The organism is Roseibium album (assembly GCF_001404515.1).
Taxonomy (GTDB): domain Bacteria; phylum Pseudomonadota; class Alphaproteobacteria; order Rhizobiales; family Stappiaceae; genus Roseibium; species Roseibium album.
In genome coordinates this window covers 1-56,690 of sequence record NZ_CXWE01000018.1, presented here as the reverse complement: position 1 = coordinate 56,690, position 56,690 = coordinate 1, and the positions used below count along the sequence as shown (strand labels likewise).

50 protein-coding genes are annotated in these 56,690 nt (G+C 57.5%); 32 read left to right on the top strand and 18 right to left on the bottom strand.

Features of this window, described 5'->3' with window-relative positions:
- Positions 1-88: 88 nt before the first annotated feature.
- Positions 89-1,276 (bottom strand): 2-aminoethylphosphonate--pyruvate transaminase, encoded by a 1,188-nt coding sequence (locus tag LA5095_RS31340; protein WP_055391909.1) that lies wholly within the window; start codon positions 1,274-1,276, stop codon positions 89-91.
- 121 nt (positions 1,277-1,397) lie between these two features.
- Here LA5095_RS31340 and LA5095_RS31335 point away from each other — a divergent pair, with 121 nt between their 5' ends.
- Positions 1,398-2,303, top strand: a complete 906-nt coding sequence (locus LA5095_RS31335) for a LysR substrate-binding domain-containing protein (protein ID WP_055391908.1) — start codon at positions 1,398-1,400, stop codon at positions 2,301-2,303.
- 26 nt (positions 2,304-2,329) lie between these two features.
- Here the strand turns inward: LA5095_RS31335 and LA5095_RS31330 are convergent, their stop codons facing one another.
- The 5 genes from LA5095_RS31330 to LA5095_RS31310 form a co-directional block, all read right to left on the bottom strand.
- Complete coding sequence (locus LA5095_RS31330; protein ID WP_408009303.1) at positions 2,330-4,342, bottom strand: putative 2-aminoethylphosphonate ABC transporter permease subunit; 2,013 nt, start codon at positions 4,340-4,342, stop codon at positions 2,330-2,332.
- A 5-nt stretch (positions 4,343-4,347) separates the two neighbouring features.
- A complete protein-coding gene (locus LA5095_RS31325) occupies positions 4,348-5,493 on the bottom strand; it encodes a putative 2-aminoethylphosphonate ABC transporter ATP-binding protein (protein WP_055391906.1) in 1,146 nt (381 codons plus the stop codon).
- A gap of 81 nt (positions 5,494-5,574) precedes the next feature.
- Positions 5,575-6,594 carry a putative 2-aminoethylphosphonate ABC transporter substrate-binding protein gene (locus LA5095_RS31320; protein ID WP_055391905.1) on the bottom strand — a complete coding sequence of 340 codons (1,020 nt, stop codon included), beginning with the start codon at positions 6,592-6,594 and terminating at the stop codon, positions 5,575-5,577.
- A 255-nt stretch (positions 6,595-6,849) separates the two neighbouring features.
- Positions 6,850-9,306, bottom strand: a complete 2,457-nt coding sequence (locus LA5095_RS31315; protein ID WP_055391904.1) for a GcvT family protein — start codon at positions 9,304-9,306, stop codon at positions 6,850-6,852.
- Between the two features lie 76 nt (positions 9,307-9,382).
- The gene (locus LA5095_RS31310) at positions 9,383-10,147 is read right to left on the bottom strand and encodes a DeoR/GlpR family DNA-binding transcription regulator (protein WP_144436236.1); all 765 of its coding nucleotides are present in this window, start codon (positions 10,145-10,147) and stop codon (positions 9,383-9,385) included.
- 233 nt (positions 10,148-10,380) lie between these two features.
- On the opposite strand from LA5095_RS31310, the gene LA5095_RS31305 reads away from it, so the two are divergent.
- Complete coding sequence (locus LA5095_RS31305) at positions 10,381-11,640, top strand: molybdopterin molybdotransferase MoeA (protein WP_055391902.1); 1,260 nt, start codon at positions 10,381-10,383, stop codon at positions 11,638-11,640.
- Between the two features lie 38 nt (positions 11,641-11,678).
- Here LA5095_RS31305 and mog read toward each other — a convergent pair whose 3' ends face one another.
- The 5 genes from mog to LA5095_RS31280 form a co-directional block, all read right to left on the bottom strand.
- Positions 11,679-12,200 carry a molybdopterin adenylyltransferase gene (mog, locus tag LA5095_RS31300; protein WP_055391916.1) on the bottom strand — a complete coding sequence of 174 codons (522 nt, stop codon included), beginning with the start codon at positions 12,198-12,200 and terminating at the stop codon, positions 11,679-11,681.
- Between the two features lie 5 nt (positions 12,201-12,205).
- The gene (gene moaA, locus LA5095_RS31295) at positions 12,206-13,222 is read right to left on the bottom strand and encodes a GTP 3',8-cyclase MoaA (protein ID WP_055391901.1); all 1,017 of its coding nucleotides are present in this window, start codon (positions 13,220-13,222) and stop codon (positions 12,206-12,208) included.
- A gap of 84 nt (positions 13,223-13,306) precedes the next feature.
- A complete protein-coding gene (locus LA5095_RS31290) occupies positions 13,307-13,807 on the bottom strand; it encodes a plastocyanin/azurin family copper-binding protein (RefSeq protein ID WP_055391900.1) in 501 nt (166 codons plus the stop codon).
- A complete protein-coding gene (locus tag LA5095_RS31285) occupies positions 13,804-14,403 on the bottom strand; it encodes a DUF2478 domain-containing protein (protein WP_055391899.1) in 600 nt (199 codons plus the stop codon). Before LA5095_RS31285 ends, LA5095_RS31290 begins: the two co-directional genes overlap by 4 nt.
- Positions 14,372-15,154 (bottom strand): Crp/Fnr family transcriptional regulator, encoded by a 783-nt coding sequence (locus LA5095_RS31280; RefSeq protein ID WP_055391898.1) that lies wholly within the window; start codon positions 15,152-15,154, stop codon positions 14,372-14,374. Before LA5095_RS31280 ends, LA5095_RS31285 begins: the two co-directional genes overlap by 32 nt.
- Before the next feature lie 288 nt (positions 15,155-15,442).
- Between LA5095_RS31280 and LA5095_RS31275 the strand changes: the two genes are divergently transcribed.
- From LA5095_RS31275 to LA5095_RS31255, 5 genes are all read left to right on the top strand, one after another.
- Positions 15,443-16,516 carry a cytochrome-c peroxidase gene (locus LA5095_RS31275; RefSeq protein ID WP_055391897.1) on the top strand — a complete coding sequence of 358 codons (1,074 nt, stop codon included), beginning with the start codon at positions 15,443-15,445 and terminating at the stop codon, positions 16,514-16,516.
- Between the two features lie 12 nt (positions 16,517-16,528).
- Complete coding sequence (locus LA5095_RS31270) at positions 16,529-17,671, top strand: cytochrome-c peroxidase (protein WP_208992930.1); 1,143 nt, start codon at positions 16,529-16,531, stop codon at positions 17,669-17,671.
- A gap of 11 nt (positions 17,672-17,682) precedes the next feature.
- Positions 17,683-18,279 carry an arsenate reductase (azurin) small subunit gene (locus LA5095_RS31265; RefSeq protein WP_082442605.1) on the top strand — a complete coding sequence of 199 codons (597 nt, stop codon included), beginning with the start codon at positions 17,683-17,685 and terminating at the stop codon, positions 18,277-18,279.
- 11 nt (positions 18,280-18,290) lie between these two features.
- Positions 18,291-20,966 carry an arsenate reductase (azurin) large subunit gene (locus tag LA5095_RS31260; protein ID WP_055391896.1) on the top strand — a complete coding sequence of 892 codons (2,676 nt, stop codon included), beginning with the start codon at positions 18,291-18,293 and terminating at the stop codon, positions 20,964-20,966.
- A gap of 92 nt (positions 20,967-21,058) precedes the next feature.
- Entirely contained in the window at positions 21,059-23,437 is a 2,379-nt protein-coding gene (locus tag LA5095_RS31255) for a HEAT repeat domain-containing protein (RefSeq protein WP_055391895.1), read from the top strand.
- Positions 23,438-23,499: 62 nt separating this feature from the next.
- On the opposite strand, the gene LA5095_RS31250 is transcribed toward LA5095_RS31255, so the two are convergent.
- A complete protein-coding gene (locus LA5095_RS31250) occupies positions 23,500-24,999 on the bottom strand; it encodes an aldo/keto reductase (protein ID WP_055391894.1) in 1,500 nt (499 codons plus the stop codon).
- Positions 25,000-25,009: 10 nt separating this feature from the next.
- The gene (locus LA5095_RS31245) at positions 25,010-25,660 is read right to left on the bottom strand and encodes a GntR family transcriptional regulator (protein ID WP_055391913.1); all 651 of its coding nucleotides are present in this window, start codon (positions 25,658-25,660) and stop codon (positions 25,010-25,012) included.
- Positions 25,661-25,774: 114 nt separating this feature from the next.
- Here LA5095_RS31245 and LA5095_RS31240 point away from each other — a divergent pair, with 114 nt between their 5' ends.
- The 19 genes from LA5095_RS31240 to LA5095_RS31140 all read left to right on the top strand — a co-directional run bounded on the left by LA5095_RS31240 (position 25,775) and on the right by LA5095_RS31140 (position 46,458).
- Positions 25,775-26,185, top strand: a complete 411-nt coding sequence (locus LA5095_RS31240; protein WP_055391912.1) for a TIGR04076 family protein — start codon at positions 25,775-25,777, stop codon at positions 26,183-26,185.
- Complete coding sequence (locus tag LA5095_RS31235) at positions 26,182-27,264, top strand: aldo/keto reductase (RefSeq protein WP_055391893.1); 1,083 nt, start codon at positions 26,182-26,184, stop codon at positions 27,262-27,264. Before LA5095_RS31240 ends, LA5095_RS31235 begins: the two co-directional genes overlap by 4 nt.
- Positions 27,257-28,030, top strand: a complete 774-nt coding sequence (locus tag LA5095_RS31230; RefSeq protein ID WP_055391892.1) for an ABC transporter ATP-binding protein — start codon at positions 27,257-27,259, stop codon at positions 28,028-28,030. The genes LA5095_RS31235 and LA5095_RS31230 overlap by 8 nt, the downstream gene beginning before the upstream one ends.
- Positions 28,023-28,751 (top strand): ABC transporter ATP-binding protein, encoded by a 729-nt coding sequence (locus LA5095_RS31225; RefSeq protein ID WP_055391891.1) that lies wholly within the window; start codon positions 28,023-28,025, stop codon positions 28,749-28,751. The genes LA5095_RS31230 and LA5095_RS31225 overlap by 8 nt, the downstream gene beginning before the upstream one ends.
- Complete coding sequence (locus tag LA5095_RS31220; RefSeq protein ID WP_055391890.1) at positions 28,748-29,662, top strand: branched-chain amino acid ABC transporter permease; 915 nt, start codon at positions 28,748-28,750, stop codon at positions 29,660-29,662. Before LA5095_RS31225 ends, LA5095_RS31220 begins: the two co-directional genes overlap by 4 nt.
- Positions 29,659-30,636 (top strand): branched-chain amino acid ABC transporter permease, encoded by a 978-nt coding sequence (locus LA5095_RS31215; RefSeq protein WP_055391889.1) that lies wholly within the window; start codon positions 29,659-29,661, stop codon positions 30,634-30,636. Before LA5095_RS31220 ends, LA5095_RS31215 begins: the two co-directional genes overlap by 4 nt.
- Positions 30,633-31,889: an ABC transporter substrate-binding protein gene (locus LA5095_RS31210; protein WP_055391888.1), complete on the top strand. Its 1,257-nt coding sequence runs from the start codon at positions 30,633-30,635 to the stop codon at positions 31,887-31,889. Before LA5095_RS31215 ends, LA5095_RS31210 begins: the two co-directional genes overlap by 4 nt.
- Before the next feature lie 632 nt (positions 31,890-32,521).
- Entirely contained in the window at positions 32,522-33,358 is an 837-nt protein-coding gene (locus LA5095_RS31195) for an alpha/beta hydrolase (protein WP_158510458.1), read from the top strand.
- Positions 33,355-34,509, top strand: coding sequence for a fumarylacetoacetate hydrolase family protein (locus LA5095_RS31190; protein ID WP_055391884.1), 1,155 nt, complete (start codon positions 33,355-33,357; stop codon positions 34,507-34,509). Before LA5095_RS31195 ends, LA5095_RS31190 begins: the two co-directional genes overlap by 4 nt.
- Positions 34,510-34,521: 12 nt before the next feature.
- The gene (locus tag LA5095_RS31185) at positions 34,522-36,015 is read left to right on the top strand and encodes an aldehyde dehydrogenase (NADP(+)) (protein WP_055391883.1); all 1,494 of its coding nucleotides are present in this window, start codon (positions 34,522-34,524) and stop codon (positions 36,013-36,015) included.
- 136 nt (positions 36,016-36,151) lie between these two features.
- The gene (locus tag LA5095_RS31180; RefSeq protein ID WP_055391882.1) at positions 36,152-37,417 is read left to right on the top strand and encodes an aminotransferase class V-fold PLP-dependent enzyme; all 1,266 of its coding nucleotides are present in this window, start codon (positions 36,152-36,154) and stop codon (positions 37,415-37,417) included.
- Between the two features lie 279 nt (positions 37,418-37,696).
- Positions 37,697-38,443, top strand: coding sequence for a FadR/GntR family transcriptional regulator (locus LA5095_RS31175; RefSeq protein ID WP_055391881.1), 747 nt, complete (start codon positions 37,697-37,699; stop codon positions 38,441-38,443).
- A gap of 179 nt (positions 38,444-38,622) precedes the next feature.
- A complete protein-coding gene (locus LA5095_RS31170) occupies positions 38,623-39,684 on the top strand; it encodes an ABC transporter substrate-binding protein (RefSeq protein ID WP_055391911.1) in 1,062 nt (353 codons plus the stop codon).
- Between the two features lie 11 nt (positions 39,685-39,695).
- Positions 39,696-40,514, top strand: coding sequence for an ATP-binding cassette domain-containing protein (locus tag LA5095_RS31165; protein WP_055391880.1), 819 nt, complete (start codon positions 39,696-39,698; stop codon positions 40,512-40,514).
- Entirely contained in the window at positions 40,504-41,727 is a 1,224-nt protein-coding gene (locus LA5095_RS31160) for a sugar ABC transporter permease (protein WP_055391879.1), read from the top strand. Before LA5095_RS31165 ends, LA5095_RS31160 begins: the two co-directional genes overlap by 11 nt.
- Before the next feature lie 9 nt (positions 41,728-41,736).
- A complete protein-coding gene (locus LA5095_RS31155; protein WP_055391878.1) occupies positions 41,737-42,186 on the top strand; it encodes a hypothetical protein in 450 nt (149 codons plus the stop codon).
- Positions 42,187-42,203: 17 nt separating this feature from the next.
- Positions 42,204-43,823, top strand: coding sequence for a GMC family oxidoreductase (locus LA5095_RS31150; protein ID WP_055391877.1), 1,620 nt, complete (start codon positions 42,204-42,206; stop codon positions 43,821-43,823).
- Between the two features lie 8 nt (positions 43,824-43,831).
- Positions 43,832-45,292 carry an aldehyde dehydrogenase family protein gene (locus tag LA5095_RS31145; protein ID WP_055391876.1) on the top strand — a complete coding sequence of 487 codons (1,461 nt, stop codon included), beginning with the start codon at positions 43,832-43,834 and terminating at the stop codon, positions 45,290-45,292.
- On the top strand, positions 45,289-46,458 hold the full coding sequence (locus LA5095_RS31140) for a mandelate racemase/muconate lactonizing enzyme family protein (protein ID WP_055391875.1): 1,170 nt from the start codon (positions 45,289-45,291) through the stop codon (positions 46,456-46,458). Before LA5095_RS31145 ends, LA5095_RS31140 begins: the two co-directional genes overlap by 4 nt.
- Positions 46,459-46,480: 22 nt before the next feature.
- Here LA5095_RS31140 and LA5095_RS31135 read toward each other — a convergent pair whose 3' ends face one another.
- The 4 genes from LA5095_RS31135 to LA5095_RS31120 are packed head-to-tail and all read right to left on the bottom strand — an operon-like array spanning position 46,481 to position 49,941.
- The gene (locus tag LA5095_RS31135) at positions 46,481-47,704 is read right to left on the bottom strand and encodes an NAD(P)/FAD-dependent oxidoreductase (protein WP_055391874.1); all 1,224 of its coding nucleotides are present in this window, start codon (positions 47,702-47,704) and stop codon (positions 46,481-46,483) included.
- Positions 47,704-48,534, bottom strand: coding sequence for a 3-methyl-2-oxobutanoate hydroxymethyltransferase (locus LA5095_RS31130; protein ID WP_055391873.1), 831 nt, complete (start codon positions 48,532-48,534; stop codon positions 47,704-47,706). Before LA5095_RS31130 ends, LA5095_RS31135 begins: the two co-directional genes overlap by 1 nt.
- Positions 48,531-48,854 (bottom strand): MocE family 2Fe-2S type ferredoxin, encoded by a 324-nt coding sequence (locus LA5095_RS31125; protein WP_055391872.1) that lies wholly within the window; start codon positions 48,852-48,854, stop codon positions 48,531-48,533. The genes LA5095_RS31130 and LA5095_RS31125 overlap by 4 nt, the downstream gene beginning before the upstream one ends.
- Positions 48,855-48,867: 13 nt before the next feature.
- Positions 48,868-49,941, bottom strand: coding sequence for a fatty acid desaturase (locus tag LA5095_RS31120; RefSeq protein WP_055391871.1), 1,074 nt, complete (start codon positions 49,939-49,941; stop codon positions 48,868-48,870).
- Positions 49,942-50,095: 154 nt separating this feature from the next.
- Between LA5095_RS31120 and LA5095_RS31115 the strand changes: the two genes are divergently transcribed.
- Positions 50,096-51,124: a LacI family DNA-binding transcriptional regulator gene (locus tag LA5095_RS31115; RefSeq protein ID WP_158510457.1), complete on the top strand. Its 1,029-nt coding sequence runs from the start codon at positions 50,096-50,098 to the stop codon at positions 51,122-51,124.
- A 226-nt stretch (positions 51,125-51,350) separates the two neighbouring features.
- The gene (locus LA5095_RS33550) at positions 51,351-51,614 is read left to right on the top strand and encodes an SEC-C metal-binding domain-containing protein (RefSeq protein ID WP_196880115.1); all 264 of its coding nucleotides are present in this window, start codon (positions 51,351-51,353) and stop codon (positions 51,612-51,614) included.
- Here LA5095_RS33550 and LA5095_RS31110 read toward each other — a convergent pair.
- On the bottom strand, positions 51,548-52,582 hold the full coding sequence (locus LA5095_RS31110; protein WP_055391869.1) for a LacI family DNA-binding transcriptional regulator: 1,035 nt from the start codon (positions 52,580-52,582) through the stop codon (positions 51,548-51,550). The two genes, LA5095_RS33550 and LA5095_RS31110, sit on opposite strands and share 67 nt — an antisense overlap.
- A 168-nt stretch (positions 52,583-52,750) precedes the next feature.
- Between LA5095_RS31110 and LA5095_RS31105 the strand changes: the two genes are divergently transcribed.
- The 4 genes from LA5095_RS31105 to LA5095_RS31090 all read left to right on the top strand — a co-directional run bounded on the left by LA5095_RS31105 (position 52,751) and on the right by LA5095_RS31090 (position 56,621).
- Complete coding sequence (locus LA5095_RS31105; protein WP_082442602.1) at positions 52,751-53,743, top strand: TRAP transporter substrate-binding protein; 993 nt, start codon at positions 52,751-52,753, stop codon at positions 53,741-53,743.
- Between the two features lie 65 nt (positions 53,744-53,808).
- Positions 53,809-54,315: a TRAP transporter small permease gene (locus tag LA5095_RS31100; protein ID WP_055391867.1), complete on the top strand. Its 507-nt coding sequence runs from the start codon at positions 53,809-53,811 to the stop codon at positions 54,313-54,315.
- Positions 54,316-54,319: 4 nt separating this feature from the next.
- Positions 54,320-55,594, top strand: coding sequence for a TRAP transporter large permease (locus tag LA5095_RS31095; RefSeq protein WP_082442601.1), 1,275 nt, complete (start codon positions 54,320-54,322; stop codon positions 55,592-55,594).
- A 136-nt stretch (positions 55,595-55,730) separates the two neighbouring features.
- Entirely contained in the window at positions 55,731-56,621 is an 891-nt protein-coding gene (locus LA5095_RS31090) for an NAD(P)-dependent oxidoreductase (RefSeq protein WP_055391866.1), read from the top strand.
- Positions 56,622-56,690: the final 69 nt, after the last annotated feature.

The following is a 56,690-nucleotide window of genomic DNA, read 5'->3' as shown; positions in this document are numbered from 1 at the left end:
GATCGAAACAGCCGCTACCTTCGGAGCAGGGTAAACACGCCCGTTTGCTTCAACGCTCGTTTCAATTGTCATGTTTGTTCCTTGTTGTTCAGGAGGCCAGTTTGGCGCGTTCTTGCAAAGCTGCTTCGGGTGGTGTGGCGGCGGCAACATCCATCTCGCGCAGCGAATCTCTCGCAGCAACAACGACTTGCCGCATTACGTGCTCATCCATTTGACCGATGCAACCGACCCTGAAACTGTCAACCATGGTCAACTTGCCCGGATAAATGATGAAACCCTTGTCTTTCATGAGTTCGTAAAAGCGGCTGAAAACGAAATTCGGATCCGCCGGACAGAAGAATGTCACGATGATTGGTGACAGCCAGCGATTGTCGAGCAACGTCTCGAAGCCGAGTTCCCGCATGCCGCTGACCATGACATCCCGGTTCCGGATATAGCGGCGTCCGCGGCCGGTAACTCCCCCTTCGGCTTCATGGGCTCGTAACGCCTCCAGGAAGGCAGCGACGACATGAGTGGGAGGAGTGAAGCGCCACTGGCCGGTCTTGTTCATATGCGCCCATTGAGCATGGACATCCAGGCTGAGCGAATGGCTGTTGCCTTTCGCAGCTTCGAGTTCCGAATTCCTGGCCAGAATAAATCCGAAACCCGGAACACCTTCTATGCATTTGTTCGCGGAACTGACCATTGCCTCGTAGCGGATCTTCGAGGCTTCCAGAGGGATCGCGCCGAATGCGGACATGCTGTCGACCAGCAATTTCCGTCCGGCTGCATAGACCGCTTCCGAAATTTCCTCCACCGGGTTCAATATTCCTGAAGAGGTCTCGCAATGGATTGCCACAACATGACTGATCGCCGGATCAGTTGCGAGAATTTGGGCCACTTCATCTCCGCGCGGAGGCAGATAGTCACCCTTGTCGAGCAACTGGTAGTCCCGTCCCAGGTAATCGAGTGTCTGTGCGGCCCTGAGGCCATAGGCCCCGTTTGCCAGCACGAGCGCCTTGCCGTCCTTCGGGATGAACGAGGCCAGCATTGCTTCGACCGAAAATGTGCCGGATCCCTGCATCGGCACACAATCGAACGCATCCGACCCGTCGCCCAGAAGAGCAATCAGGCGATCACGCATTTCCCGGGTCATCGCGCGAAAATCGCCGTCCCAACTTCCCCAGTCCACGAGCATGGCCTCCTTGACGGCATAGGACGTCGTCAGCGGTCCTGGCGTCAAAAGATATGGTTCACCCAGACGTGGCGGCTCAATCCGTGGGTTATGGGCGTTCATCGGAAACTCTCCAAGATTGGTGGTTCCCGAGTACCATTGCAGCAATTATATCTATATGTGAAATTGCAAAATTCAATCAAAACATAGGCTGTGCCTATATACTGAATTCCGGGGGTTTGACGTGCGCCACAGTCAGTTGAAAGCCTTTCACCATGTCGCTCTTCTGGGCGGGTTTTCACGTGCTGCGGAAGCGCTTTGCCATACGCAACCGGCCATTTCGGAGCAGGTTCGCAAATTGGAGCAAGACCACGACGTTCTGCTGTTTCACCGCGAACGCAAGCGTGTGCATCTCACCGAAGCGGGCGAAACGCTTTTCCGAATGACGAGGCAATATTTCGAGATTGAACAGCAGATCGAGGAATATATGTCTGAAACCGGCGCAGCGATCGAGGGCGAGCTCCGCATCATTGCCGATTCCGCACATCATGTGACGACTATCCTGACGGAGTTTCGCAAGAAATACCCCAATGTCACCGTCACCTTGAGGGTTGGAAACACCAAGGAAATTGTCGAGGAGCTTCGCGGTTACAACGCGGAAATCGGCATTGCCGGCAGTGTCGATCCCGGTAAGGACATGGACACACTCAGCCTCGGGAGCACGGAAATCACCGCTTTTGCAGAACGCGGATTCCTTCCGGCGGCCAAACGCTGCCTCACGCTCGAAGAGCTGTCGAAACTTCCGCTGATCTTTCGCGAGGAAGGCTCGAAAACGCGCGCAAAGCTGGTGGAAGCCGCTGCTGAACATCATATCAGGCTCAAGCCGGCGATCGTGGCCGAAGGCCGCGAGGCTGTGCGCGAAGTGGTGGCATCGGGCGCCGGGATCGGCTTTGTGTCCAGGGCCGAATTCGGCCATGATGATCGGCTTGTTCAGATCAGCCTGACGGATGTCGATCTGAAAATGAGTGAAACACTCGTGCATCTCGCGCAAAGACGGGAGGTCAAGGTGATCCGCCACTTCATGAGCGTTGCCCGAAAGGAGATGAGCTTCGAAAGCGACAGGTCTTCCGAAGCAACCTCAAGAGGTTAGGCATCCCAAAACACCCGGATATACGACTATCGTGTTCGCCAGGCCTGCGTCCGTTTCAGGATGCCCTTTGAAGCGATCAGGTGCAGGATCCGGGCCGCTGCATTGGTATAGAAGATCATCATGCCCATCGCCGCCGCGGGAGCGATGTCACCTGCATCGTCCATGTTCAGGACCGCAATCGAGGCGAGAGTCGTCTTTGGCGAATAGAGGAATACCACTGCGGAGACGGTGGTCATGGCATTGACGAAGAGATAGATGGATATGTCCAGGATCGCCGGTAGGCAGACCGGCACTGTTACCCGCGCGAACAGTTTCATGGTTGGCTGCTTGAGCGATGAGGAAACGGCTTCGAACTCGCGGTCCATCTGTTTCAACGCCGTCACGGCGGTCAGGTGGGACACTGTGTAGAAGTGGGTGACCGTGCAGATCACCAGGATGGCCATCGTGCCGTAGACGAAATTCAACGGATTGGACGGGCTGTTGAAGAAGAAGATATAGGCAAGTCCCAGAACCATGCCAGGAATGGCCATCGGCAGCATGGCAAACATCTGGAACAGCGATCGGCCGACCGGGAAGCCATTCGTTTTCTCGACAAGATAGGCTCCGAAGAAGACTACCGATGTCCCGATGACCGCTGTCAGCAGAGCCAGTTCGATGGAATTGAAGTAGGAGCCCCAGCCGCCGCCATCCATTTTGTCGAACTGGTAGTTGTTCAGGCTCAGACTGAGATCATAGGGCCAGAACTTGACCAGGGCCGCAAATTGGCAGACCGCCAGCAAGCCGACGATGAAAAGCGCGACCAGCGAGGAATAGACCAGAAAGATCCGGTCCGTCCTGGTGTTGGGCGACGGGGCGTAAGGGACTGAACGCGCCGAAAGCAGCGCAACCTGTTTCGATTGCACGAGCCGGTCGATGGCAAAGGCCAGGATTGCCGGGACCACCAGAACGACGGACACCACGGCGCCCATTTCAAAATTCTGCTGTCCGATGACCTGTTTGTAGATATCCACCGCCAGGACGTTGAACTGGCCGCCAATCACCTTGGGCAAGCCGAAATCCGTTATCACGAGGTTGAACACGACGAATGTCGCCGAGATCAGGCCGTAACGCGCTCCAGGTACGGTTACGGTCCAGAAAGTACGCCAGGGCGTGGACCGCAGCGATGTCGCAGCTTCGTAGAGACGAGAATCGGAAATCGCCAGCGCGGTCGAGATGATGAGAAAGGCATGCGGGAAAGTGAAAAACACAGATCCGATAACGATGCCGATCGGCCCATAGATCGAAGCGCCGAACAACAGCCCCTTCAGCATTCCCTGATTGCCGAACAGGTAGACGAGCGCGATGCCGGGCAGAAGAGACGGCACCAGGATGGGCATCATCGCAATCAGACGGAAAACGCCTTTGAAACGCATGCAGCTGCGGTTCAGCGCGTAGGCAAACCAAAACGCCAGCGACACCGTGATGACGGTAGAAATCGCGGCGATCAACAGCGAATTCTTGATCGAGTTGAACAAGGCCGGCGTCGAGAAGTAGCTGACGAAGTTGGAAATTCCGGTGGATTTCACCGGCCGCAGTTGTACGCGCCTGAAGGTGTTGCTGTCCAATTCCAGCCAGTCCAGCGTGTTGTACAGTTTGGAGCCGACCAGGAACCTGCCTCCTTCGACACTGTTCCGGATCTTGTAGTGTACCGGGCTCCGGAAACTGAAATCCGGGAAAAACTTGGTAACGCCCAACCTGCTGTCGGAACTGCCGGCCAGGTCCGAAGCTTCATAAACATTTGTGCGTGCATTCAGTTCCGCCCCCGTCAAAATCGCTCCGTCGAAGACGCCCGCGTCGTCGCTGATCTGAAATTCGTATTGGGACAGGTCAAACTGATACGTTGAAAACGACTTTGAGAGCATTGCCCAAAGCGGAAACGCCAGTGTGATCAGCAAATAAAGCGCAATGACAATCATGCCCCCACGCATGATGATGTCGTCGCGGCTGAGTTTCGGCTTGATTTCCGGACCCGCCGGCATCGTGTCGGGCGTGGTGTCCAGAACGCTCATGCCGGCGCCTCCGGACTTTCAAAGGCCATCAGACGGTCCACGGGCAGCTCGATTACCATGTTCTTGCCTTCGCCGAGGTCGAGGCGGCGGACGGCATTGATCGAAAAGTCGGCAAATAGCTCCGTGCCACCGAAAAGGTCATTTTGCAGCCGGCACCGCCAGAACGATCCGAGAAACTCCATTTCATGAAGCAGGACTTCGATGCAATTGCGATTCTCGTCACCCGGCTGGTAGCCGACTTCGTGAGGAATGACGTCTTCCGGCCGGATTGCCGCGACAACCGCGTCTCCTCCCCGGAAACTGTGCTCGTGGCAGGCGAAGGTCTTTTCACCGATGCTCAGGCTGCCGTCGTCGGCGACCCTGGATTTGATCTGGTTCATTTCGCCGATGAAATCGGCAACGAACAGGCTGGACGGCTCGCGGTATATTTCCGTCGGTGCACCTACCTGTTCGATCACGCCGTGATTCATCACCACGATACGATCCGCCATGCTCAGGGCTTCTTCCTGATCGTGGGTCACCATGACGGTGGTCACACCGAGTTTTCTCTGCAGTTCCTTGATTTCATGCCGCAAGTGAACACGGACCTTCGCATCGAGAGCGGAAAGCGGTTCGTCCAGAAGAAGAAGGCCGGGATTGGTCGCAATTGCGCGCGCCAGGGCGATGCGCTGTTGTTGTCCGCCGGACAGCTGTGCCGGATATTTCTTTCCCTGGTCCGGAAGGCTGACCAGATTGAGCAATTCCGTGACGCGGGCCGTGATTTCAGATTTGCTGCGTCCCGCGTTTTCAAGGCCGAATGCAATATTCTTCTCGATCGTCAGGTTGGGAAACAGGGCATAGGACTGAAAGACGATGCCGAAATCACGTTCGGAAGGGGGAAGATTTGAAATGTCCTTGCCCGCCTGTTTGACCGTGCCCTTGGTTTGCAGGTCGAGCCCGGCAATCGCGCGTAACAGCGTGGTCTTGCCGCAACCCGATGGACCAAGGAAACAGACGAATTCGCCTTCATTGATGGTGAGCGAAATATCCTTGAGCGCCATGAAGCTGCCAAAGGCCTTCCAGAGATTTTCGATGCTCAGATAAAGTTTTCCTGAGTCGGCAGGCTGGGTCACGGCGGAAGTCCTTACGTCATAATGTTTCATGGCGTTCCGGGGGCAGGCAAATTGGATAGGAAAATGTCGAACAAGACAAGCGGAGGCGCCGGGCCCCCGCTCTCAGTCTGGTTATTTTGCTTCCGACTTGCCGTCGTAGCGTGACTGCCATTCCTTCAAAATGGCGGCCCGATTGTTCGCTGCGAATTCGAAGTCGTTATCGATCATCGCGTCCAGCAGCCCTTCAGGGAAATGCTCCACAGGCTTGGCGACGCCCGGATAGGCAACCACCGCATAGCCGGTATTGTACATTTCATTGGCTTCTTTGGTGACCGAAAAGTCCAGAAGCTTTTGTGCAGCTTCAGCGTTGGCGGTTCCTGCAACGATTGCAGAAGCTTCCATGTCCCAGCCTACGCCCTCGCTCGGAACGATGATTTCAAGCGGTGCGCCGGCAGCCTTGGACTTGGCACCGCGGAAGGCGAAGGAAACACCGATCGGAATCTCACCTGCTGCGGCAAGTTTGCACGGCTTGGAGCCGGAATGTGTGTAACGCGCGATGTTTTCGTGCAGCGCGTCCATGTATTCCCAGCCGCCTTCTTCGCCGAACATCTGCAGCCAGCTGGAAACGTCAAGGAAACCTGTTCCGGAGGAATTCGGGTTCGGCATGATGACGTGACCCGCATACATCGGATCGGTCAGGTCTTTCCAAGATGTGGGAGGCTTGAGACCGGCCTTTTCAGCCTCGACTGTATTGTAGCAGACAGAAGCAACCCATGCGTCCATGCCGACCCACGCGGGTGGATTGTCGCCGTCGACGAATTTCTTGTCGAGCTTGTCGACGCCAACCGGTGCATAGGGCTCCAGCATGCCTTCGGACTTCAAAAGAAGCAGCGAGGTTGCCGCCAGTCCCCAGATCGCATCGGCTTGCGGATTATCACGTTCAGCCAGAAGCTTCGCGGTGATAATTCCAGTGGAGTCCCGAACCCAGTTGATCTTGATGTCCGGATTGCTTTCGTTGAATTTTTCCGCGTAGCGCTTGAGGTCTTCAGCCTCGACGGCTGTATAGACCGTCAGTTCGGTTTCGGCTGCCACCGGAGCAGCCAGCAGTACACTCGCTGCCAAGGAAGCCAAAAAGGTCCTCGTATATTTCATCACGTTCTCCTCGATTCAGGTTTCAGGAATTGGAAAATCTATGCCTCCTTCATCCCGAAGCGGTCAGTTTGGCAGGTTCTCTGCACAAGAAAAATCGATTATGTCTACCATGTCATAGGCTGAGCTTATGCATGATTGCTTTCTAGGCAAATGTTCCACCAACACATGGTTCCCCTCTGACGCCAACCCTGTTTGGTTTGACGGCAAAGGAAATCATGTCACAAAGCTTCTGACAATGCTGGTCTTTTTTGAAAGCTAACTTGATCGCGGACGCGCGCCATGCGGGTCATACGGTGTTCGCAGATAAGGACTCGCCTTGTGTCTTTCCCCGGCCAGATCGATTTCCCAGCTGTTTTCGGCCAGATACTCTGCCGTGACCTTCCGGGAGGCGTTGACCTGAACCAATGCGACTGCCGCGCCAAGTGTGTGACCATAGGCAGCAGAGCGGACCTCCCCGATCACGGAACCATTGCAAAGCACTGATTCTCCACCCCAAAGTTGCGGCAGCCCGCTTTGAAGAACCATCTGAACGATCCGCGTATTCAGGTGCTTTGGATCTGACTTCGAAGCAAGGAGGGCTTCCTTGCCGACAAATCCGCAGGGTTTTTCGAAATCGACAGCAAATCCCAACCCGGCCTGCAGGGGTGTAATGTCGGGTGTGAGCTCGCGGCTCCATGCCCGAAACCCCTTTTCAATTCGCAATCCTTCAAGTGCGTAATAGCCGGCATCGCGAATGCCATGTTGTTCGCCTGCCTGCATCAGGTCTTCGTAGACACCGACCGTGAATTCGACCGGTACGATCAACTCCCAGCCCAGCTCACCGACATAGGTCATTCTGTTCGCAAGGACCGTCGCATAGCCCAGATCGATCTTTTGAACGGTGCCGAATGGAAAGGCGTCGTTGGAAAGATCGGATTGCGTGACGCTGGCAAGGACCTTTCGTGATGCCGGCCCCATCAGGGACAGAACCGACCAGGAGCTGGTCACATCTGTCAGGAATACATGTGCATCCGGTTCGAAGTTCTTGCGGAGCCAATCGGTATCCCTCACGGCCTGGGCAGAACCGGTGATGATCAGAAATTCGTCCAGCTTCAGGCGCAATACCGTGAGATCGCTTTCAAATCCGCCGCGATTGTTCAAGAGCCCGGTGTAGACCGTTCGTCCGGGCGCAACATCGATGTTTCCCGCGCAGATCCGATTGAGCTGACTGCAGGCATCTTTCCCCTGAACAAGCAGCTTGGCGAACGAACTCTGGTCAAACACCACCACCGCCTCACGAGCCGCTTTGTGTTCCGCGCCGACGGCCTCGTGCCAGTTCTGCCGGCCAAACCCGTACTCGGTCTTCTCGCCCTCTTCGAAGGCAAAGTAGTTTGCACGTTCCCAACCCATCTTCGAACCGAACACGGCATTTTTTGCGGCAAGCCGGTCATAAAGGGGGGATCGGCGGAAAGGCCGGGCGCTGTCCAGTTCCCGGTTGGGCCAGGGCATCGCATAGTGAAGGCCCAGCACTTCCTTCACCCTGTCATGAAGCCAGGTGGGGTTGTTGTTGAAGTCGGCAAAGCGCCGGATGTCGACGGCGAACAGATCCATGGTCGGGGCGCCTTCCACGATCCACTCTGCCAGCGCCCTGCCGGCACCGCCCGCACTTGCAATTCCCATGGAATTGAAGCCGGCTCCCACAAAGAAGTTCTTCACTTCCGGTGTCTCGCCCAGCAGATAGTTGTTGTCCGGCGTAAAGCTCTCGGGACCGTTGTAAAACTCCCGGACACCGGTCTGTGCCATTTGCGGCACGCGGGTCAGGGCATTTTCCATCAGGATTTCGAATTGATCCCAATCGTCGGGCAAGAGCTGAAAGAAGAAGTTGTCCGGAATTCCGTTCATCCCCCAGGGCTTGGCTTCAGGCTCAAATCCCCCCATGACGAGACCGCCGGTTTCTTCCTTGAAATAGATGTATCCGTCAGGATCCCGCAACACCGGAAGGTCCGGGTTCACACCCTCGATCTGCTCCGTCACGATATACATGTGTTCGGCTGAGTGGAGCGGCACGTTGGCGCCGCACATCCGGCCCACGCGGCGGGCCCATTGGCCGGCGCAGTTGACAACCACTTCCGCCTGGATTCGGCCGTGGTCTGTTTCCACCCCTGAAATCTGGTTGTTTTCGGTCAGGATATCCGTCACCTGAATGCCTTCCACGATCCTGGCACCGTGCCGCCGTGCGCCCTTTGCAAGGGATTGTGTCAGGTCGGTGGGATTGGCCTTGCCGTCGCCGGGCATCCAGAGCCCGCCTTTCAGGTCGTCAACCTGCATCACCGGCCATTTGTCCCTTGCCTCGCCCGGAGTGATGACGTCCACGTCGACACCCTGGGCGCGGGCGGCAGCTGCCGTTCGCAGCAACATGGTCATTCGGTCATCGCTGCGTGCAACAGTCACCGAACCGCATTGCATCCACCCGGTCGCCAAACCGGTTTCCTTCTCCAGTTCGGAATAAAGCTGCGTCGAATAGCGGATCAGGTTGGTCATGGCGGGCGTGCTTCGCAGCTGACCCACCAGGCCAGCCGCATGCCATGTCGTGCCGCAGCTCAATTGGCCCTGCTCGAGCAAGACAATGTCCGTGTGGCCCAGCCTCGCGAGATGGTAGGCAACCGAACAGCCAACGATGCCACCGCCGATGATTACATATTGCGCCCTGTCCGGAAGACCGGTTCCAACCATATCAAAAACTCCGTCCACGAGATTGCATCTCGGAGAAGCATTTCATAATTGGCAAAATTTTGCAAATTTCTTCAATTTATTGCAAATTACTATTCGTCTCGACCTGCAATGCATCCAGCTTCCCGAGGATATCGGGTGGTGGCGATGTGTCCGAAATCAGAACCGTTCCGGGAGGTGGGGGTGGCATGACGACCTGGCCGACGACACCAAATTTGGAACTGTCCGCCAGGATCAAGGCAGTTTCGGCCTGTCGCATCATTCGTGCCCTCAGATCCGCGGCTTCCCGTGAGAAGTCCGTAAAACCGGCGCGTGCGCTCAACCCGCCTGCACTGACAATTGCAAACTCGGCTCGATACCTCGCAAGGTTTTCAAACACCTCCAGTCCGAAGGTCGCCAATTCGGCAGGATCCATTCGGCCACCGAGCAACACCACGTCGAAACAGGCGGGCGCTATCAGCTCCGCAATTTTGAGATCATTGGTGACCACTCGCAACTCTCTGCGTTGTCCGGCCAGGTCTCTGGCGACTTCGAGAGTGGTTGAACCATTGTCTATGATGATTGAAGAGCCTTCGGGGATCATCGATGATACCCGGCTTGCAATCTTTGCCTTGCCTTCGGAATTGCGGTGCACACGATCTGCCATCGGTGCCTCTTTCGAAACGACCGGAGCGGCCCCGCCGCGCACCTGGGACAGTTTGCCCTGACCGGCAAGAAACTCGATATCCTTGCGCACTGTTTCCCGGGACACACCCAGGCGCTCGGTAAGAGACCTGATGGAGACGGCGGGATGCTGTTTCACTTCTTCGAGAATAACGGCGTATCGTTGGTCAGGTAACATCATGGGCGCTTTCAGATTTTCATCTGGCAACTTGCCAATTTTTGCCAAGCCGGACAAGGCGGCAAATCGAGCATTTTCCTTTGTCCGCCGAAAAACAAGAGCCTCTGCTCGCGCGTTGCTGCTTCGCTCAGGCGGGTTGAATTCCGTTGATTGAAATCAAGCCGTTTGAGCCAGCTCCGGGGTAGTCTCACGTACAATCCATGGATGTTTGAACAATTGCCTCGGGACACAGCAAAATGAAGACGCTTATCCAGACCGATTGTTGCGAAGGCAACTCTGAACGAACCCTGGCGTCGATAGACGAAACCGTTTCCAGAGCTCTGGACCTTTGTTCTCCTCTGCAGGAGACCGAAAACGTATTGTTGCCCGAGGCAGTCGGCCGGGTCACGGCCGGCGACACGATCTCTCTCTTTTCGCTCCCCATTCACGAGCATTCGGCTGTCGATGGATACGCACTCGGTGGTGCTGGCAAGAACCCGTTCGCGATTGTCGGCCGCAGGATCGCAGGTGACAATCCGAAAGGACGCATACGCGACAATGAGGCGATGCGCATCATGACGGGAGCGCCGACACCCGCGGGAACCTGCGCTGTTGTAATGCAGGAACATGCGCGCGTCACCGACGATATCGTGACACCGGATTTCAACGTGCCGCCCGGCGACAACATTCGCCGTGTCGGTGAGGACGTAAAGGCTTCCGACACACTGGTACGGAGTGGTACTCGGCTTGATGCCCGCCACACGGCATTGCTGACGGCAAGTGGTTACCGGAGTGCCTCTGTTGTCAGGACAATCAGGGTCGCGGTCTTTTCGACGGGAAACGAACTCAGGGATACGGGTGTCGGAATGGGACCGGGCCATATCTTCGATACCAATCGCCCGATGCTGAAAACCCTATTGTCGTCGGGAAATGTCGATGTGTCGGATTTCGGGATAGTTCCCGATACACGCGACGAAATCGTGAGGGTCCTGAAAGAAGCAGCGGCATCTCATGACCTGATCATTACCTCCGGGGGAGTTTCTGTCGGCGAGGAAGATCATCTGAAACCGGCCGTGATTGAAGCCGGCGGAGCCATCGAAAGCTGGAGGATGGCAATCAAACCGGGCAAACCCATAGCGCTCGGCAATATCGGCAAGGCCGTCTATCTCGGCCTGCCGGGCAATCCGTTGGCGTGTTTTGTTGATTTTCTCCTGGTTGGCCGGCCGATACTCGATGGCTTGACAGGTGCAGCCCGTCGAGCCGCAATTGTTCAACAGGCGAAGGCAGCATTTCACTGGGAGCGGCGTGCCGGCAGGCATGAGTTTTTCCCCTGTAACATCGTTGGTACCAGCGACGAGGGTCTGCCTCTTCTGGAAAAAACGGGCCGGGCCGGATCGGCAAGGCTGATGCCGCTCATCGAAGCCGACGGCCTGGGTGCGGTCAACGCAGGTTGCGCCACTGTGGAACCGGGAAGTCGCCTCGAATTCTACCCCTTCCGGGCGGACATGGGGCTGTAGCCAATCCGACCTGTTTGATGTGAATCAGGTTATTCGATCTAACGGCCTGGTCTGTGTGCTTTCAGGACATTCGGATCAGTGTCGACAAAAGCCGCGCCGATCAAGTCAAGACAGTAGGGAACAGCTGCAAAGACCGCTGTCAGGCAGACGTCGATGCTGGCAGGTGATCCCGGTAGATTGAGAATGAAGGTCTTGCCGCGCACTCCCGCTGTTTGGCGGGAGAGGATCGCTGTCGCGACGTAATCCAGACTTGCCTTGCGCATCAGTTCGCCGAATCCCGGAAGTTCCTTGGTCAGAACAGATTGGGTTGCCTCTGGTGTCAGGTCACGCGGTGCGGGACCGGTGCCGCCGGTCGTCAGGATCATGTCGTAGGCTTTTGCGTCGCTGAGTTCGATCAGGGTATCCCGTGTTGTTTCGAAACCATCCGGGATGATGATTCTGTCGATCCGCATGTGCGTTGAGACCGTTCGCATAAGCCAGGCTTCGACCGCCGGGCCACCCCGGTCTTCATATTCACCTCGCGAGGCCCGATCCGAAATGGTGAGAATGGCTATCCGCATCCGCCTCATCCCCCGAGTGTCGACATGGCGCGCGATATTCCATTGACCGAACCGCCGTCGATATGAAAATCGTGACCGCGCGGTTTCAGGAAAACCTTCTCTCGCACGAGTTCGGCAACTTTCTCATTACCGTCCGACTGTCGCAGTTGATCGCGCAACGACAGCCCTCCCTCCTGCCCCATGCAGGTATAAAGTTCGCCCGTACAGCTCAGCCGTATGCGGTTGCAATCGGAACAGAAATCGCAGGACATCGGCGTTATGAAGCCGAGTTTACCGCCTGTTTCCCGCAATCGGACATATTTTGCCGGGCCGCCGGTGCTTTCCGTCAGCGGTTCCACGGTCCAATGATCCTCTAGGCGTTTGCGGAGATTGGCGAGCGAGAGAAAACTGCGGCCGCGCTGCGACGCGACGCCTCCAAGCGGCATTTCCTCGATCAGCGTCAGGTCCATGTCACGATCATGCGCAAACCGGATCAGGTCAAAAAGCTCATGTTCAAATGCGCCCTTTTGGGCGACTGCATTCAGCTTGATGTGAAGACCTGCGTCACGTGCCGCATCCAGTCCGGCAAATACGCGATTGATATTCCCCCATCGCGTGATCGTGCGGTACCTGTCCGCGCTGAGCGTATCCAGCGAAACATTGACGCGGCGGACGCCGCACTCCGCAAGACGCTTGGCGTAGCGGGACAGCAGCGACCCGTTTGTCGTTAATGTGACCTCATCCAGGTCACCATTTTCAAGATGCCGGCTCAGGTTCTCAAACAGGCTGATGACGTTCTTGCGGACCAGCGGTTCACCGCCGGTCAACCTGATCTTTCGGACACCATGCTCCATGCAGATTGTGGTCAGTCTGTAGAGTTCTTCCAGTGACAGAAGGTCCTTTCGCGGCAGAAATGTCATGTTTTCCGTCATGCAGTAGGTACAACGCAGGTCGCATCGGTCGGTCACCGACAGACGGAGATAGGTTGCCGTGCGGCCGAACCGGTCCTTGAGCGATTTTCCGGGAGAATTTGAATCAGGCATGGTGATTTTCGATCCGGTGTCATGTCAATCGGGAATTGAAAACGCTTGGTGGGCGCGCCTTCAGGCAGGCAACCGTCGTCCGTATCAGTGCGGAATATCCTCGTTCAATTTCTTCACCAGAAGTTCCAGCTTCTCACCCGCTCGTCCGGAAAGTGATTTTTTCCAGCTGGTTGGCGGATTTTGCCAGGCTTCCCGATCGCCAACTGCAATCAGCATCACCATTCCATATCGTCCGTGAACCTTGCAGGTCAGCACGTAGAGCCCGGGAACGTCCATGGTTCGCGTTTCCGACGCTGTATTGGCAATGGAGATTTTTTCGACACCTTCCGGGATCAGCCCGTTTGCGCTCATGACGGTGTGCTGGCCGCGGGAATTGTTGAAGATGACGCGGCCCCCAACGGGCAGGCGGACAAAGTCCGGCTCGAACCTGAACATGTCCAGGACGAACTCTGTGGTCGGATCACTGATCTGGTCGATGCCCTGGCTTGGGCTGCCGGATTGCGCTGAGGCGAGATTGGGCAACAACAGAAGCGTCAGGAATGCCAAAGAGACCACGCGTATCATCGAGATCCTTTGCCAGGTCATCGTGTCGCCTGTTCTGTGCTCGAGTTTTGCCGGTGGTTTGGCAACTGTGACAACAGCCAGTTCATGAGTCGCTCCACATCGGCTGGAAGATCTGCGGCCATGTCGGCGCTGAAGTCTTCCCATTCAGGTTCGTAACGCTTTTTGACTGCTGTCAGGACCGGGATTCCCAATTCGACGGCCCGTTCGATAACGGGTCGAAATCCTCTGCCTTCGGCTTCGCCTCTGCCGAAGCGGCTGAGAATCAGTACATCCGGCTGCTTTTCCAGCTGGCGTGACAAATCTTCGGCGGCGTTTGCCAGAGCCCCCGGATCCAGTCGGCAGCCTGTTGAACCCGGCCCCAGAGGCTGCGTGATGCGGGTGTGCGAGCCGCTGGCAAGATCCTCCAGATGGGAAATCGGACAGCAACTTCCACCATCTGGCGTTCGACGTTGCACACATCCGGCCATGGTCACCCCAAGTGACTGCAACTGCTCGATAAATGCATCCAGCGCAGGATCGACTTCCGGCCCGTGACCATATCTGATTGCTGCAAGGGGTTTTGCGTCATACATGAGAAACTGCTCCTCAAACACCACGTTTGCGCGGGCGTCCGCCATTGGCGATCTGTCTCAGCCGGTGAACGTCCTGAATCGTCACCAGATCCGCCTCCGGCAGGTTGATGACCCCTTCAGCGGTCAAGGTGGTAAAGCCACGGCTGACGGTTTCGGGTTGGAGACCGAGATAGTCGGCAATGTCCCGGCGCCCGAAAGGGATGGCCACCGTATTGAACTGCGTGCTCTTTCGCGGAAGCGTCCGGTTCTTGAGTTCGAAAAGGAAGGCTGCAATTCGCTCAATCGGTGTTTTTTTTGCCAGATCATTGCTGTGATCCAGAAGCTGGAACAGAACACTGTTCATCTGGTCCATGAAATGATCGCGGGTCAGGTTGGATAGGCGCAGCAGATTTTCGAAAACCGGCTGCTCCATAACCTGAACAGCACTTGGTGCCAGCGCGGTTATTGCACCGTTGAGCTGCCGGTTCAGCGAGGCGAGGTTGATGTAGTCACCCGGGAAAAAAAGACCGGTAATGGTCCGTCTTCCGTCGCTGAGATGAGCTACGATTCCGACGGAACCTGTCAGAACGCCGATGACGGGAGAATTCGGAAGCGTTTCCGGTTCGATTTCCTGTCCGGATGCCAGCGCGAAGCGGTTCACACCTTTCGGAAGATCGGCATTGAACGCAGCCCGGAGCTCGGAACAAATGCAATTTCGGGCGTGAAATCCGCATGAGTGTACCAACCCGCACGCATTTTCCGCTGCTCGTTCGGTTTCGTTGAAACCGCAGCCCTCCAAACCGATCAGAGATTGCATTCATCGCCCCTATCTGAATTCGGCCGGAGTATAGGAGTGCAACGCAATTGCCTGTTTGACATTGCTCAATAGAAGTTGACAATTGAAATTTGATAATATTCGAACATTAGAAATTAAATAACTGAACTTTGAAAAGAAAAATCAAGATCTAAAAAAAGTCGCATGAACTGATTGCAATCAGTGCCGTGGTTCCAGAAAGGCGAATACTGGCCCTATCAGGGGAGAGGCAGGACGACCCGGTCTTGGGCCGTCTGATTGTTAATGCTCCCCTCCAAAACGGAGGGTCCTATGCGCCTAACTGCAAGTATTGCAGCTCTGCTATTAGCCACCACGGCCGTCTGGTCCGCTGATCAGGGCCCGGTCACGCCGATGGAGGTCAATCCGGAGCTGGCCGAACTTGGCAAACGTTTGTTCTATGATGAACGCCTGTCCGGAGACACGAATCTCTCCTGCGCGTCCTGCCATCAGCCGGATCTCGCCTTTACCGACGGCGAAGCGTTGTCGACGGCCTATAGCGGTTCGGAAGGTTTCCGGAACACACCCACCCTGGCCAATGTCGGTCAGCGTGCAGCGTGGATGCATGATGGGCGCCTTGGCACAAACCTGAACGACGTGTCCCGTGAAATGATCACGGAAGACTACATCATGAACATGGACATGCGGATGATGCAGGAGCGTCTGAAACAGGATCCTGTCTATGTCGAAATGTTCAAGGCTGCGGGCAAGGGTGAGCCGTCCAACGGCGGTGCGCGTTCCGCACTTCAGGAATTCCTGAAGTCGATCGCCTCTTCCGGGGCTCCTTTCGATACCGGCGACATGAGCGAAGCCGCCAAGCGCGGTTATGTGAATTTCAAGGGCAAGGCCGGCTGCACCGCCTGTCACTCCGGTGACCGTTTCACCGACGATCAACCGCACAACATCGGTGTTCCGAACAATCCGGATATCTGGTCCGATCCGCTGCGTCATCAGACCTATGTCGGCTACGCGAAGTTCATGGGTGTCGAAAACTACATGAATGTCCGTGAAGACCTTGGCGCATATGTCCGCGATCACAAGGAAGGCTCCAGACGCTCCTTCATGACGCCGACATTGCGCGAGCTGACCTATACCTCGCCTTACATGCACAACGGAATGCTGGAAACCCTGGAGGACGTGATCGAGTTCTACAACCAGGGTGGCGGTGAAGATCCGAACAAGGATCCACGGCTGTCGCCGCTCGGTCTGACCCGAGGTGAAAAATCCGATCTGGTCGAGTTCCTCAAGGCGCTGTCCGGTACGAGCTACAACCAACCTGCCTATGTCTGGGAACAGGATGACTACGAATATGAAGTCGTTCCCGACTGGAAAAACGCGACAAACTGAGGAGACAGGATCATGTCAAAAGCCATGAAGAAAACCGTCTCCGCATGGGCACTTGCAGGGGCATCCGCCCTTGCAATCGCCACCGGAGCCATCGCTGCCGACCGGCCCGCCGAGCTGGCGCCTCTCGGGGACCCGCCGATCCCGGCGGACAATCCGCAGACACCGGAAAAGATCGAACTCGGCAAGATGCTGTTCTTTGACCCGCGCCTTTCCGGCAACGGTGCCATGCCGTGCTCGGCCTGCCACCTGCCGGATGCCGGCTGGGACTTCCCGGACAAGATTTCGCTGGGATATCCCGGAACAGTTCACTGGCGGAATTCCCAGACCATCGTCAACTCCGCCTATTACGGCAACCTGTTCTGGGCCGGCTCTTCCAAGTCGCTCGAAGCCCAGGCCAGGTCCGCTGCCAAGGGCGCAGTTGCCGGCAACGGTGAAGACGACATGCTGGAAGCCCGTCTTGCCTTTGTTCCGGAGTATCGCGAGCGGTTCAAGGATGTATTCGGAACTGAATATCCGCGTCTGGGTCATGCGTGGATGGCGATCGCCGCGTTCGAGCGTACCCTGGTTCAGACCGACACGCCGTTCGACAACTATATGCGCGGCGATGATGCTGCGCTGGATGAAGCCCAGAAACGCGGCCTGGAGCTGTTCACCGGCAAGGCCGGTTGTTCGCAGTGTCACAACGGCGCGCTGCTGACAAACCAGAAATACTACAATCTCGGCGTGCCACCCTATGACGGATGGGAAACCGACGAAATTGCGCAGATCACCTTCCGCTATGAACTCTATGCAAAAGGCTCCACGGAAGAAATGTACCGGACCTTCAAGGATGATCCCGGCGCCTATTTCCGTGCAAAGGACAAGAACCATCTCGGCAAGTTCCGCGTTCCGTCCCTGCGTTACACAAAGTACACGGCCCCGTACATGCACAACGGCATGATCGAGACGCTGGAAGACGTTGTTGAATTCTACAACCAGGGCGGGGGTGAGAACGAGTTCGCCAAGACCAAGAGCGAACTCATCAAGCCGCTCGGACTCAACGATGACGAAAAAGCCGATCTGGTGGCCTTCCTGGAAAGCCTCACCGGTGAACGAATCGTGATGGAGGAGCCGGAGCTTCCCGAATACGACGTTCTTCCGGCGGCCTCGAACTAAGGAGACGGATTATGACAAAACACCAGACCCCGATCGATCCGGCCCTGATCGAAGCCATCAATGGCCCGAAGGAAGTCGCGAAGACCGGCAAGCGGTGCCTGATGAACCGCCGTCAGTTTCTGCTGACGTCAGGCATCACAACTTTCACGGTGATGGTCGCACTGAAAGCGGGTCCGGCCTCGGCGAAGGTTCCGGCCGTTGTGTCGACCTATGAGCGCAAACATATCGGCAAACTGTCCGGGTTGAAGGAAGACGAGCCACTCGACTTTACCTATCCCGATGACGGTGCTTACTCGGAATCCATGCTGGTCAAACTCGGTCGAGAGGCCGGTGGCGGCATAGGGCCGGACAAGGATGTGGTGGCGTTCAACTACACCTGTACCCACCAGGGCGGCCCGCTTCAGGGCACCTACAAGTCCGAGGACAAGGTTCTCGGACCATGCCCGCTACACCTGACCACATTCGATCTGACACGCCACGGCATCTTCATTTCCGGACAAGCTTACCAGAGCCTGCCACAGGTGCTCCTGGAGCTGGACGGCGATGACATCTACGCCGTTGGAATGTTCGGCCTGATTTACGGCCGCTATGACAATCTCAAGGGCTGAGGAGACCGAGAATGTCCACACCCTATTATATCCCCGAGACGAATATCCCGCTGCCGCCGGTGGATGCAGATGTGATCTCGACGGCGTGCGACTACTGCATCGTCGCCTGCGGTTACAAGATCTATCGCTGGCCGGTCAAGGGCGGCAAGGTTGGCGGCGAAAAGGCCGATGAGAACGCGTTCGGCGTCGACTTCCCGGTCGACCCGCTCGGCCCATGGGTCGCACCGAACCAGTACAACGTTGTCCTGCATGACGGGGAACCTCACCACGTCATCATCATCCCGGACAAGGATACGGAACACGTCAATCTCCTGGGCAACTCCTCCATTCGCGGCGGAGCTCTTGCACAGAAGGTCTACAATCCGCAGACGCCGACTCGTGACCGCCTGAAATCTCCCATGATCCGCATGTTCGGTGTTCTGATGCCGGTCACCTGGGATTTTGCAATGGAGATCGCGGCGGAAGTCGGCAAGCATGTGATCAGGACGCATGGCGAGAACGCCTACTGCGTCAAGACCTTCTCCTATGGCTATATGGAAAACACCTACGCCATTACGAAATACGCACTGAACAGCGTCAATACCGCAAACTTCACGTTCCACGACACCCCGTCCGACGTCACGTCGACACCGGGTTTCCGCGACGCGGGCTTCGACAATTTCGGCCCGTCTTACGAGGACTGGCGCGATGCCGAAACGCTTCTGGTCTGCGGCACCGACCCATATGAAACCAAGACGATCCTCTTCACTGACTGGATGATGCCTGGTATTCAGAACGGTCAGAAAGCGATCTTCATGGTGCCGCGCAAGACCGGCGGTATTGCCTATGCCGAAAAGAATGGTGGCATGTGGCTGGACATTCAGCCCGGAACCGACCTTCTGGTCGTCAACGCCATCGCTCGCGTCATCGTCGAAAACGGCTGGGAAGACAGTGACTGGATCCAGAAATGGGTCAACAACAAGTGGGAAAGCTCGTCCGGTTTCGGACAGGGCACGCGGAACACGCCATGGCAATGGCGGACCACCTGGGGCAAATTCCAGACCGCCGGATTTGAAGACTGGAAGAAATGGCTCCTGTCCCAGGACGAATTCGCACCGGAACAGGCGGCCGAGATCGCCCAGATCGACGTCCGGAAGATCTACACCGCTGCGGAGTGGATGGCGAAGCCGAAGGAAGACGGTTCACGTCCGAAGACATCGGTCATGATCGAAAAAGGCTTTTACTGGTCGAACAACACCGGCAACACACAGGCGATTTCCGCGCTCGGCATCATTGTCGGCGCCGGTGGACGCCCTGGCCAGGTTATCGGTCGTGCCGGTGGGCACCAGCGTGGTGGTCTGCGCGGCGGCAAGTACCCGCGCAACAAGTCGCCTGAGAAACTGCCCGGCCGTCGTCGCCGCGCAATGGATACGGACAGGTATCTCATGTCCGGCCACACACGCTTTGCGCACGTGATCGGCAATACCTGGATCCAGTCCATGTGCGGCTCGCAGTCGCTTGCTGCCAAGTTCAACGAATTGACGGTGCAAAATCCGCATCAGATCCGTTCGTTCGACAAGCAGGAGATTATCGATACCCTGAAGCGGCGCGTCGACAGCGGGGGCATGGTTGTTGTCAATCAGGATATCTATCTGGTTGATCCGATCGGCGCCCGGTATGCCGACATCGTGTTCCCGGCAGCAGGCTGGGGCGAGGACAATTTCACCCGTGCCAACGGTGAGCGCCGCATAAGGCTCTATCCGAAGTTCTATGATGCTCCCGGTGAAGCCAGGCCGGATTGGTGGATCATCGCCCAGTTGGCGACGGCCATGGGCTACAAGGGATTCGACTGGAAGAACTCCAACGAGGTTCTGGAAGAAGGCGCGCGCTTCTCCCGTGGCAGCCGCAAGGACTTCTTCAATGTCAAGGTCGTCGCTCAGCGTGAAGGCAAGACCCTTCACGAGAAGCTTGCCGAGTTCGGCACCAACGGCATCCAGGGTCCGGTCCTCCTTCAGGACGACGGCACGCTGGTCGGCACCAAGCGTCTGCACGACACCGAGCGCAAACTGCCGGCCGATGGTCCGTCCGGTGCGAACCGTCTGGGCAAGAAGCTGACGCATTTCAACTCGCAAACCGGCAAATGCAATATCCAGAAGTCGCCATGGAGCCTGTTCTCCGACTACTGGGCATGGCTGAAGCCCAAGGACGACGAACTGTGGGTCACGTCCGGACGCATCAACGAACGCTGGCAGTCCGGATACGACGATCGCCGCCGTCCGTACATCGTTCAGCGCTGGCCGGAAAACTGGGTGGAAATCCATCCGGATGATGCTGCGGAGCGCGGGATTGAGAACGGCGACTACGTGATGATGTATTCTGACCGCATCCCGGTCCAGAAGGACACGATCCTCGGGGTTGAAGGCGATGACTTCCAGTTCACCAAGCTGATGGAGCATGGCCATATCGAATTGACCGAGGCAGCTATCACGGCGGTCGCCATCGTCACGCCGGCTGTGAAGAAGGGGCTCCTCTACATGGATTTCCTGCACACGGCTCAGCCCGCGAACGCTTTGTCCGGACGGGTGGTCGACTGGATCAGCGGTAACTACAACTACAAGATGGGCGTTGGCCGTATCCGCAAGATCGGTACCTCGCCCTACAAGACCAGCTACCGGTCCATGTCTTTCGCGCGTCGCGACATCGCCTGACGGCACATCGCAAGACTGATCAAGATCAAGGCGGGAACGTGAGTTTCCGCCTTATTCTTTGCCGAATTCAATAAGGTAGAGGCTCTCCTTACATGACCCCAGAATCCGCGAAAGTTTCCGAAACACTGGTGCTCGGCAGTGAAGTCGAGGGCAACCTGCTGACGATCGTGCAATCAGGCACGCCCGCCGAGCAGTGTCTGGCAATAAAGGCCCTCGGCGCCTGGGCGCCGCCCTCCGCACGCACCGTTCTTCTGGAAGCGACCCACAACGCGGATCCCGATGTGCGGGTCGATGCCCTGCAGACCCTTGTGAAGCTTGAGGAAACAAACCTTGGCAAGGACTTCATGTGGAGCCTGGAAAATGATCCCGTAGGCGAAGCTAAGATTGCGGCCCTGCGCGGTTTGCGTCGCGAAGATCGGGATCTGGCAAGTTCCCTTCTGCAGCGTCTCATCCTGGATCGATGTGAGGAAGACGTCGCATGGGAAGACGAGGTCGACGATTGGGACGATTGGCTGGATATTCAAAAAGAAGTCATACACACCGTCGGCCGTCTGGGTATCGAGGATGCGGTGGATGTTCTTCTCACCGCAGCGAATGACGAATTCGGACAGGATCTTTGGCGCGAGACCCTTGAGGCATTGGCCGGACTTGGCCGTCCGGGTCTGCTTGCTCTGATCGATGCCGGTCAAAGTGCTTCTGAACGCCACCGCGAGCGCGCGGCCCGTGCCCTCGGCGCGTCTCGCGATTCAATGGCGATCAAGGCGCTGGACGCGCTCAGCCAGGACAAGGTGGCAAGCGTGCGCCTGGCTGCGCTCGAAACGATGCTGGAGCGCAAGGCACCGTTGTTCGATGCCCTTTTGATCGAGGACCAGTCAGGAAGTATCCGTGCGTTCGCAGCCGCAAGATCTCAGACAATCGCAACAGACAACCTCATTCAGCTGGCCATTTCCGATGAGGACAAAATGGTGAGGCTCGCCGCTGCCAGGCGGTTGAGCGAACGGCGTCCGTCTGCTGCCCAGATCGGCAGACTTGTCAATCACGCGAAGCTCAAGCTGAGGCATGAATCGGAGGACTTCGTTGCAGCACTTGTCGGGATCCTGGCAGAAAGCGGAAGCGACGAAGCCTTCGATCTGCTCATGGAAATCAAGACCCGTAGTCCCAAACCGGATATCCAACGAGCTGTTCTCACCGCGTTTTCGAGATTTGAAAATCCCGAGGTTCTGGAACATTTGGCCGACGGCATTACCTCCGGTAGCCAGATGGTTCGTCTTTCGGCACTGGTGTCCCTTGCCGCATTGTCGCGCGGGAGTGGTGAAATTGCCGACAATGCTGCAGCCGTCCTGTTGCTGGCAGCTCGCGGGGGTTTGGTGTCTGAAGAAGAGGAAACAAAAGAAAAGGAAAAAAACGGCGGCCAGGAGGAGGCAAAGCAATTCGGGGCACGTGCGAGAGACGATGACGGCGGCAACAAAAACAGGATAGTTCTGGATCGTGAAGGCAACATCGTTCCGCAGGAGACTTCCAGCGAGCCTGCGAAACTGAGCGACTATCGCAATCCTGAAGAGGCGACGCCCACCGGGGACACGGACCTTGATCTGCCGCCGGAAAATGAAGCCGAAGCGTCAGTCGACGCCCTTGCAGAAGACGGTGCCGACGTGGTGGCGTTCCCTCAGAGCACACTTTCAGCAATCCTGCAGGGAGATGTTGAACAGGCGGAATTTCAGGAAGAGAAGATCGACCTCTCGGAGGAGGATCTGAAATTCCTCGAGCTGGCGCAATCGACACTGCAAAAAAAGAGGGTTCGCCCTGATGTTGCCCCGAACACGGCCCTGGACATTCGGCGGATTGCCGTCAGGCTGATCGGCGAGCAGGTCCACTCCGCGTTTACCCCTGTACTTCTGGAGGCATTGAACGCGCGGGATAATGAATTGCGGGCAGCTGCACTTCGGGCACTCTTGCACCGGTGTACCAAAGGCGTTGCCCTTGAAGCATCGGACTGGAGCCGGCTGGCAAACCAGCCGCCCGATAACCATCTGCCTGCGCGGGCAGCCTATCTGGAGCTTCTGGCATTCGCACCGAAGGAACTTGCGATGCCGCATCTTGAAGCTGCGCTTGCCGATGAAGCGAACATGGCGCAAGCAGCTGCGCTCGCGACCTTCGAGATCATGAAGATCGTGCCGCCACAAGTTCCGGGCATGCTGCATTCCGGTGATCGCGGCACGCGGCGGGCCGCGCTGAAGCTTGTCTGCGGCCTGGGTGAGACGGACAGAACGGATGCTCTGGTCCAGGCGACATTTGAAGAGAGCGGGGCGCTCTGGGCCGAACTGGCTGCGGCATTGAAAAAACGCGGAGCGTGCCCGCTAACCGCAAAAATAATCGCCAGATTGGACGAGGCTTGCACAAGGGGCGGCGTGAATCGTCAAATTGCCTTGCAGGTCCTGTCGGGCATGGGGGACGCCAAAGACGCGGCGTGATCCTGAACATCTGGCCCTCAAGACCCTTGCTGATTGGCTGGGGTCTTGTGGATCAGCTTGTTTCAAGCTGCTCCGTGCTGATCCGACGCATGTCCCAGCGGGCCCTTCAGCAGCGCTTCCGCCTCGATTTCCACCTTGTGGTCGCCAATGAGACCCGCGACGACAACAAGCGTGTTTGCGGGTTTGATGTCGGCAAAAACGCGCCCGTGGGCTCTTGAAATTTCCAGCACGTCATTTTCGTCGACGATGTAGATCCGTGTACGCACGACATCGTTCGCGCTTGCTCCCAGGGCAGTGAGCGCGGCAAGAATTTTATCCAGAATGTAGGTTGTCTGCGCCGCGGCATCTCCCGGGGCAACGGCGCGCGCAAGTCCTGCGACCGCGGTTGTCCCCGAAACAAGGATCCGGTTGCCGATCCTGTGCGCACGGCAATATCCGGCGATCTCTTCCCAGTCGGATCCCGTCAACACCTGTTTGGCGTCGGGCCGGTGAGTGGCGTCAGCTGCCGAGTGAGCCAGCGGCATTTCAGCCAGGTGATGGCTCAGGTCGCCCGATGCGGTCAGGAATGGCGGCCGTCGATATTCGTCTCCACAGTCGCCGGGAACTGCATCGGTTTCGCAAAAGGCCCGGGCAAGTCTGTCCTGGTCGTCCTTGTCGAGCGTGAAGGAAAACAGGTTCGCATTGTCGGAAATGTGGTCGCTCTCACCGATGCGTGCGCCGACGATGACACCGGCAACGGCCTGCTGTTCAAGGGTCCAGCGTGTCGCGATATTGGCGATCGAAACGCGATGCTTCTGTGCAACCTCGTTGGCCGCGGTCAGAATGGACTGGAATCCGCTCCAGCCGCCGGCAGCGTCGATAAAACGCTTGTATTTCATCTTCGACCAGTCCGGGATGTCGTCCGGTTCCGGCTTGCCGAGCCAGCGGTCGGACAGGAAGCCGCCGCAGAGCGTTCCATAGGCCAGCAGTCTGACACCAGAAGCAGCGCAGACCTCGCTCAGCGGTCCCAGGGCTCGGCGGTCGATCATCGAGAACGACACCTGGTTTGTCACCAGAGGGATACCGTCGGACAGAGCAAGTCTTAGATGCGCAGCATCGAAATTGGTCACACCCAACGCCTTGATCAGGCCCTCCTCCTTGAGGAGCGCCATTTCGTGCAGTGCATCCAGCCATGCAGGGTGCTCAAAGCTCCACCAGTGGAACTGCAGCAGGTCGATACAGTCGGTGCCCAGGCGGTCAAGTCTTTCCTGAACACCCGCGCGGACGATTTCGGCCGTCATGGGTCCCGGTTCCGGACACCACTTTGTACAGGCCTGCGGAGAGACCCCGTCACGATATCGTGCAAGTAACTGTCCGGATATGATTTCGGCGCTGCCGTAATGATCGGCCATGTCGAATGTCGAAAACCCTGCGTCAACATAGGCCTGAAGAGAATCTGCAGCGCTTTCAGGATTCAGAAGGTTACCGGTTTTTTCAATGTCGGCAACTTGCCAGAGGCCTGTAACGATACGGCTGATTTCCAGCCCGTCGGTGAGTGGGTAGCGCGGTGGCGCAGCTGTCATGAAGTGTCCTTCAGCTTTCAGGCAGCAAAAGCTTGAAGCTTCGCTCGATGTCGAGGGCGAGGGATCGTTGCGCCGATTTGCGGTCGTTGTCGCGCAAGGCGGCAATAATCTCCTCATGATGAATGTGTTCGGGAATTTCGCCGGCCGCCTGTTCGCGAACCACCAGGTTCAGGAAAGCTCCGTATTGCAGCCAAAGGGCTTCCACCAGGGGAAGAATGACCCTGGATCGGGACTGCCTGTAGAGGGTGAAGTGAAAGTCGTAATTCTGCTTGAGATCCGGTGTTCCTGTTTCGGAACGGGGAGCTGAAATGATCTTCTCCAGACCGGTGATGACGTCCTTGTCGATCCGATCCATCGCCTCTTCGAGAAGCAGGGCCTCAAGGGCCAGGCGTGCCGATTTCAGTTCGCGCATCCGGTCCGCGTCAAACGGCGGCACTTCCAGCGTGCGGCTTGGCGTATCGACCAGCGCACCTTCTGCAACAAGCCGGCGCACGGCTTCACGCACAGGTGTCATCGATGTACCGAGCTGATCCGCCAGGGTCCGGAGGCTGACGGTCTCGCCCGGCGCAAAAGCACCGCGCGTAAAAGCTTCGTGAAGTGCATCATATGCGCTTTCGCGAAGCTTCGACTGATCGATACGAGCGATTTTCGGCTGGCTCATCCCTGTTCCTTCGGTCCTTGGCGGGTTTCTTGCCTTGACAACCTTATTTTGTGACATGGTATAAAATATCACAGATCACACGCAAGGTATTTGGTCAAAAAAGTGGTGAGTGCGGTGGTAGACGAACACGATGACCGGGAAGACGAAGTCAGGTCCGATGGTGAGAATGGCTTCTGGCTTTATGACCTGAAGGTTGAGACGGTGCTCGACGGGCGGACGCCGGTCTGCCGACATATTGAAGGCGAGAGCTTCGCTGTCGAGGGCGAGGCTCTGGTTTTCGCGGAAGGTCAGCGGGTCTCCATGTACGCCATGGCTGCGGTTCTTCCCTTTCTGCCGGCCAAGCAGAGGGAGACGAGCGCAAGCGACTGGATGACGACGGACGCGGAGATCGCGTGCCCGGATCCCCATTGCGGGGGACGGTTTCGAATTTCCCGGGCTGGAAAGCGTTGGTTTACGCATGCCGAGACCACCGGCCTGCCCGACGCGCGCAGTAAGCCCTATTGGCGGAAGGACGAGGCGGAATGACCGTTGAAACTGCCGATCTCTGCCCGGGTTATGCGATTTCGCGGGTCATCAAGGGTGGCTGGCAACTCGCCGGCGACCATGGTCCCGTGGAAGCTGCCTCGGCAATCGCGGATATGGAAGCCTTTGTCGACGCGGGCATAACCGCGTTTGATTGTGCCGACATCTATACGGGCGTGGAAGAAATGATCGGCACTTTTATCGCCGACCTGCGCCGACGGCGCGGATCAGACATTTCCGACCGGGCCCAGGTTCATACCAAACTGGTTCCCGACCTTGAGCGGCTCGACACACTGACCGCGGACGAAGTGGAGGCGATTGTCGACCGGTCGCTGAAAAGGCTTCAGATTGAACGCCTGCATCTTGTCCAGTTCTACTGGTGGGACAGCAGGGTCGGATCGCCGGTGCGGGCGATGGAGGTCTTACGGCGGTGTCAGGAAAAGGGAAAGATTGCTCATCTGGGCGTGACCAACTGGGATGTTTCGGAAACGGCACCGTTTCTGGCTGCGGGTATCGAACTGGTATCGACCCAGGTCCAGTATTCATTGCTGGACAGGCGCCCTGCAAGGACGCTGGTTCCCTGGTGCGCGGACCATGATATCAGGCTTTTGTGCTACGGAACGCTGGCCGGCGGTTTCCTGACGGAAAACTGGCTTGGCAAACCTGATCCCGGTTTTGAATTTGAAAACAGATCCCTCGTCAAATACCGTCTGATCATCGATGAGTTCGGACCCTGGTCGACGTTTCAGTCCTTGCTCGGCCTTCTTGAGCAGATAGGCAATCGGTATGGTGTCACGCTGAGCTCCGTCGCGACCCGCTGGGTCCTGCAGCAGCCACAGGTCGCAGCGGCGATTGTCGGGGCAAGATATGCCAGGCATCTGCCGAAGACGCTGGAAGTGTTCCGCTTCAATCTGGATGAGGGCGATCTTGCCGAGATAGCGAGGTTCCTGGAAACTGCTCCGGGTCCGCAGGGACCGGTTTTCGCTCTGGAACGCGACCGCAACGGCCGGCATGGCCGGATCATGAAGTATAATCTCAATACCCGTCCGGACGACGCGGTTCTGGGAGCCGCCAATGGATAACGCTATCCTATCGCTGAACGGCGTCAGCCGGTCTTTTGGTGACTTCAAGGCGGTCGACGACGTCTCGTTGAAGATCCGGGAGGGTTCGATCACTGGTCTGATCGGACCCAACGGCGCAGGTAAATCGACCCTTTTCAATGTAATAGCGGGCGAACTTTCACCGAACGGTGGATCCGTTGATTTTCTCGGCACGAACGTATCCAGACTGGCCCCGGACGCGCGCTTTGCCCTCGGCCTCGGACGTACATTCCAGATCCCGCGGCCTTTCGGGCGCATGAGCGTTCTGGAAAATGTCATGCTCGCGCCCATGGACCAGACGGGTGAAACGCTCCTCGGAGCCGTATTGGGCAAAAGCCGTATTCGCGATCAGGAAGAGGCAATCCGCAAAAGAGCTTTTGAAGTGCTGGATTTCCTGACACTTCGCCACGTCGCAGACCAGCCGGCGGCGAAGATATCGGGCGGGCAGATGAAGCTTCTGGAGCTGGCGCGCGTTCTCATGGGCGATCCCAGGCTGATCCTGCTGGACGAGCCCGCTGCGGGCGTAAATCCCGCCCTGACCGAGATATTGATCGAAAAGATCGAGGAGCTGAACCGAAACGGCAAGACTTTCCTCATCATCGAACACGACATGGACTTTGTGATGCGTCACTGCGATCCGATAATTGCCATGGCAGAGGGGCAGGTGGTGTTTGAGGGCACATCGGTGGAAGCGCAGTCCAATCCGATCCTCCTGGACGCCTATCTGGGAGCGCCGCTGGATGCCTGATGCTCTTCTGCAGATAGATACGTTGACAGCCGGGTATGTGAAGGATCTTCCAATCCTGCGTGGGGTGTCGTTGACGGCGCGGTATGGAGAATTGACGGTTATCATCGGGCCGAATGGCGCCGGAAAATCGACGCTGATCAAGGCGGTCGCCGGACTGCTGCAGGTAACTGAGGGAAAGGTTACGCTCGACGGCGGCAATATCACGGGGATCTCACCGGACCGGATGACACGCGCCGGCATCGCTTATGTGCCGCAGACCGATAATGTCTTCCGCACACTCACCATCCAGCAAAATCTCGACCTCGTATTGAAGCTGCACAGCAATCCCTCGGGGCGTCTGGCGGCTCTGTTCAGACAGTTTCCCGTCCTGAAGGAAAAGAGGCGCAGCAAGGCGGGATCTCTTTCGGGAGGACAGCGTCAGTTTCTGGCAGTTGCCCTGGCACTTGCCGTCGAGCCGCGCTTGATCCTGATGGATGAACCTTCCGCGGGTCTGTCCCCGAAGGCAGCCGAAGAAGTGCTCGATCACGTCAAGGAACTGACGCGACAGGGTGTCTCGGTGCTTCTGGTGGAGCAGAACGTGAAACAGGCGCTGAAGCGCGCCGACCATTGCTACGTGCTGGCGGAAGGCCGAAACCAGATTGACGGTCCGGCGGAAGAACTTCTCGAGAACCCGGCGCTTGGAAGGATTTATCTTGGCGGCGAACGGAAGGGGGCGGCATGATCCAGCATCTCGTCGACGGTATTCTGGTCGGATCCTTCCTGTCGCTCGGCGCCATCGGCCTGACCATGGTGATGCACATTCTGCGATTTGCCAATTTCTCGCATGCCGAGCTTCTGTCCATTGGGGCCTATTGTGCCCTGGTTTTCGACAAGCTGTTTGAAAGCGTGCTTCCGGTCTTGTCGGCCAAATTCGGACCGCTTTCCATTACCGGGGCTCTTGCGGTCTCCATTCTGATTTCGATGGCTGTGACCGGTTTCACGGCCGTTCTGATCGATCGCCTGATTTTCCGCAGGGTACGGCAGAAGGGCGGCGAGTTGTCGATGGTATTCGCCTCGTTCGGAATGGCATTGGTCATCCGCAACATCATAGGTCTTGTTTTCGGCCTTTCGAGCGAACTCTATTCTCGCGACATTGCTTTCGCGATGGTGCTCTCACGCGATCCGCTTCTGCTCGTCAAGCCGGACCAGGTATTTGTATTGTTTGCTGCGTTGATCATCATGTTCGGCCTGTATCTTGTCCTTTCACGCACCACGTTTGGCTTTTCATTGCGCGCGATTGCGGAAAATCCGAGCCTGGCGCAGGTTCATGGCGTGAATCTCAGGCGCATGGTTGCCGCCGTCTGGATCATCGGCGGCGCGCTGGGCGCCATCGCAGGTGTGTTTTATGGCCTCAGCTATCAGATAACGCCGGTGATGGGACGTGATCTGGTGTTGCCGATATTCGCCGCCACCATCGTCGGTGGAATCGGGAGCGTTTATGGTGCGGTTCTTGGAGGCTTCATTGTCGGCGTGGCTTCAAATCTCGCGCTGGTCGTGCTTCCGTCCGGTTACAGTCCTTCTGTTCCCTTCCTGATGATCCTGGCCGTTCTGTTGGTTCGGCCGAACGGTCTCTTCGGGGAGGCACGGGCATGATCGGTGTCATTTCCTATCTGGTTTTCTTTACCACCGTTGCATCCATTCTCGGTATCGCGGTGCTCGGCCTGAACCTGCAATGGGGCAATACCGGCCTCTTCAATGGCGGTGTCGTTGCCTCCTTTGGAGCCGGCGCTTACGGGACATTGATGCTTGGCGGGCCGGCGCAGGACGGTCACCTCGGTGGTTTCGGGCTGTTTTATCCCCTCGCATTGCTCGGCGGAATGGTTGCGGCAGGCGTGCTTGCCTGGATCGTCGGCAAGCTGACGCTGCGCCTGCGGCACGACTACCTGGCAATTGCCACGTTCGGTGTCGCGGTTGCTTTCGAAAACGTCATGCGCAATGCCACGTCCATAACGGGAGGCGCACAGGGCATCCGGGGCTTCGAACGTCCCCTGAGAGATGTTCTCGGCGACGGATTTACCTATAATGCCGTGTTTCTCGCCGGTGTCCTTGTGGTTCTGCTTCTGGTCTATGTGTTCCTGGAGAGACTGACCGTCTCACCGTTCGGCCGTCTCCTTCGTGCAATCCGCGAGGATGAGACTGCGGCCCGGTCCCTGGGAAAGTCCCCTGACCGCATCCGCCTGATTTCATTCGTGACCGGATCCGTCATCATCGGTCTGGCCGGTGGCCTCTATGGTACGTTTTATGCGTTTGTCAGCCCGCAGGACGTTCTTCCGATCCTCACGTTTCAGATCTGGGCCATGCTGATTGTCGGCGGGGCCGGAAATACAAGGGGTGCCCTGGCCGGTGCCTTTCTCATCTGGGGTGCCTGGACATTTTCGGGATGGGCGCTCTCCCGCTTCGCACCCGTCGAAGCTCAGCTCTACACCGGTTCGATACAGTTCGTCCTGATCGGAATGGTGATTGTCGGCATGCTGCTCTGGAGGCCACAGGGCCTGTTTCCCGAGCGGCTGATCGTTTCTCAACCCGGTCGGAACCGGGAGAAAACACAAGTAGAGGGGTTCACATGAAAACGTTACTTACCGTTGCGGCCTTTGCGGCCGGAGTATCAGCTCTGAGCACTGGCGCTCAGGCGCAGGACTGCACGACCAAGATCGGTGCAACGCTGCCGACATCGGTCGACTGGGGCCGCCCCATTGCCGAAGTCGCGCAATTTGCCGTGGACCAGGTCAATGAAGCAGGCGGAGCAGGCGGTTGCCAGATCGAGATGGTGCTTCGCGACACGCAAGTTGACCCGAAGGTCGGTGTCGATGCTGCCAAGGCACTTGTTGATCTGGAAGGTGTCAATGTGCTTCTCGGAGCGGTTTCCTCCGGTGTATCGATGCCGATATTGTCGTCCGTTACTGTTCCAGGCGGCGTCATGCAGATGTCCTGTTGCTCCTCTTCCACCGCCTTCACCAAACTGTCGGAAGAAGGCAAGACCGACGGGTTGTGGTTCCGCACATTTGCAACAACGGCTGTTCAGTCTGCCATGGGAGCGAAAGTTGCTGCAGACAAGGGTTATGGGAGCGTCGCCATTCTTTACAAGAACGACGACTGGGGACAGGACATGGCCCGGTTGATCGCGGCCGATTTTGCCGCGGCAGGAATTAAGGTTACGTCCTCTGTCGCTGTCAACGACGGTCAACCTTCCTACCGGGCCGAAGTGACCAAGGCCCTCGGTGGCGAACCCGAAGCACTGTATCTCGCCCTTTACCCCAATGAGGGGACTTCGGCCGTGCGTGAGTGGTTGTCTCTCGGCGGAACGCAGAACATGATCCTGGCGAACTCTCTGAAATCCGATGAGTTTCGCGACAATGTCGGTCTGCAGTATCTGGGAAATGCGCTCGGCACGGATACCGCATCACCGCGCGTTGCCAGTGCCGACGCGTTCAAGGCTGCCTATGTGGAGAAGTTCGGATCCGAGCCTAACGGACCAGGCCTTGCCAACAGTTTCGACGCGGCGATGATTGCACTGCTGGCCATGGAAGCGGTGGGCAAAGACGCTTCGGGCAAGGACATTGCAGCGGCAGTTGCCAAGGTGACCGATCCGGACGGAACCCCGGTCACGGCAGATGTCGCCGGGTTCAAGAAGGCTTCTGAAACGCTCGCAGGTGGCGGTACGGTCAAGTATCAGGGAGCAACCGGTGACGTACGCTTCGACGCGAATGGTGATGTCTCAGCACCTGCAGTTGTCTGGAAGTTTACCGACAGCGGTGTGGATGAGGTGGAATACCTGTCTCTTGGTGAAGTGGATGCCTTCATTGCTTCATTGAAGAAGTAAACATCTGGTGCAGCTGATGCCCGGCATCTCGGATGTCGGGCATCGGTGAACTGAAAAATCATTTGGTCAGACGTATCAAACGGATTGGCAAGGATCCCGGCAGTGCCGGTATCGGCGACCAGCTCGCTCGATCGGGATTTGATACCTGTCGAAACAGGCCATTACCGTTCCGAACAGCATCAAGACAAAGCCTTCGATGGCACTCCGGCCTTGCAAATTTCTTTGCACTGCTTGAACGGCCTGTCAGGCTGTCCTAAACATTGCACCTCTCCGTATTCGGGAAACGAGATCAGGAATGTGACTGGTACTTTCGATTGGAATGAGTATATCGCGGCAAGCAGACCTATCGTGCTGCCTGTGGGTTAGATCGGGATCAGGCTCCAGGCCGGCAGAAAACGCCTTCTTGTTCGCCACAAGCATTGTCGGCCACATTCATTCCCGTCACGGGACTGCAGACAGCTTTCTGATATCTTCCAACCCATTCGAAACGGCATCAGCGTTGTCTCCGGAACGCAAGATCGGATTTTCGCCTGTATTGCTCACGAGGCAATATTCAAGAGGTACCCTGCATTGTTCTGTGCGCAGCAAATTTTTCGGTTGGGCCTTTCCTGCAAGTCGCCGGAGGAATTGAATTGAATTGGTCTGACGAACGGGAAACATGGGATTGTCAGTTCAGGTTCTCTGACGTGCTTCCGGATTTTGCGACCTGGCTTGACTGGCGGAACAAGGCCAGCCGGAAGGTCGGTCAGGCGGTGTCTTTCGAACGTGTTGCCTATGGCGGGCACGCCCGGCAATGGTTCGAGACAACCAGGTTTAAGGGTCCTCAGCCGCAGATCGTGCCGGTGTTCATACACGGCGGGTACTGGCGTGCATTGAGCGCGGAGGAACATCGTTGCGTCTTGCCGGGCCTGTCTTCGCTTGGAACCGCATGCGTGAACGTGGAGTACCGGCTGATGCCGGAGTTCAGACTTGACGAACTGGTGTCGGATTCGATTGCCGCGATACGTACCATTGCAAATTTGTATCCGGACGAGACAAGGCTTCTGCTTGTTGGGCACTCGGCTGGAGCGCACCTCGCGATCAGCGCAGCCATGAAGAGCGATATTGCAAATCACTTGTCAGGAGTGATTGCGGTCAGTGGCGTCTACGATCTGGTCCCGGTGGCCAAGTCTTTTTTGCAGGATGAGATCAGCCTCTCTGAGGCTGAAATTGTTGACCGAAGCCTTGTCGGCGTCAGTTTGGACGTTCCGCTCTTGTGTGTTGTCGGCGGCAATGAAACGGATGAATTCAAAAGACAGTCCCGCGTCATGGCTGATAACGCCGGATCGGGGCATCTGATAGTGCGGGGAGCCCATCATTTGAGTATCCTCGCTGACTTGAGCGCGGAAAACAGCCCTTTGATCGAAGCACTGGGGCATTGGGCGGGCGGCGCTGGCAATCCAGAAGAAGTGGACACGATAGCATCATGACATCCCTGTTGAATCTCCCGAGCGAAGGCGCCTTCGTGTTTCGGGTCTGGCGTCCGGACCTTTCAGGGCCGTCCGTTTGTACGTTGCGTGGAGACACTGTCGTCGATGTCACCTGTGTAGCCGTTCCAACTGTGAGGGATCTGCTCGAGCTCGATGATCCGTCGGCGTGGTTGGCCGGGGCCGAAGGTGTAACCGTGGGAACGCTTGCGCAGATCGAAGCTAACTCGACGGAACATCCGGTTCAGGACCGGCCCAGGTTCCTGGCGCCGCCGGACCTGCAGGCCATCAAGGCGTGTGGTGTTACCTTTGCGTTTTCGATGCTGGAACGTGTGATTGAGGAAAAAGCGCAGGGAGATCCCGGGAAAGCCGAACAGATCCGGCTGCGCTGCAAGTCGATTTTGGGCGACAGCCTTCGTTCTGTTGTTCCCGGATCAGAAAAAGCGGCGGAGCTGAAGGATGCCCTGATCGAAGAGGACATGTGGTCCCAATATCTCGAAGTGGGAATTGGCCCGGACGCAGAAGTCTTCACCAAGTCCCAGCCCATGTCGGCCGTAGGCTGGGGCGCTTCCGTCGGATTACATCCGATTTCGAACTGGAACAATCCGGAGCCGGAAGTGGTACTTGCGGTCGATGGTTCAGGTCGGATCAAAGGTGCCGCACTTGGCAACGACGTCAATCTGCGTGACGTCGAAGGCCGCTCGGCACTTCTGCTTGGCAAGGCAAAGGACAACAATGCATCGACCTCCATCGGCCCGGCTCTCAGGCTGTTTGACCAGACATTTTCGATGGATGATGTCCGGCGGCTGCAACTCGACCTGAAAGTGACTGGACCGGATGGATTTGAGCTCGTTGGTCATTCGACCATGACCGAAATCAGCCGCGACCCGGAAGACCTTGTGGCGCAGACACGCGGCCGCCACCATCAGTATCCGGACGGCTTCTTCCTGTTTCTTGGCACGCTGTTCGCGCCGACGGAAGATCGCAATGCCCCGGGCGAAGGCTTTACGCACAAGCTCGGCGATATCGTCGAAATATCGTGCGCAGAACTTGGAACACTCAGGAACACCGTACGACTGTCAACCGAATGCCCGGAATGGACATTCGGAACCAGCGCTTTCATGCGGAACCTGGCAAAACGCAATCTCATTTGAAGGACGATTTTGATGTTAACGGGTAAGAACCTTGTCAATGGTGAGTGGGTTTCGGGTGAAACCACGTTCCAGTCGCAACCTGCCGAAGGGCCTTCCAGCGTCTTTTCGGAAGCGTCGGTCTCCGATGTGGATCGTGCCTGCGAAGCAGCCGAAAAAGCGTTCGAAGTGTTCGGCAGCACGAGCGATGAACAACGTGCGGCCCTGCTGCACAAGATCGCCGACGAAATAGAAGCGCGGGGCGCTGAACTCACTGAAGTCGGGAGCCGGGAAACCGCCCTGCCGGCAGCCCGCCTTGAGGGGGAGCGCGGACGCACGGCAGGGCAGTTGCGCCTGTTCGCGGAAACGATCCTGAAGGGGGATTATCTGGACAAGCGCCACGATGAGGCCCTGCCTGATCGGGCGCCGTTGCCACGTCCTGAACTCTTTCTGATTCAGCGGCCAATCGGCCCTGTCGCCGTCTTTGGTGCGTCCAACTTTCCGCTGGCCTTTTCGACAGCCGGTGGCGACACCGCCTCTGCACTTGCGGCCGGCTGTCCGGTTGTGGTCAAGGGACACCCTGCTCATCCGGGGACCGGTGAAATTGTCGCCCAGGCTATCGACGCTGCGGTCAAGGCATGCGGAATGCCGGCAGGGACGTTCGGCTTTCTTCAAGGGACGACCCATGAACTCGGGCAGCAGCTGGTCCAGCATCCTCTTGTCAAGGCGGTCGGTTTCACCGGGTCGCTGCGTGGCGGCAGGGCGCTTTTTGACTTGTGCGCGGCGCGCTCTGAGCCGATTCCGTTTTTCGGCGAGCTGGGCAGCGTCAATCCAGTGTTCCTTCTGCCGTCGGCGATGGAACAGCGTGCCGAGGCAATCGGTGAAGGCTGGGCAGGTTCACTGACGATGGGCGTCGGCCAGTTCTGCACCAATCCCGGTATTGTGGTCGTTCGGGAGGGCGAAGAGGTTGACCGTTTTGCTGACGCTGCCGTGAAAGCATTGCAGGGTGTTGGTGCGCAGACCATGTTGACCGGAGGGATCGCTGCCGCCTGCCGTTCCGGCCAGGACCGCCTCGCCAAAACCGAAGGCGTTGAAACGCTGCTGAAGACGCAAAGCGAGTCGCAGGCTGCGACACCCTCCGTTTATCGGACGAATGCCGGGGTTTTCCTGGCAAATCATGCTCTTCAGGAAGAGGTCTTTGGGCCGGTGGGGCTGATCGTCACCGTCGCTGACGATGACGAGATGAGAACCGTTGCGGCCTGTTTTGACGGTCAGCTGACAGCAACCCTTCATCTGGAGGCAAATGACAACGCATTGGCGAAAACGCTTCTGCCAATTCTGGAAAGGCGTGCCGGGCGGGTCCTTGCGAACGGGTTCCCGACGGGGGTCGAGGTTGCCGAAACCATGGTGCACGGTGGACCTTACCCGGCGTCGACCAATTTTGGAGCAACGTCGGTCGGCACAATGGCCATCCGTCGCTGGCTGAGACCGGTCTGCTACCAGAACCTTCCGGCTGAACTGCTTCACTGAGGTTTTTGCAGCAAGGCATCCCGGCATCAACAGGTGCTGGAATGCCTTGAAAATTTCCCGGTCGTCGACGGTCCCGGCTCGGGTCAGCCGTCGCCGCTTTCTTCAAAAGGGCTCCAGGACTTTCAGGACCTTGACAATGATAGAGAACAATCCCGCCCTGATCGATGCGATCAGGGACCGCTTTGCCCACGTCGACAGCTGCCCGTTTCAGGGTCCGCGTATTTTTTTTGAAAATGCCGGTGGGGCGTTGACGCTGAAATCCGTTGTCGACACATCGTCCTTTTATGCATCGCTTCCGGACAATCCCGGCAGGATCAATGCTGCCGGGCAGGCGGGGCAGAACGTCATCGACAAGGCCAAGGCGGATCTGGCGGTTTTCATGAACGCGTCCTCCGGGCAGTTCTTTACCGGCGAGAGCGGTACGGAATTGCTGTTCCGCCTGATCAGAACAGCCTGTGTGAATTCACCTGGAAAATCCACGGTCATCGGTTCGTCAATCGAGCATCCGGCGACCCGCAGCGCCGCGCGGCGTTGGGCCGAGATCTCGGGACTCAACTACGAAAATGTTCCGCATGACAACGAGACGGGCCTGGTGACGGCAGAGGCTTACGCGGCGCTCCTGACGCCGGATGTAGCTGTTGCGACCATTCTGCATGCCTCTCCGGTGACCGGAATGGCAATGGATGTTGCCGCGATTTCGAAAACCATCCGCGGCGTTGCCCCGGAATGTCTCATCATCGTGGACGGCATCCAGCATGCCGCCCACGGACAGATCGACCTGGACAGCTACGACGTCGATGGCTACGCGATTTCCCCTTACAAGGTTTTCTCACGCCACGGCTACGGTATTGCCTGGGCTTCCGACAAGTTGAGCATTCTGCCACACGATATGCTCATCAACGCACCGGCGACCGGTTGGGAATTCGGAACCCGTGACGCAGGTGCCTATGCGACCGTTTCCGATGTGGTGAGTTACTTCGAATGGCTTGGTGGTGAAACATCGCCTGAAACCGGGCGCCGGGAGAAAATCGAGGCTGCCGGCCGCGCGATCCACGCCTACGAAGCGCATCTGGTCGATGCCATGATCAACGGCACGGGCAATTTGCCCGGACTGCGCGACATGGCCCATGTGAAGATCATTGCCGGTGCCGACAATTCCTCGCGCGAAGGATTGGTATCAATCGCAGTGGAGGGCATGTCGTCTCCTGATGTGGTCGAAGCGCTCAATCGGCAAGGTATCCGGACACACACACGCAAGGCTGACCACTATAGCGGCAATGTACTTGCGCCCCTGGACCTTGCAGACTGCGTCCGCGTTTCCCTTTGCCACTACAATACGCTGCAGGAAGTTGCTGAATTTCTTGGCGCAATCGGTGAAATCAAAGTGGAGATTGCAGCCTGATGATCCGCACCGATCGTCTGGTGGACATCCGGTTGCGGCACGCATCGCCAACCAGATAACCTGCACAAACGGAACTCGGGTCGCCTGAACAAGACGTCAGGCGACATTGCGGGCGCAATTGTCTGCGTGCCCGCTTTGGGCATTTTTCTTTGGTGACGGCAACATTCAAGGCTCTTCGGAACCGATTCACCACGGCAAATCAGGCGCTTCAGGCGTGTCGAGTTGGTGAGTTGCAAAAACATCTGGACAATTGAAACATCTGATGTTTAGTATCATCTCATGTCTGAGTTGCTCTACTACGATTTGAAAGACGTCGCCGGTGTTGCACCTTCACTTGCAACACAGGTGTGCCGCGAACTGGGTCGCCGCATTGTCGGCGGGTTGGTCCGTGAGGGTGCCCTGATCGACGACGAAAACAAGCTTTGCGAGCGCTTCGGTGTGTCCAAATCCGTCGTCCGCGAGGCAGTCAAACTGCTGGTTGCCAAGGGACTGCTGGAAGTAAGGCGCGGTAGCGGAACCAGGGTTCGCCGGCGCGCCAGCTGGAGTCTTCTCGACGACGACGTCCTGGCCTGGCACCTCAGCGTTGAACCGAGACCGGGTTTTTTGAACCAGCTGCTTGAGGTCCGCCAGGTCTTCGAACCCAGCGCAGCGGCGTGGGCCGCAAAATCGGCGACCAGGGACCAGATCGACGAAATCCGCGCGGCACAGCGCAAGATGGAGAACGCGGAGGAGATTCAGGACTACGTGGTGGCGGATGCACTGTTTCACCGGGCCGTTCTTCGCGCGGCAAACAATGAAGTCCTGATGGCGATGGAAGGCGTAATCTTTTCAGCGCTGCTGAGTTCGATCCGGCTGACCAACGCGGATCCACGGGACAACAAACGCTCCATACCGCTCCATCAGAAGGTGCTTGCTGCCATCGAGGCACAGGACGCGGATGCAGCCGAAGCTGCCATGAAGGAACATCTCGAAGGAACACGCGAACGGTTGGCTCAATTCACGGCTGACGAAAGCGAAGGAAAGTAGTTTTTGAGCTGTCATTGCTTTGGCAGCAGGATTTCACGCCTGTTGGTGGACAGGCTAGTGGCCGGCGGTTCGAGCTTGCTTGGAACCATTCTCGTCCCGCCGAATCGATCGTTCAATCGAAGGAATTCCACCAGAAGATCCGGCGCAACTTGCGCCGAAACATCGACGAGGAGGATATGATGTTTCCCAGCAGTAAGAAAGGCTTATTGATAGCGGGCACCGCGTTGGCCACACTTTTGGGTGTGGGTGCAGCGGCCGCGGAAGACATGGTGGCACTGCTGCTGCCCGAGAACGTGAATCCACGCTGGGAACAGCAGGATGCAGCGGCATTTGTGTCAACCATGAAGGAAATCGCACCGGGTGTGAAGGTCGAGGTCTTCAATGCCAACAATGATACGTCTGTGCAGCAGAGACAGGCGGAACAGGCCCTGACGCAGGGGGCAAAGGTCCTTGTTGTCATACCGATCGACGGTGAAAGTTCGGCAGTGATTGCGGATATGGCCGCCGAAGAAGACGTCCCGACCATCGCCTATGACCGGATGATCAATTCGGCGAACACAACATTCTGGGTGCAGGCTGACCTGGAAGGCATGGGCTTCGATCAGGCGAGTCATGTCATCGAAAACACCAAGGACGGCGACACACTGGTGATGCTCAAGGGATCGCCGACCGACCCGAATGCCGCGGTTATTCATAACGGGCAGCTTCGCGCGCTACAGCCGCTGTTCGATTCCGGAAAGCGTGTCATGGGATACGAAAACTGGACACAGGGCTGGGATCCGGCAATTGCAAGGCGGTCGATGGACCAGGCGCTGACCCAACTCAACAACAATGTCCAGGGTGTCGTGTCATCAAATGACGGTAACGCCGGTGCGGCAATTGCTGCTCTTGAAGAGCAGGGCATGGCCGGGACGATGCCGGTGTCCGGTCTGGACTGCACCGTGCAGGCGCAGCAGCTGATGCTGCTTGGAAAGCAGACACAGTGTGGTTGGCGTCCGCTGGCCGATATGGCGAAGGCGGCGGCCCAGGTGACTGTCCGGCTTGTAAACGGTGAGGATTTTTCTGATCTGGCACCACAGAAAGTCAAGAACGGTGTCGGCGCAGAAGTCGCTTACGTGCCCGTCGGTTCATACTCGGCCCTCGGTGCCGATGGTGTTGCCTACGTCATCGAAAACGATCCGTCCATCACCAAGGAAATGGTTTGCCAGGGCGAAGCCGCGGCAACCGCTTTCTGCAAGTAATCGGACAATCCATGTCTTTGGAAAACAACCAGCAGGTGGGGCCATCGGCCCCGCCCCCTCACTTGCGCGTTGCCGGCATCGAGAAACGCTTCGGAGGCGTTCATGCCCTGAAGGGCGTTGATTTCGAAGTCGCGCGCGGCGAGGTCATGGCACTTGTCGGTGACAATGGTGCAGGCAAGTCGACGCTTATGAAAGTCCTGGCCGGAGCACTCGTGTGCGACGGGGGAGATTTTTTCATCGATGAAGAGCCTGTCGTGATCAGCAATCCGCATGATGCCGGTGCACTCGGCATTCAGATTGTTTATCAGGATCTGGCCCTTTGCGAGAACCTTGACGTTGCAGCGAACCTGTCACTGGGAGCCGAACCGGTGAAATCCGGATGGCCGTTTCTGCCACGTTTCTTGCGTCCGCTCGACGATCTTGAAATGGAGGTCCGTGCAAAGGCCGCCATCGATCGACTTCAGGTACGCACGCTGAGATCCGTACGTGCCAAGGTTGGCGGCTTGTCCGGCGGGCAGCGCCAGGCAATTGCCATCGCAAGAGCAGTCGGTGCCGAGTGCAGCGTCGTCATGTTGGACGAGCCGACCGCCGCGCTTGGCGTGGCACAGACCCGGCAGGTTCTCGACGTTGTCAAGCGGCTGCGCGATACCGGCCACGCCGTGGTCTACATCTCCCACAACATGCGCGACATCTTTGAGGTTTCCGACCGGATTTGTGTGCTCAGACACGGAGCCAATGTCGCGACCTGGAAAACCTCGGAAACAACGGCGGACGAAATTGTCGTCGCGATGACTGCCGGACTGGATAGCGGGACGAACAATGCAGCCTGACACTTCATTTTCTCCCATAGACCGACTGCGACGCATGCGGGAGACACGCCTGGGATCGTTCGTTCCGGTCCTTCTCGCCCTGGCGGCGATCTGGGTCTATTTCGGACTTGCCCTACCGCTCTGGGATTTCTGGTCGGATCCGGATGCCGGCAGCATTCGCTTCATCTTTCTGTCGCCGCGCAACATCTACAATCTCTTCATGCAATCTGCTGTTATAGCAACGCTTGCGGTCGGCATAACCGTGGTGCTGCTTCTCGGCGAAATTGATTTGTCCGCGGCGGCAACAGCCGGTGTCTGTGCCGCATTGCTCGGTGTTCTCGTGCTGGCCGGCATCCCCGGATGGGCGGCCTGCCTGATCGTCATGGCGGTTGGTGTCATCATGGGTGCCGCCCAGGGGTTGCTGATTGCCTATGTCGGCATTCCATCCTTTGTGGTTACGCTGGCCGGTCTGCTCGGATACCAGGGGCTGATGCAGAAGATTCTGCCGACCGGAAACCTCAACATTGGCGATCCGTTCGTTCGGGCAATCGCGCGAATACTGATACCGGACCTCTGGGGGCTCGTGATGGCGGGGCTTCTTGTTCTTGCCATTGCGGCGCTGGCTCTGCGCCGGCAGGCAGAACGCAAGGCGCGGGGTCTGGAACTCGACACGAATGCCACTCTTTGGGGACAAGTCGCGTTTTTCGCGATCATCGTGTTCGCCGCCGTCCTGACGATGAATGCCTACAGATCCGTGCCCTTGTTGATCATCTTGCTGACAGGGGTCACGGCAATCGTTGGCTGGGTCTCGACTTCAACACCGTTTGGCCGATCGATTTTCGCTGTCGGCGGCAATGCGGAAAGTGCCAGACGGGTGGGAATGAACGTCAGGCGCATCAGGGTGGTTGCCTTCGGAATCGTCGGCTTGCTGGCGGCAATCGGCGGCATTTTCGGAGCCTCGCGATACGGGTCCGTATCCTACACGGCTTTCGCGGGCGGATCCCTGTTGCTGGAAAGCATCGGCGCGGCGGTCATCGGCGGAACGTCACTCTTCGGCGGACGTGGCTCGGTCTGGAATGCGATCCTGGGTGCGCTTGTCATCGGTTCCCTTGGCAACGGGCTCGACCTGTCCGGCGCCAGCGCTGCCGACAAGCTGATGTTTTCAGGTGCCATTCTTCTTCTTGCCGTAGCAATCGATGCGCTATCGCGTCCGGCCGGCAACGGCGCAAGATAGGAGGAACACATGCTGACAGATGAAAACCAGGTGCTGTTTCTGAAGGTTCTGGACGAAATCATTCCGGCAGGCGGCGTACGGCGCATGCCGTCCGCCGGTGTGAAGGCAGTTGCCGAAAGTGTCCTCTCGGCAACTGCCTATTCTCCTGACGCCCCCGGAACAGTGGAGCGTCTGCTAGAGGCGGTCAGCACCAGGTCTCCGGGGTTTTCAGAGCTGTCATCGGATGACCGTGTCACCGTTCTGAAGGCGGTCGAGATGGAGCAGCCGCGTGACTTCGCCGAACTCGTTCGGCTCACATACATGGCTTACTACAGCCGGCCCGAAATCCGGCCGTTGCTTGGCGTCGGGGAACATCCGGTCCATCCGCACGGATATGTCGTGGAACACGAAAGCGAAACCCTGATGGATGAATTGACAGCACCGGTTCGCGCGCGCGGCGCCGCCTATCGACAGGCTTGAGGCACTGGGAAGGTGACATGACCAACGAACCCGTCGACGTCCTGATCATCGGTGCCGGAGCTTCCGGAGCCGCAATCGCGTGGTCCCTTCTGGAGACCCGAATGAGGATACTCTGTCTCGAGCAGGGTGAACACCTGCAGGACAGGGATTTTCCAAGCCGCCGGGAAGACTACGAGCTATCGCGCTACGGTGAATTTTCTTGCGACCCGAATGTCAGGAAACTGAAGCAGGATTATCCCGTCAACTCGCAGAACAGCTGCATAACGCCGGTGAACTGGAACGGCGTCGGTGGATCTACAATCAACTTTCTGGGTCACTGGCCCCGGATGAAGCCATCTGATTTCAGGACAAGATCGCTGGACGGCGTGGCTGAAGACTGGCCGGTCGACTATGCGACGCTGGAGCCATTTTATGATCTGAACGACGAAAACACGGGTGTTTCCGGATTGGGAGGCAATCCGGGTTACCCGGACTACAGTCCGCCCTTGCCGCCCATTCCGATCGGCAAGCTCGGTCAGACACTCGCGAAAGGTTTCAATGAACTGGGGTGGCACTGGTGGCCGTCCGATGTGGCCATTCTCAGTCAGGACCGCGATGGACGGCAGAAATGCGTCAATGCAGGTACCTGCGACCTTGGCTGTGCGGCAGGCGCCAAGGGTGGAACAAATTTCACCTATTGGCCCGTGCTGGAAAACGCCGGCGTTGAACTCAGAACGAGGTCACGGGTTCGGGAAATTCTGATTGATCAGGAAACGGGCTTTGCCACTGGCGTACTGTATCACGGTGCGGACGGGCAACTCCACGAACAGAAGGCGGAACTGGTCGTCGTTGCCTGCAACGGCGTCGGTACACCAAGGCTGCTGCTCAATTCGAAATCGCAACTCTTTCCGGATGGTCTGGCCAATCGATCCGGCCTCGTCGGCAAGAACCTGATGTTCCATCCTCTCACGGGAGTTGCCGGCGTCTTCGACGAACCGATGCTCGGTCATGAAGGCCCGATGGCCTGTTCGATCCTGTCGCAGGAGTTCTACGAAACGGATCGTTCAAGAGACTTTGTCCGCGGGTATGGCTTGCATTCCGGTCGTTCGACCACTCCGATGACTTATGCACTCGGTGGCTATGGCATCGACAATCCGATCCCCTGGGGCGCAGAGCACCGGGAGATCATGGACACCGTCTATCCTTATCTTGCCGGGCTGACAGTCGTGAGCGAGGACCTTCCCGAAGAGATCAATTGCGTCACGCTGGATCCCGAACTGACCGACAGCGACGGCATCCCCGCGCCGAAAATCAACTATCGCCTAGGAGAAAACACTCGAAGGATGCTGAGGCACGGCGAGGAGAAGGCGACGGAACTGCTTCTGGCCGCCGGTGCGAAACGAGTTCTGGCAAAAGGTGACGACAAGGTCTGGTGGCGTGCCGGCTGGCACCAGATGGGCACCTGCCGGATGGGTGATGATCCGGAAAAGTCCGTGGTGAATGGATGGGGCAGGAGCCACGATGTGAAGAATCTTTTCATTGTGGACGGGTCGATTTTCGTGACTTCGGGCGCGGTCAATCCAACCTCCACGATCCAGGCTCTGGCGCTTTACATCGGCGACAGAATCAAAACCAATATCGCTAACCTGTTCGACTGAGGCGCAACATGGATTTCCCGACCAGAATGTACATTGACGGCGCATTGACCGGCGGATCGGGTCGGAAAGACGTTCTCAATCCCGCAACTGAGCAAATCATCGCGACGGTCCATACGGCGGGCCTGGAAGACGTGGAACGGGCCCTTCAGTCGGCCAAATCGGCTTTTCCGGCGTGGTCTTCGACTGCAATCTCGGAGCGCCAGAACTGGATGCACAAACTCCGCGATGAGGTTGTTGCCCATGAAGAGTTTCTTCGAGACTGCGTTCACCATGAATTGGGCAAACCCTGGGCACAGACCCATGAAGACTGGGACCGTCTCGTTGCGTCGCTGGAGTTTTATGCCGAGGAAATCGCACGTGTTCAGGATGTGGGCCTCGCAGACAGGGCGGGAACGCACACACACAGGATGGTTCATGAACCAGCCGGCGTCGCGCTGGCCTATCTTGCCTGGAATTTCCCGCTTCTGAACCTGGCATTCAAGATCGGACCGGCGATGGCCGCCGGGTGTCCGATCATCATCCGACCGTCGGAGCAGACACCGGTTTCGGCCTACGCGGTCGGCATGCTGTGCGAAAAGATCGGCTTGCCGAAGGGCGTCGTCCAGATCCTGTGCACGGACGGATATGACGTGGCCGATGCGCTCACCGCATCAACGATCCCGCAAGTGATCACACTGATCGGTTCCACCGGCACCGGCCAGCACATCATGCGCACGGGAGCAACCTCAATCAAACGCTATTCCATGGAATTGGGTGGCAATGCGCCGGTTCTGGTCTTCGCGGATGCAGACCTGGATCTTGCCGCCGACATTGTCTGCGGTGTCAAATTCTCAAACGCCGGGCAGATCTGCGTGTCGCCAAACCGGATCTTCGTCGCGGAGGCTGTCCATGAGGCATTTGCCGAAAAAGTCGTTGCCCGCGCCCGTGCCGCCCGGGTTGGCTTCGACAAGGAAGCCGATATCACCACGGGCCCCGTCGTTGACAGGCGGGCCTGGATCAGGATCAAGGGATTGATTGATGACGCGGTCTCGCAGGGTGCGGAACTGCTTGCGGGCGGCGACCGGCCCGCGCAACTCAATTCGGGTCATTTTCTGGCGCCAACCGTTCTGGATCGGGTCACCGACACAATGCCGGTTTACCGTCAAGAGACATTCGGTCCGATTGTCAGCCTGGTTCCCTTCAGCAGTGAAGGGGATCTTCTCGAGCGGGCGAATGATTGTGACGAAGGTGGATTGACCGCATATGTTTTCACGCGCGACCTCGCAAAGGCGGAAGCCTGCGCGGCGGCGTTGCGCTACGGTGAAATTCAGATCAACGGCGTGAAGTACGACATTGACCTGCCGCACGGCGGGATCGGTCAGTCAGGCATTGGCCACGACTGCTCGGCACTGGCCTTGCACGACTACCTGATTGTGAAACGGATCACACGCGCACTCGACAAAACGGAATTCGGAGGGCTGAACGCATGAAGATAACCCGCGTAACCAGCCACATTCTGCAATACGATCTTCCCGGCGAGTTGGGATACTCGCAGCAATATTACGAGAAACGCAGCGCCCATTTGGTCGAGGTTGAGACCGACGAAGGCATTACCGGCTGGGGTGAGTGTTTTGGACCTGGTAACATTGCGATCGCCAACAAGTCGATCGTTGAAAAGGTCATCCAGCCGATGGTTCTGGGATGTGATCCGATGGATCGCGATGTCCTCTGGCACAAGGTTTACAACCTGACACGGGATCACGGCCAGAAAGGGATGCCGCTTCAGTCTTTGTCAGGCGTTGATATCGCCCTGTGGGACATCGCCGGCAAGGTGACCGGTCAACCCCTGCACAAGCTGGTCGGCGGCGCGCACCGCACGCGCATTCCCGCCTACGGCTACGGCATGATGCTCAAGCGCGAGAGTGTCGACGACCATGTCTCCCGCTTCAAAACCGAAGCGGCTGCGATCATGGATATGGGTTTTGTCGGTGCGAAGCTGAAAACCGGTCTTGGACCGAGAGAGGACATCCTGCTCTGTCAAGCCGTCGCAGAGGCGGTCGAAGGGCGTGGCCGTTTCATGGTCGATGCCAATCATTGTTATACGACATCAGATGCCTTTTACGTTGGGCGCGCACTTGATGAACTCGGAGCGTACTGGTTCGAGGAACCCGTGGCACCGGAAGACCTCGACGGATACAGGGAATTGCGGCGTGGTCTGAAGGTCAACATTTCCGGCGGTGAGGCGGAATTCAACCGATGGGGATGGCGGCAGATCCTTGAAAACCGGGGACTCGATATCGCCCAACCGGAAGTGTGCGCGCTTGGTGGTATCAGCGAGTACTTACGGGTCCTGGCACTGTGCCATGCTCATTTCACACCGGTGATCAATCACGTCTGGGGATCGGCGATCGCCGTCGCCACGAATATCCAGCTGCTGGCAGCGATGCCGGCACTGCCCGGCGGGCTTCATCCGTGGGAACCGATGCTGGAATTCGACACGACAGACAACCGGTTCAGGGACAATCTGCTGGAGGTTCCTCTGGATATCCAGGGACAGGTTAAATCGTCAGGTGGTTTTGTGACGATCCCGGATGGGCCCGGTCTCGGTGTCGTGCCGGACAGGGACTTCATCCGGCACTACGAACTCGATCTCTAACGGGTCCGTCATCCGCATCCGCTCAGGCCATCACCGGCTTACGGCACGTTTTCAGGATGTCTTTGAGGTTCCTGTTGCCATCCGAAATGGCTTCGGCGGACGGTGACAATCGCTCCGACAACATCCTGCGTCCGATTGAATAACTCTTTGGGTCATCCGTGACTTCGACGGCCTGCAACAGACCGTCGCGATAATGCCAATAGGATCGCCCGGACGGTGCATCCCGAATAACTGCTTTCATTCGCGGCTCGATAAGGCCCGCGATCTGAATCGTATGGTCGAATTGATCCGACCAGAATGTGGGCAGCGGGACATATTCCCTTTGCGAACCGAGAATGTTCTCAGCAACTGCCTCTCCCTGGTCGATGGCATTTTGTATGCTTTCCAGCCTGATGCGCCTTCCGAAATAGGGAAAGGAGGCGCAATCGCCTGCGGCCCAGATGCCGGGAATGCTGGTCTGGCCGAACGCATCGACTGCAATGCCGTTGTTGATCTGCAGGCCGGCGTTGAAGGCCAGCGCCGTGTTGGGCGAAGCGCCGATGCCGACGGCGATGCAATCCGATGTCAATTTTTCTCCATTCGCAAGGAGAACGCCAGTGACACCGTGATCATCGGTAAAGGCCTTGACTTCGGTTCTTTCCAGAAGGCGGACGCCGTGGTGCTGATGCCAGTTCCGGACGGTCCCGGCGAGAGAAGTCGAGGCAACCCGGTTCAAGATGCGGACGTCTCGCTCGACAACGGTTACATCAAGACCCATTGTCCTGGCGGTTGCTGCAAGTTCCAGCCCGATATAGCCGCCTCCGATCAGGATCAGCGAATTGCTGCATGCCAATCTCCGGCGCAGTTGACCTGCGTCCTCCAGCGACCTGAGATAACAGAGATCTGCCAAATTGCCTTTCATCCTTTCCGGCAGCCTGCGCGGTGATGATCCTGTCGCGAGAACGAGATGATCATATCCGATGGACCCGTGATCGCTTTTCGCGATCTTGCGGATCGGGTCGATGCCTGTGACCGTGCAGGACAGTTTTGCGGTTATTTCGTGAGCTGGCCAATACGCGTCGGGAAATATGGTTTTCCGCTCGTTTGCCCGGGACGGCAAAAGATATTTCTTGGAAAGGGGAGGGCGCTCATAGGGCAGGCAGTCTTCCTGACAGAGCATAAGTATCTCACCCGAAAACTCGGGCTTTCTCAGCGTCGCCGCGACCGAGGCGGCAGCCTGTCCGCCGCCGACAATGACGACGCGCATCAGGTGTCTCCTTTGACCGGTATCCGCTCCAGGAATTCCTCCAGGTCCGCATCGCCGATTGTTGCCGTTTCCGCTTCGGACGGAAACTCTCCATTGTGAACGGCGTCTCGAAAGGCACCCAGGGCCGATCGGCGTTCGGCGCGGATTTTTTCCTGAAGGGAGTGGATATCGCCAAAGGCCCGGGCATGTCTGGGCCGTTCGGGTTGTTCTCCGCAAATATCGTTCTGAAAGAGGTAGATCACATCGCCGCCGCTCCCCGATCCGAGTGACATCGTGACGAGCGAAGTCCGGCGACTGATTTCTCTCATTACCGGCGCTGGAATGACCTCGGCTTCCACCGAGAATGCGCCTGCATCCTCCATCCTGCGAAACGCCTGCCACAGACTGTGAGCTTCGTCGGCGGTTCGCCCGATTGCCCGCAAGCCGCCATTCCAGCCCGACCTGCGCGGGACGAGGCCGAGGTGGCACATGACCGGGATCTGTTCCCGGGCAAGCATCTCGACGATATGCGGACCGCGGGCGGTGTAGACGGAATCGGCACCTTCCTTCATGGCCTGGAAGGCGGCGGTCAGAACATCCTTTTCAGTCGGAAAATCCGGCAACGCGATTGCGGCCGTGAAAAAGAGATTGGGGGCGCCTTCGCGCGCCGCCTTTGTGTTCTGTGCATTTCCCATGATCAGATCGATGCCGGCATCCGCCGCGGCAGCAGCTTCTTCGATGGAATTGGCGGTTGTCTGGGTCAGTTTCCGCTTCCCCTTGATCGCTCGAAGGTCGGCAGCGGTGTAGTTGCGCAGGGAGAATTTGGCATCCCAGTCATAGATACGTTTCATGGTTGATCACCCAGATCGATGAAGACGGTCTCGTTTTCCACTTTAACCGGATAGGTCTTCAGCGCGACACAGGCAGGTGTCCGTCTGGCTTCACCGGTCCGGTAGTCGAACTGACCGTTGTGCATGGGGCATTCAATGATGTGGTCCATGACCAATCCGTCGGAAAGATGCACTTCTTCATGCGTGCAAAGACCGTCGGTGCAAAAGTATTCATCGTCCGGGCTGCGGTAGATCGCAAATGTTCTGGACCCGTGATCGAAACGGATCAGATCCTCGTTTTCCACTTCGTCTGCAGCGCAGGCCTCTATCCAGTTCACCATGGAAATCTTGCTCCTATTCTGCGGCTTGCAACACGGGGCGCTGATAGTCGGGCGTCGGATTGGCTTCCGCCGGCAATGGCCGTTTGATGAAGTGATACGGGTCCCGTTGTTGTTTGAGGACAGCTGGGACCATTTCCCGATAGGCAGCCCACAGGGAAGGGTAGGCCGGTGGACAATCCTTCCTGATTTCTTCGTGCAGCGCTGGCAAGGCGTGGAACGGAACCATCGGGTACATGTGATGTTCAACGTGATAGTTCATGTTGGAATAGATGAAGCGGAAGAACGGGTTGAGATAGACGGTTCTGGAATTCATCCGGTGATCGGGGACATCCTCCGCAAGTCCGGCGTGCTGCGTTGTCGCCAGGATATGGTGGAGCCACGAGCCGTAGAATGTCGGCAATCCTACCAGCATGAGCGGCAACCAGCTTTGCAATCCGGCAGATAGTCCGGTCACGGCAATCAGGATTGTCAAATGGATGCGGGAGATCCGGTAGGCTTTCTGGCGGTCTGCTTCGATCAGAAAATCCTTCTGGTCTTCTGTCAGTTTCCCCAGGCTCAGGAGGACCATCTTCTTGAGTTCGTCGATCAGCGTCGGCACGAAGATGAGGTTCAGGATCCACCGACCGATGCTCGGCGGACGCGGAAAGGCGATTTCCGGATCACGCCCGACAACCACGGTATCGGTATGGTGTCTTGTATGGCTCCAGCGCCAGAGGCAAGGGTTCTTGAGCGACATGAACGAAGCAATCTGATAGAAGAAGCCGTTCAGCCAAGCGGTTTTGAATACGGTGCCGTGGCCGCATTCATGCCAGCGGCTGTCGCCGCCCGATCCGTAAAAGATACCGTAGAGGATCGCGGTCGGAACCGCCCAGACCGTTCCCCAGGTGAAAATCAGAATTGTACCGAGAACGAGAACCGTGCCGAACCAGCTCCCGTAGTTGATCAGGCTCGGACGGTCCGACCGGCGCATCAGTTCCTTCAACCGTTTTCTGGGCACAGGCGTGCTGTACCATTGGCTTGGAGCAAAGCCGGGACCTGAGTCCTGTCCTGTCAGGCTGTAGTCACGGGTTTGATTGGAGATGGTCATTCCGGTCCTCCCACGCCGATTGGCCTTGAAGCCTTTCAAAAAATGCTGCGTGAAAATTTCTCAGAATGTATCCGGCGTCAATTCAGTGGTGATAGAAACTATCAAAACTATCATTTCTGTTGCATTCAGCTATGATGGATCTTATCAGAAGTGCATGAACCGACGAGTGACACTTCAGGAGATCGCCGCAAAAGCAAATGTCGGCGTTGCAACCGTGGACCGTGTACTGAACGGCAGGGCCCCGGTCAGACGGTCGACCGCCGACCGGGTGTTGAGTGCCGCCAGAGAGCTTGGTTATCATGCACAAGGCCTGATGGAGCGCCGTGTCGACCAGCTTGTACCGCACAAGCGTCTGGGCTTTATTCTGCAGAAGAAGAGCAAGTGGTTTTATCAGGCCCTGTCAGAGCAGATCATGCGTTCGGTGCCAGACCTGACACGTATTCGGGCGGCCGCCGAAGTTGCGTTTGTCGAAAGCCTGTCTCCTGGAGATCTGGCTGCCGCGCTGAGATCCATGGCTGATGACGTCGACGCTATCGCCCTTGTTTCCATAGACCATCCCGCCGTTCACGCGGCGATAGGCGACTGCGCATCTGTTAACGTTCCGGTATTCGCGCTGCTCAGTCCGCTGAGTACACCTGCGATTGCGGGTTACGTCGGCATCGATGGGCGCCGTGCAGGTCGGACGGCTGGCTGGGCCATGGCCAAATTCGTGGGGCATGGCGACGAAGTCGGTATTCTTGTCGGATCCCACCGTTATTTGGGGCACGAGGCGCTGGAAGCCGGTTTTCGCAGTGCGCTCAGGGAATATGCTCCACACGCAGGTTTGCGGGATTCGCTTGTTTATCTGGATGATGCCGCCGTGGCCTATGAGGCGACTTCCGAAATTCTTCGTTCAGTTCCCGGGTTGAAGGGGCTTTATCACTGCGGCGGCGGTGTCAGCGGTGTGATCAGGGCACTCACGGAGGCTGGACGCGCTCGTGATGTTTTTTACATCTGCCACGAACGTAGTCCCTACGCGGATGAAGGTCTGATCGAAGGTACGGTGGATCTTCTGATTGCCAATCCTGTTTCACAGGTCGTTTCAAAAACGCTTGATCTGATGGAACAGTCCGTGACCGGCAAGTTGTCGGGCACAGTAAACGGTATCATCGATTTTCAGCTGGTAACCCCGGAAAACCTTTGAAACGCGCTCCATCACTGGCGGCAATCGCCGCAAGCCAGAGCGGAAGGGAGCGGTTTTCTGGATTGATCTCTTGGAAATTTCACCCGCCGGCCTTACAAGGCGAACCTCGTTCCCGGCAGCAGGAGGTTGTCATGGCCAAACGCGTAAACTTTGAAGATCGCCCTTCCTTTCGAGGTGATGTCTAAACGGCGCAAATCCTTCCCATCCGAAACCCGTGTAAAAACGGGTGAACGACAGGTGCGCGGGCGATGTGGAACTTCTGGAAAAACTTGGGCGCAATGATCCCTGTCCATGCGGTTCAGGCAGACGCTACAAGCGATGCTGCCTGAAGAGCGGCAAGTTCGACGGTAGCCTTCGGGATCACTACTTTCAGAGAGCGCCGGTAATCCGGCGCTCGTATTGTTTCTGCCGGCCTTTCTTTCTTCAGCCGAACGTGACGCCCATGATGTTTTCTTTCGTGATGATTTCCGTTGAGATGAGCTTGATCTGATACGGCCTGTGTTCCAGCCGCGCGATCAGAGCATCCACCGCCCGTCCGGCAGCGCGCTTCATGTTCTGGTGCATGATGACATCCATCGTACCGTCGAGCAGATAGCCCTGGGTTTTTGTGGTCAGGTTGTGACCGAAAAACGTGACTTCCTTTTCCCGGCCAGCTTCTTTCAAGGCTTTCACAATGCCTTCGTTGCCGCCGCCGACATTGTAGATCCCGATCAGATCGGGCTTGCTGTCCAGTATTTTCCGGACCTCGGTATAGTTGCCGTCGATGTCGTCATGTCCGCTATAGGTCGAGACGACTTCAAGGTGTGGAAAATCACGCCTGAGGCAGGCGCGAAAACCCATTTCCCTGTCTTCGTGAACGCGGTAGATCTGGCCCCCGGAAACGACCGCGACCGCGCCTTTCTGCCGTTCGAAGCGACCCATCAGGTATCCGGCGGTGCGCCCTGCGGCTCTGTTGTCCATTCCCATGAAGCCGGCGAGTGCCGGGGTTTCGAGCCCTGAAATCAGGGTGAGGCAGGGAATGTTCAAATGGGCCAGGTCTTCGACAGCCTGGCGTACGCGCGGGTCATCAAGAGCCTGAAACGCAATCGCATCGATGCCCTGCCCGGCGCAGGCCTGAAGTTTGCGGGCCAGAAGCGCCGGTTCCATTTTTTTCGTGAAAACGCATTCGATCGTGGCATTTCCCCGCGCGCCGAACTCATGGAAACAGCTTGCAAGATACTCGGTCGATGGGCCGGCCTCTTCAGGCAGAAAGACTTTCAGGCGCCAGGGCCTCGGGCGTTTTTGAACAGGTTCACCGTTTTCGATTGCCGCTTTGGCCTGTTCCACACGTTGACGCGTGGCAGCGCTCACATTGGGGCGCCCGTTCAGGACGCGGTCGACCGTTGCGGTGCCGACGCCTGCAAGTCCGGCGATCTCGTTCACTCGAGCGCGACGCTTGATCTGGGTTGGTTCAGACACATCAATACTCCACCAATAACAATCAATTTTGCATAAATATCGACTCATGAAAACATCAAAAGCAACCAATTACGTCAAATTGATGCTTTTTAGCTTGCTTCCCGATAGCCCTGAGCGGAGAAAAGCGCCCTCACATGATCATCGTCTACATCGGGAGGAGAAAAGGTGATGAATGGCGTGAAGTATTTAGCTGGTGTTGCAATGGCTGCGTTGATGGTATCGGGCGCTGCTGCGGCAGATTTCACATTCAAATATGGCAATGCGCAGCCGGAAAGTGCCATCAGATCGCAATCCATGAAATTCTTCGAAGAAGAACTGGAAAAGCGTTCAGATGGTCGTATCGATGTCGAGAATTTCTTTGGCGGAGTGCTCGGCAACGAGCGCGAGATGATGGACCAGGTGACGACCGGGATCCTTCAGGGAACACGTGGCGGGTTTTTTGCCGATGCCAATCCGGCATTCAATATCTACCAGTTGCCGTTCCTGGTTGCTGATTGGGACGAGATGCAGTGTCTTGTCGCAAGCGGGTTCACCGACGGGATCGAGCAAGGCGCCGCGACCAACGGTTACCACGTTCCGGCAACCGGCATCAGCCAGGGGTTCCGCGCCTACACAAACAACGTTAGGCCGATTACCAAGGTCGAGGACCTGAAAGGGCTCAAGATCCGCGAACCTCAAAGTGATCTGATGATCGCAACCGGAACCGCAATCGGCTCCAACCCGATCGCGATGCCCTTCTCCGAAGCCTATCAGGCATTCAAGCAGGGCGTCATCGACGGCCAACACAATCCACCGCAGAATATCTGGGACTTCAAGATCCACGAAGTTCAGAAGTTCATGACCTTGTCCAACCACATGACCGGGCCCGATCCGCTGATCGTCAACAAGGCCTGGTACGACGGCTTGCCGGATGACCTGAAGCAGGTCTTCGATGAAGTTGCAGTGGAAGCGCTCAACCAGTCCGATGACCTCTACCGTGAGGCCGAAGGCAAGGTGATCGGGGAACTGGGTGAGTATATGGAAATCAATTCCCTGACCCCGGAAGCGCTTGCCGGTTTCCAGGAAGCGGTCAAGCCGGTCTATCAGCAGATGATCGACGCGGGCCACTTCACAGCTGAAGACATCGACGCTGCCCGTGCGGCGGCGGCTTCCTGCAGCTGACCTTCGATTGTGAAGCCCGGTCGCCTGATGGCGGCCGGGCAGATCGGACAAAATTGGGGGGAAGCATGGATTTTCTCATCGCCTTGGACAAGCGGCTCACATCTGTTCTGGAGTGGGTTCTGATCGCGCTTTTTGCGACATTTCTGGTTCTTGTCTGTTTGCTTGTGGTTCTCAGATACGGCTTTGCGTCGTCGATTTATGGCGGCAACGAATTCGTGACGATCGCCTTCCTGTTCACCAGTGCCATTGGCGGCGCGGTTTGCATCACCAGGCGTGAGCATATTGCGATCACCTTCTTTGTCGACATGCTGCCCTATGAAGCGAAAAAGTGGACTTACATCATGGGTCTCGCCCTGATCGCAGTGATCAACGGCGCGATGGTGACCTATTCTATCGGCTGGATTTCACTTGCCGGCCATAATCCCTGGCAGCCCTTTGGCTGGCCGCAGGGTATCGTTCACGCAGCCGTGCCGGTCGGCTGCGGGCTGGCGGTCTTCTATTGCTGCCTGAAAATCGTGCTTACCGCAGCGGGCCGGGAAAGCATCGACGTTCTCTGGATGCCGGAGGACTGATGCAATGTTGATCCTTCTTCTCAGTCTGCTGGTTCTGCTGGTCATCGGCGTTCCGATCGCCTACGCACTTGGACTTTCCGCATTGGCCTATTTTCTGGTCGAACAACCAATGCTGATCGGTGTCCTGCCCCAAAGGTTCTTTGCCGGCATCAACAGTTATGCGCTGATTTCGCTGCCGTTGTTTATCCTTATGGGCTTCGTGATGAACACTGGCGGTATCACCGGCCGTCTGCTCGACATTTCGAATTTCTTCGTCGGGCGCCTGAAGGGCGGGCTCGGTCTGGTGAATGTCGTCGCCTCGATGGTCTTTGGCGGGATCTCCGGTTCGGCAGCGTCCGATACCGCGTCGATTGGATCGGTCCTGATACCGGAAATGAAAAAGCGTGGTTATCCCGCTCAATTTGCCGCCGGGATCACCGTTGCCTCTTCCACAATGGGCATGATCATTCCACCTTCCGTGGCGATGGTCATCTATGCCATCGCCGCTCAGGAGTCGGTTGGTCAACTTTTCCTCGGCGGGGTCATTCCGGGGTTGATGGTCGGTATCTTCCAGCTGGCAATTGTCTGGTATCTGTCCAGGAAGAACGACTATCCGACGGAAGCCGTTCCGTTCACTCTTGCGGAGGCCTGGCGTCAGATACGCCGCTCGGCGATTGTTGCCGTCATGCCGCTGCTGATTGTCGGTTCCGTCGTTTTCGGAATCGCAACGCCGACTGAGACGGCTGGTATGGCCGTTGCCTACGGTCTGCTGATCGGGTTCCTTATCGTCGGGCTGACTTCCCTGAAACAATTGCCGGGTGCGATGCGGGCGGCAATCCTGACAAGCGCCAAGATCATGATGATCATCGCATTTTCCCAACTCTACATCTGGGTGCTGGCACTGGAACGGATCCCGGATGCGCTTGCTGCCTACGTGATCAGCCTTGATCTCGGCCCGATTGCGCTCATGCTGGTGATCACCGCCGTCATCCTTGTTGCCGGAACCTTCATCGACGTCAGCCCGGCTATCCTGCTCCTGACACCGGTGCTGCTTCCCGCAGCGCAGTCCGTCGGGATATCCGGTGTCCATTTCGGCGTGGTGATGGTGTCGGGCCTTGCCGTCGGCGCGTGTACTCCGCCTGTCGGCAATTGCCTGAATGTGTGTGCCGCGATCGCCCGTATGGGGATCGGCGAGATATTCCTCGGCGCTGCTCCCTTCCTGATGGCCAATGTCCTCGTGCTCATCCTGATGTGCATTTTCCCGCAACTCGTTCTGTGGGTTCCGAGCCTGTTTTTCTGAGGAGTTTTTTGGGCAGCGGGGTGTCTTCCGGACCAGCCCGGCGCAAACAGCGCCCGAAACCCCCGCATCAGCCGACACCCGGCAGCGGGTGCCAGTCAACAACCTCCGGAATGTCCGGATGAAATAGGAACATGAAATGTTACGCGCAGGTGTCATCGGATTGGGGGATATGGGCAGCGGGCTTGCCAAGAACCTGATCAAGAACGGATTTGAGACATCAGGCTTCGATCTGAGCGAAGAACGCTTGGCAGCGTTCACCGCGCTGGGTGGCAGGGCCGCCCGAAGTGTGGCCGATGTCGCGGCAAATGCGGACGTCGTCTATGTCATGGTGATGAATGGGAACCAGGCCAAGGCGGTGATCCTTGGAGACGACGGCCTTGCCGCCAACATGACGGACGGCGGGACCATAATCCTCACCGCTACGATCAAACCCTCGGAAGCACGCCAGATCGGCGAGGAACTGAACGGTGGATTGATCAACCTGATCGACTGCCCGGTCTCGGGGGGCTTCCCGGGCGCCCAGGGCGGTACACTGACAATGATGGCGGCAGGCACGCCGGACGTTCTGGAAAAGGCGCGGCCCGTCATGGAAGCCGTCTCGCAGACGATCCACGTTGTCGGCGAAAGACCAGGGGAAGGTCAGACAGTCAAATCCTGCCTTCAGTCGCTCATAGGGTCGATTTTCTCCGCAACCTTCGAGGCTGCGGCTCTGGCGGCAAAGGCCGGGGTTGCCGGTGAAGTCATCTACAATGTCTTTTCCACGTCGGGCGCCGGTTGCGGCGTGTCGAGAACTGCTCTGGAGAATATCATCGACCGGAAGTTTGAAGGCACCGGCAGTCACATAGCGACCATGCACAAGGATCTGACGATCGCTCTCGATCTGGCCCAGGGTCTCGAAGTGCCCATGCAGACCGCCTCGACCGCGATGCAAATCTTCCATGCGGGCAAGTCCAGATATCCGAACGGCGACAACTGGGTCTGCACCCGGGTGATTGAGGAAATCGTCGGCGCCGAACTGCATCGTTGAAGTTGGAGAACAATATGAAACTTGGTGTTATCTGCGATGGGATCAGCCGGGACCTGAAGCATGCGCTGA

Excerpts from the sequence above, each read along its gene's own strand:
- LA5095_RS31340 (WP_055391909.1), bottom strand. The coding sequence starts at position 1,276 with ATGAACGCCCATAACCCACGGATTGAGCCGCCACGTCTGGGTGAACCA.
- LA5095_RS31325 (WP_055391906.1), bottom strand. The coding sequence starts at position 5,493 with ATGAAACATTATGACGTAAGGACTTCCGCCGTGACCCAGCCTGCCGAC.
- LA5095_RS31320 (WP_055391905.1), bottom strand. The coding sequence starts at position 6,594 with ATGAAATATACGAGGACCTTTTTGGCTTCCTTGGCAGCGAGTGTACTG.
- LA5095_RS31315 (WP_055391904.1), bottom strand. The coding sequence starts at position 9,306 with ATGGTTGGAACCGGTCTTCCGGACAGGGCGCAATATGTAATCATCGGC.
- LA5095_RS31310 (WP_144436236.1), bottom strand. The coding sequence starts at position 10,147 with ATGATGTTACCTGACCAACGATACGCCGTTATTCTCGAAGAAGTGAAA.
- LA5095_RS31305 (WP_055391902.1), top strand. The coding sequence starts at position 10,381 with ATGAAGACGCTTATCCAGACCGATTGTTGCGAAGGCAACTCTGAACGA.
- mog (WP_055391916.1), bottom strand. The coding sequence starts at position 12,200 with ATGCGGATAGCCATTCTCACCATTTCGGATCGGGCCTCGCGAGGTGAA.
- moaA (WP_055391901.1), bottom strand. The coding sequence starts at position 13,222 with ATGCCTGATTCAAATTCTCCCGGAAAATCGCTCAAGGACCGGTTCGGC.
- LA5095_RS31290 (WP_055391900.1), bottom strand. The coding sequence starts at position 13,807 with ATGACCTGGCAAAGGATCTCGATGATACGCGTGGTCTCTTTGGCATTC.
- LA5095_RS31285 (WP_055391899.1), bottom strand. The coding sequence starts at position 14,403 with ATGGCGGACGCCCGCGCAAACGTGGTGTTTGAGGAGCAGTTTCTCATG.
- LA5095_RS31280 (WP_055391898.1), bottom strand. The coding sequence starts at position 15,154 with ATGCAATCTCTGATCGGTTTGGAGGGCTGCGGTTTCAACGAAACCGAA.
- LA5095_RS31275 (WP_055391897.1), top strand. The coding sequence starts at position 15,443 with ATGCGCCTAACTGCAAGTATTGCAGCTCTGCTATTAGCCACCACGGCC.
- LA5095_RS31270 (WP_208992930.1), top strand. The coding sequence starts at position 16,529 with ATGTCAAAAGCCATGAAGAAAACCGTCTCCGCATGGGCACTTGCAGGG.
- LA5095_RS31265 (WP_082442605.1), top strand. The coding sequence starts at position 17,683 with ATGACAAAACACCAGACCCCGATCGATCCGGCCCTGATCGAAGCCATC.
- LA5095_RS31260 (WP_055391896.1), top strand. The coding sequence starts at position 18,291 with ATGTCCACACCCTATTATATCCCCGAGACGAATATCCCGCTGCCGCCG.
- LA5095_RS31255 (WP_055391895.1), top strand. The coding sequence starts at position 21,059 with ATGACCCCAGAATCCGCGAAAGTTTCCGAAACACTGGTGCTCGGCAGT.
- LA5095_RS31250 (WP_055391894.1), bottom strand. The coding sequence starts at position 24,999 with ATGACAGCTGCGCCACCGCGCTACCCACTCACCGACGGGCTGGAAATC.
- LA5095_RS31245 (WP_055391913.1), bottom strand. The coding sequence starts at position 25,660 with ATGAGCCAGCCGAAAATCGCTCGTATCGATCAGTCGAAGCTTCGCGAA.
- LA5095_RS31235 (WP_055391893.1), top strand. The coding sequence starts at position 26,182 with ATGACCGTTGAAACTGCCGATCTCTGCCCGGGTTATGCGATTTCGCGG.
- LA5095_RS31230 (WP_055391892.1), top strand. The coding sequence starts at position 27,257 with ATGGATAACGCTATCCTATCGCTGAACGGCGTCAGCCGGTCTTTTGGT.
- LA5095_RS31225 (WP_055391891.1), top strand. The coding sequence starts at position 28,023 with ATGCCTGATGCTCTTCTGCAGATAGATACGTTGACAGCCGGGTATGTG.
- LA5095_RS31220 (WP_055391890.1), top strand. The coding sequence starts at position 28,748 with ATGATCCAGCATCTCGTCGACGGTATTCTGGTCGGATCCTTCCTGTCG.
- LA5095_RS31215 (WP_055391889.1), top strand. The coding sequence starts at position 29,659 with ATGATCGGTGTCATTTCCTATCTGGTTTTCTTTACCACCGTTGCATCC.
- LA5095_RS31210 (WP_055391888.1), top strand. The coding sequence starts at position 30,633 with ATGAAAACGTTACTTACCGTTGCGGCCTTTGCGGCCGGAGTATCAGCT.
- LA5095_RS31190 (WP_055391884.1), top strand. The coding sequence starts at position 33,355 with ATGACATCCCTGTTGAATCTCCCGAGCGAAGGCGCCTTCGTGTTTCGG.
- LA5095_RS31185 (WP_055391883.1), top strand. The coding sequence starts at position 34,522 with ATGTTAACGGGTAAGAACCTTGTCAATGGTGAGTGGGTTTCGGGTGAA.
- LA5095_RS31180 (WP_055391882.1), top strand. The coding sequence starts at position 36,152 with ATGATAGAGAACAATCCCGCCCTGATCGATGCGATCAGGGACCGCTTT.
- LA5095_RS31175 (WP_055391881.1), top strand. The coding sequence starts at position 37,697 with ATGTCTGAGTTGCTCTACTACGATTTGAAAGACGTCGCCGGTGTTGCA.
- LA5095_RS31170 (WP_055391911.1), top strand. The coding sequence starts at position 38,623 with ATGTTTCCCAGCAGTAAGAAAGGCTTATTGATAGCGGGCACCGCGTTG.
- LA5095_RS31165 (WP_055391880.1), top strand. The coding sequence starts at position 39,696 with ATGTCTTTGGAAAACAACCAGCAGGTGGGGCCATCGGCCCCGCCCCCT.
- LA5095_RS31160 (WP_055391879.1), top strand. The coding sequence starts at position 40,504 with ATGCAGCCTGACACTTCATTTTCTCCCATAGACCGACTGCGACGCATG.
- LA5095_RS31155 (WP_055391878.1), top strand. The coding sequence starts at position 41,737 with ATGCTGACAGATGAAAACCAGGTGCTGTTTCTGAAGGTTCTGGACGAA.
- LA5095_RS31150 (WP_055391877.1), top strand. The coding sequence starts at position 42,204 with ATGACCAACGAACCCGTCGACGTCCTGATCATCGGTGCCGGAGCTTCC.
- LA5095_RS31145 (WP_055391876.1), top strand. The coding sequence starts at position 43,832 with ATGGATTTCCCGACCAGAATGTACATTGACGGCGCATTGACCGGCGGA.
- LA5095_RS31140 (WP_055391875.1), top strand. The coding sequence starts at position 45,289 with ATGAAGATAACCCGCGTAACCAGCCACATTCTGCAATACGATCTTCCC.
- LA5095_RS31135 (WP_055391874.1), bottom strand. The coding sequence starts at position 47,704 with ATGCGCGTCGTCATTGTCGGCGGCGGACAGGCTGCCGCCTCGGTCGCG.
- LA5095_RS31130 (WP_055391873.1), bottom strand. The coding sequence starts at position 48,534 with ATGAAACGTATCTATGACTGGGATGCCAAATTCTCCCTGCGCAACTAC.
- LA5095_RS31125 (WP_055391872.1), bottom strand. The coding sequence starts at position 48,854 with ATGGTGAACTGGATAGAGGCCTGCGCTGCAGACGAAGTGGAAAACGAG.
- LA5095_RS31120 (WP_055391871.1), bottom strand. The coding sequence starts at position 49,941 with ATGACCATCTCCAATCAAACCCGTGACTACAGCCTGACAGGACAGGAC.
- LA5095_RS31115 (WP_158510457.1), top strand. The coding sequence starts at position 50,096 with ATGAACCGACGAGTGACACTTCAGGAGATCGCCGCAAAAGCAAATGTC.
- LA5095_RS31105 (WP_082442602.1), top strand. The coding sequence starts at position 52,751 with ATGAATGGCGTGAAGTATTTAGCTGGTGTTGCAATGGCTGCGTTGATG.
- LA5095_RS31100 (WP_055391867.1), top strand. The coding sequence starts at position 53,809 with ATGGATTTTCTCATCGCCTTGGACAAGCGGCTCACATCTGTTCTGGAG.
- LA5095_RS31095 (WP_082442601.1), top strand. The coding sequence starts at position 54,320 with ATGTTGATCCTTCTTCTCAGTCTGCTGGTTCTGCTGGTCATCGGCGTT.
- LA5095_RS31090 (WP_055391866.1), top strand. The coding sequence starts at position 55,731 with ATGTTACGCGCAGGTGTCATCGGATTGGGGGATATGGGCAGCGGGCTT.